At 56.5% G+C, this 57,671-nt stretch carries 52 protein-coding genes and 4 pseudogenes (2 of these 56 cut by a window edge); 39 read left to right on the top strand and 17 right to left on the bottom strand.

All coding sequences use genetic code 11. The features are described 5' to 3' along the window. From JG746_RS35210 to JG746_RS35200, 3 genes are all read right to left on the bottom strand, one after another. Positions 1–891: the 5' end (the start) of a putative bifunctional diguanylate cyclase/phosphodiesterase gene (locus JG746_RS35210; protein WP_199202116.1), read on the bottom strand. The gene continues 1,071 nt to the left of window position 1, outside the view; only the first 891 of its 1,962 coding nucleotides appear in the window; it begins with the start codon at positions 889–891; its stop codon lies beyond the left edge, outside the window. 473 nt (positions 892–1,364) lie between these two features. Next, positions 1,365–1,643 (bottom strand): hypothetical protein, encoded by a 279-nt coding sequence (locus tag JG746_RS35205; RefSeq protein WP_199202115.1) that lies wholly within the window; start codon positions 1,641–1,643, stop codon positions 1,365–1,367. 3 nt (positions 1,644–1,646) lie between these two features. Beyond that, positions 1,647–2,087: a MucR family transcriptional regulator gene (locus tag JG746_RS35200; protein WP_199202114.1), complete on the bottom strand. Its 441-nt coding sequence runs from the start codon at positions 2,085–2,087 to the stop codon at positions 1,647–1,649. Positions 2,088–3,230: 1,143 nt separating this feature from the next. Between JG746_RS35200 and JG746_RS37970 the strand changes: the two genes are divergently transcribed. Continuing rightward, the gene (locus tag JG746_RS37970) at positions 3,231–3,617 is read left to right on the top strand and encodes a hypothetical protein (RefSeq protein ID WP_199202112.1); all 387 of its coding nucleotides are present in this window, start codon (positions 3,231–3,233) and stop codon (positions 3,615–3,617) included. A gap of 124 nt (positions 3,618–3,741) precedes the next feature. On the opposite strand, the gene JG746_RS35190 is transcribed toward JG746_RS37970, so the two are convergent. Next, the gene (locus tag JG746_RS35190; RefSeq protein ID WP_199202111.1) at positions 3,742–4,902 is read right to left on the bottom strand and encodes a porin; all 1,161 of its coding nucleotides are present in this window, start codon (positions 4,900–4,902) and stop codon (positions 3,742–3,744) included. 368 nt (positions 4,903–5,270) lie between these two features. Further along, a complete protein-coding gene (locus tag JG746_RS35185) occupies positions 5,271–5,939 on the bottom strand; it encodes an antitoxin Xre/MbcA/ParS-like domain-containing protein (RefSeq protein ID WP_342216571.1) in 669 nt (222 codons plus the stop codon). A gap of 444 nt (positions 5,940–6,383) precedes the next feature. On the opposite strand from JG746_RS35185, the gene JG746_RS35180 reads away from it, so the two are divergent. Both JG746_RS35180 and JG746_RS35175 read left to right on the top strand, forming a co-directional pair. Beyond that, on the top strand, positions 6,384–6,701 hold the full coding sequence (locus JG746_RS35180; protein ID WP_199202109.1) for an NAD-dependent epimerase/dehydratase family protein: 318 nt from the start codon (positions 6,384–6,386) through the stop codon (positions 6,699–6,701). An 83-nt stretch (positions 6,702–6,784) separates the two neighbouring features. Further along, positions 6,785–7,039, top strand: a complete 255-nt coding sequence (locus JG746_RS35175) for a hypothetical protein (RefSeq protein ID WP_199202108.1) — start codon at positions 6,785–6,787, stop codon at positions 7,037–7,039. A gap of 597 nt (positions 7,040–7,636) precedes the next feature. Here JG746_RS35175 and JG746_RS37445 read toward each other — a convergent pair. Together JG746_RS37445 and JG746_RS35170 are read right to left on the bottom strand one after the other, a co-directional pair. Beyond that, complete coding sequence (locus tag JG746_RS37445) at positions 7,637–7,924, bottom strand: PilZ domain-containing protein (protein WP_244731042.1); 288 nt, start codon at positions 7,922–7,924, stop codon at positions 7,637–7,639. 558 nt (positions 7,925–8,482) lie between these two features. After that, positions 8,483–8,785 carry a hypothetical protein gene (locus JG746_RS35170; protein WP_199202107.1) on the bottom strand — a complete coding sequence of 101 codons (303 nt, stop codon included), beginning with the start codon at positions 8,783–8,785 and terminating at the stop codon, positions 8,483–8,485. A gap of 1,441 nt (positions 8,786–10,226) precedes the next feature. On the opposite strand from JG746_RS35170, the gene JG746_RS35165 reads away from it, so the two are divergent. Beyond that, the gene (locus tag JG746_RS35165) at positions 10,227–10,484 is read left to right on the top strand and encodes a hypothetical protein (RefSeq protein ID WP_199202106.1); all 258 of its coding nucleotides are present in this window, start codon (positions 10,227–10,229) and stop codon (positions 10,482–10,484) included. Positions 10,485–10,489: 5 nt separating this feature from the next. Next, positions 10,490–10,708, top strand: a complete 219-nt coding sequence (locus tag JG746_RS35160) for a hypothetical protein (RefSeq protein WP_199202105.1) — start codon at positions 10,490–10,492, stop codon at positions 10,706–10,708. Positions 10,709–10,992: 284 nt separating this feature from the next. Here the strand turns inward: JG746_RS35160 and glmS are convergent, their stop codons facing one another. Beyond that, complete coding sequence (gene glmS / locus JG746_RS35155) at positions 10,993–12,816, bottom strand: glutamine--fructose-6-phosphate transaminase (isomerizing) (RefSeq protein ID WP_199202104.1); 1,824 nt, start codon at positions 12,814–12,816, stop codon at positions 10,993–10,995. Between the two features lie 844 nt (positions 12,817–13,660). Here glmS and nusG point away from each other — a divergent pair. The 16 genes from nusG to JG746_RS35075 all read left to right on the top strand — a co-directional run bounded on the left by nusG (position 13,661) and on the right by JG746_RS35075 (position 30,199). After that, a complete protein-coding gene (gene nusG / locus JG746_RS37965; RefSeq protein WP_446721229.1) occupies positions 13,661–14,227 on the top strand; it encodes a transcription termination/antitermination protein NusG in 567 nt (188 codons plus the stop codon). Between the two features lie 355 nt (positions 14,228–14,582). Then, complete coding sequence (locus JG746_RS35145; RefSeq protein ID WP_244731001.1) at positions 14,583–15,866, top strand: sugar transferase; 1,284 nt, start codon at positions 14,583–14,585, stop codon at positions 15,864–15,866. Positions 15,867–15,914: 48 nt separating this feature from the next. Next, on the top strand, positions 15,915–17,201 hold the full coding sequence (locus tag JG746_RS35140) for a lipopolysaccharide biosynthesis protein (RefSeq protein ID WP_202359570.1): 1,287 nt from the start codon (positions 15,915–15,917) through the stop codon (positions 17,199–17,201). A 32-nt stretch (positions 17,202–17,233) separates the two neighbouring features. Then, entirely contained in the window at positions 17,234–18,394 is a 1,161-nt protein-coding gene (gene pseC, locus JG746_RS35135; protein WP_199202100.1) for a UDP-4-amino-4,6-dideoxy-N-acetyl-beta-L-altrosamine transaminase, read from the top strand. Next, a complete protein-coding gene (gene pseF, locus JG746_RS35130; protein WP_199202099.1) occupies positions 18,391–19,092 on the top strand; it encodes a pseudaminic acid cytidylyltransferase in 702 nt (233 codons plus the stop codon). Before pseC ends, pseF begins: the two co-directional genes overlap by 4 nt. A gap of 30 nt (positions 19,093–19,122) precedes the next feature. Then, positions 19,123–20,211 carry a UDP-2,4-diacetamido-2,4,6-trideoxy-beta-L-altropyranose hydrolase gene (gene pseG, locus JG746_RS35125; RefSeq protein ID WP_342216570.1) on the top strand — a complete coding sequence of 363 codons (1,089 nt, stop codon included), beginning with the start codon at positions 19,123–19,125 and terminating at the stop codon, positions 20,209–20,211. Further along, complete coding sequence (gene pseH, locus JG746_RS35120; protein WP_244730999.1) at positions 20,204–20,734, top strand: UDP-4-amino-4,6-dideoxy-N-acetyl-beta-L-altrosamine N-acetyltransferase; 531 nt, start codon at positions 20,204–20,206, stop codon at positions 20,732–20,734. Before pseG ends, pseH begins: the two co-directional genes overlap by 8 nt. Continuing rightward, positions 20,731–21,792, top strand: coding sequence for a pseudaminic acid synthase (gene pseI / locus JG746_RS35115; protein ID WP_199202097.1), 1,062 nt, complete (start codon positions 20,731–20,733; stop codon positions 21,790–21,792). Before pseH ends, pseI begins: the two co-directional genes overlap by 4 nt. Next, positions 21,789–23,252 carry a capsular polysaccharide export protein, LipB/KpsS family gene (locus JG746_RS35110; RefSeq protein ID WP_199202096.1) on the top strand — a complete coding sequence of 488 codons (1,464 nt, stop codon included), beginning with the start codon at positions 21,789–21,791 and terminating at the stop codon, positions 23,250–23,252. Before pseI ends, JG746_RS35110 begins: the two co-directional genes overlap by 4 nt. A 77-nt stretch (positions 23,253–23,329) precedes the next feature. Next, entirely contained in the window at positions 23,330–24,496 is a 1,167-nt protein-coding gene (locus JG746_RS35105) for a glycosyltransferase family 4 protein (RefSeq protein WP_199202095.1), read from the top strand. 18 nt (positions 24,497–24,514) lie between these two features. Beyond that, positions 24,515–25,543 (top strand): polysaccharide biosynthesis protein, encoded by a 1,029-nt coding sequence (locus JG746_RS35100; protein WP_199202094.1) that lies wholly within the window; start codon positions 24,515–24,517, stop codon positions 25,541–25,543. 180 nt (positions 25,544–25,723) lie between these two features. Beyond that, a complete protein-coding gene (locus JG746_RS35095) occupies positions 25,724–26,614 on the top strand; it encodes a dTDP-4-dehydrorhamnose reductase family protein (protein WP_199202093.1) in 891 nt (296 codons plus the stop codon). A gap of 111 nt (positions 26,615–26,725) precedes the next feature. After that, entirely contained in the window at positions 26,726–27,856 is a 1,131-nt protein-coding gene (gene wecB, locus JG746_RS35090) for a non-hydrolyzing UDP-N-acetylglucosamine 2-epimerase (protein ID WP_199202092.1), read from the top strand. After that, positions 27,841–29,061 carry a glycosyltransferase family 4 protein gene (locus JG746_RS35085; RefSeq protein ID WP_244730997.1) on the top strand — a complete coding sequence of 407 codons (1,221 nt, stop codon included), beginning with the start codon at positions 27,841–27,843 and terminating at the stop codon, positions 29,059–29,061. Before wecB ends, JG746_RS35085 begins: the two co-directional genes overlap by 16 nt. A 161-nt stretch (positions 29,062–29,222) precedes the next feature. Then, positions 29,223–29,618, top strand: coding sequence for a hypothetical protein (locus tag JG746_RS35080; RefSeq protein ID WP_199202090.1), 396 nt, complete (start codon positions 29,223–29,225; stop codon positions 29,616–29,618). Between the two features lie 134 nt (positions 29,619–29,752). Next, positions 29,753–30,199 carry a hypothetical protein gene (locus JG746_RS35075; RefSeq protein WP_199202089.1) on the top strand — a complete coding sequence of 149 codons (447 nt, stop codon included), beginning with the start codon at positions 29,753–29,755 and terminating at the stop codon, positions 30,197–30,199. A gap of 2 nt (positions 30,200–30,201) precedes the next feature. On the opposite strand, the gene JG746_RS35070 is transcribed toward JG746_RS35075, so the two are convergent. After that, positions 30,202–31,287 (bottom strand): right-handed parallel beta-helix repeat-containing protein, encoded by a 1,086-nt coding sequence (locus JG746_RS35070; protein ID WP_199202088.1) that lies wholly within the window; start codon positions 31,285–31,287, stop codon positions 30,202–30,204. Between the two features lie 86 nt (positions 31,288–31,373). Here JG746_RS35070 and JG746_RS35065 point away from each other — a divergent pair, with 86 nt between their 5' ends. The 7 genes from JG746_RS35065 to JG746_RS35035 all read left to right on the top strand — a co-directional run bounded on the left by JG746_RS35065 (position 31,374) and on the right by JG746_RS35035 (position 40,777). Next, positions 31,374–32,732 carry an O-antigen ligase family protein gene (locus JG746_RS35065; RefSeq protein WP_199202087.1) on the top strand — a complete coding sequence of 453 codons (1,359 nt, stop codon included), beginning with the start codon at positions 31,374–31,376 and terminating at the stop codon, positions 32,730–32,732. A gap of 819 nt (positions 32,733–33,551) precedes the next feature. Then, positions 33,552–34,061 (top strand): hypothetical protein, encoded by a 510-nt coding sequence (locus JG746_RS35060; protein ID WP_199202086.1) that lies wholly within the window; start codon positions 33,552–33,554, stop codon positions 34,059–34,061. A 250-nt stretch (positions 34,062–34,311) separates the two neighbouring features. Continuing rightward, positions 34,312–35,121 (top strand): tyrosine-protein phosphatase, encoded by an 810-nt coding sequence (locus tag JG746_RS35055; RefSeq protein WP_199202085.1) that lies wholly within the window; start codon positions 34,312–34,314, stop codon positions 35,119–35,121. Further along, the gene (locus JG746_RS35050) at positions 35,118–35,897 is read left to right on the top strand and encodes a polysaccharide biosynthesis/export family protein (protein ID WP_199202084.1); all 780 of its coding nucleotides are present in this window, start codon (positions 35,118–35,120) and stop codon (positions 35,895–35,897) included. Before JG746_RS35055 ends, JG746_RS35050 begins: the two co-directional genes overlap by 4 nt. 44 nt (positions 35,898–35,941) lie before the next feature. Then, the gene (locus JG746_RS35045; protein WP_199202083.1) at positions 35,942–38,320 is read left to right on the top strand and encodes a GumC family protein; all 2,379 of its coding nucleotides are present in this window, start codon (positions 35,942–35,944) and stop codon (positions 38,318–38,320) included. A 7-nt stretch (positions 38,321–38,327) separates the two neighbouring features. Continuing rightward, positions 38,328–39,467, top strand: coding sequence for a hypothetical protein (locus JG746_RS35040; protein WP_244730995.1), 1,140 nt, complete (start codon positions 38,328–38,330; stop codon positions 39,465–39,467). After that, the gene (locus JG746_RS35035; protein ID WP_199202081.1) at positions 39,464–40,777 is read left to right on the top strand and encodes an O-antigen ligase family protein; all 1,314 of its coding nucleotides are present in this window, start codon (positions 39,464–39,466) and stop codon (positions 40,775–40,777) included. Before JG746_RS35040 ends, JG746_RS35035 begins: the two co-directional genes overlap by 4 nt. A gap of 230 nt (positions 40,778–41,007) precedes the next feature. Here JG746_RS35035 and JG746_RS37795 read toward each other — a convergent pair whose 3' ends face one another. The 5 genes from JG746_RS37795 to JG746_RS35015 form a co-directional block, all read right to left on the bottom strand. After that, on the bottom strand, positions 41,008–41,181 hold the full coding sequence (locus JG746_RS37795; protein WP_342216568.1) for a phasin family protein: 174 nt from the start codon (positions 41,179–41,181) through the stop codon (positions 41,008–41,010). Further along, complete coding sequence (locus tag JG746_RS37790) at positions 41,168–41,458, bottom strand: hypothetical protein (protein WP_342216567.1); 291 nt, start codon at positions 41,456–41,458, stop codon at positions 41,168–41,170. The genes JG746_RS37795 and JG746_RS37790 overlap by 14 nt, the downstream gene beginning before the upstream one ends. Before the next feature lie 740 nt (positions 41,459–42,198). Then, positions 42,199–43,545: an LLM class flavin-dependent oxidoreductase gene (locus tag JG746_RS35025; protein ID WP_199202079.1), complete on the bottom strand. Its 1,347-nt coding sequence runs from the start codon at positions 43,543–43,545 to the stop codon at positions 42,199–42,201. A 48-nt stretch (positions 43,546–43,593) separates the two neighbouring features. Beyond that, positions 43,594–44,340, bottom strand: a complete 747-nt coding sequence (locus JG746_RS35020) for an ABC transporter ATP-binding protein (RefSeq protein WP_199202078.1) — start codon at positions 44,338–44,340, stop codon at positions 43,594–43,596. Then, positions 44,316–45,197: an ABC transporter permease gene (locus JG746_RS35015; protein ID WP_199202077.1), complete on the bottom strand. Its 882-nt coding sequence runs from the start codon at positions 45,195–45,197 to the stop codon at positions 44,316–44,318. Before JG746_RS35015 ends, JG746_RS35020 begins: the two co-directional genes overlap by 25 nt. A gap of 369 nt (positions 45,198–45,566) precedes the next feature. On the opposite strand from JG746_RS35015, the gene JG746_RS35010 reads away from it, so the two are divergent. The 3 genes from JG746_RS35010 to JG746_RS35000 all read left to right on the top strand — a co-directional run bounded on the left by JG746_RS35010 (position 45,567) and on the right by JG746_RS35000 (position 48,807). After that, positions 45,567–46,472, top strand: a complete 906-nt coding sequence (locus JG746_RS35010) for an antitoxin Xre/MbcA/ParS-like domain-containing protein (RefSeq protein ID WP_199202076.1) — start codon at positions 45,567–45,569, stop codon at positions 46,470–46,472. Positions 46,473–46,789: 317 nt separating this feature from the next. After that, positions 46,790–47,953: a porin gene (locus JG746_RS35005; RefSeq protein ID WP_199202075.1), complete on the top strand. Its 1,164-nt coding sequence runs from the start codon at positions 46,790–46,792 to the stop codon at positions 47,951–47,953. 611 nt (positions 47,954–48,564) lie between these two features. After that, on the top strand, positions 48,565–48,807 hold the full coding sequence (locus tag JG746_RS35000) for a hypothetical protein (protein ID WP_244730993.1): 243 nt from the start codon (positions 48,565–48,567) through the stop codon (positions 48,805–48,807). 351 nt (positions 48,808–49,158) lie between these two features. Here the strand turns inward: JG746_RS35000 and msuE are convergent. Together msuE and JG746_RS34990 are read right to left on the bottom strand one after the other, a co-directional pair. Then, a pseudogene (gene msuE, locus JG746_RS34995) lies at positions 49,159–49,717 on the bottom strand (FMN reductase). Between the two features lie 86 nt (positions 49,718–49,803). Next, positions 49,804–49,977 (bottom strand): annotated as a pseudogene (locus tag JG746_RS34990) (SfnB family sulfur acquisition oxidoreductase); the annotation flags it as partial. 1,576 nt (positions 49,978–51,553) lie between these two features. Between JG746_RS34990 and JG746_RS34985 the strand changes: the two are divergent. The 3 genes and pseudogenes from JG746_RS34985 to JG746_RS37960 form a co-directional block, all read left to right on the top strand. Then, positions 51,554–52,696: pseudogene (locus JG746_RS34985) on the top strand (IS701 family transposase); the annotation flags it as partial. An 851-nt stretch (positions 52,697–53,547) separates the two neighbouring features. After that, complete coding sequence (locus tag JG746_RS34980) at positions 53,548–54,069, top strand: MucR family transcriptional regulator (RefSeq protein ID WP_199202328.1); 522 nt, start codon at positions 53,548–53,550, stop codon at positions 54,067–54,069. 323 nt (positions 54,070–54,392) lie between these two features. After that, positions 54,393–54,506, top strand: a complete 114-nt coding sequence (locus tag JG746_RS37960) for a hypothetical protein (RefSeq protein ID WP_446721239.1) — start codon at positions 54,393–54,395, stop codon at positions 54,504–54,506. A 108-nt stretch (positions 54,507–54,614) separates the two neighbouring features. Here the strand turns inward: JG746_RS37960 and JG746_RS34975 are convergent. Beyond that, a pseudogene (locus tag JG746_RS34975) lies at positions 54,615–55,088 on the bottom strand (recombinase family protein); the annotation flags it as partial. Between the two features lie 229 nt (positions 55,089–55,317). On the opposite strand from JG746_RS34975, the gene JG746_RS34970 reads away from it, so the two are divergent. From JG746_RS34970 to JG746_RS34950, 5 genes are all read left to right on the top strand, one after another. Further along, positions 55,318–56,115 carry a hypothetical protein gene (locus JG746_RS34970; protein ID WP_199202327.1) on the top strand — a complete coding sequence of 266 codons (798 nt, stop codon included), beginning with the start codon at positions 55,318–55,320 and terminating at the stop codon, positions 56,113–56,115. Between the two features lie 26 nt (positions 56,116–56,141). Continuing rightward, positions 56,142–56,480, top strand: a complete 339-nt coding sequence (locus JG746_RS34965) for a hypothetical protein (protein WP_199202326.1) — start codon at positions 56,142–56,144, stop codon at positions 56,478–56,480. Between the two features lie 261 nt (positions 56,481–56,741). Further along, positions 56,742–56,957: a hypothetical protein gene (locus JG746_RS34960; protein WP_199202325.1), complete on the top strand. Its 216-nt coding sequence runs from the start codon at positions 56,742–56,744 to the stop codon at positions 56,955–56,957. A 76-nt stretch (positions 56,958–57,033) separates the two neighbouring features. Further along, entirely contained in the window at positions 57,034–57,594 is a 561-nt protein-coding gene (locus tag JG746_RS34955; RefSeq protein WP_199202324.1) for a hypothetical protein, read from the top strand. Between the two features lie 51 nt (positions 57,595–57,645). After that, on the top strand, positions 57,646–57,671 hold the 5' end (the start) of the coding sequence (locus JG746_RS34950; protein WP_199202323.1) for a hypothetical protein. It continues 343 nt past the right edge of the window; only the first 26 of its 369 coding nucleotides appear in the window; it begins with the start codon at positions 57,646–57,648; its stop codon lies beyond the right edge, outside the window.

Below are 57,671 nucleotides of genomic sequence, written 5' to 3'. Positions count from 1 at the left end.
ATCGCTCTCCCGCGTCGATTTGCGAAGTCGCGCTGCCACCTCGACCAACAGGGCATCCGACATTGCTCGGCCAAAGTGATCGTTGATCTCGTTGAAATTATTAAGGTCGAACAAAAGCAACGCAAAATGCTGGTCAAACTGCTTTGCGTCCACCAACGCGTTCTCCAGCCGCTCGTTGAAGCTGAAACGGTTTGGCAAACTGGTCAGAACATCCCTGCGAATGGCATGTTCGCTTTCCGCTTGCAGAATGACGCGTTGGGTAAATTGAGACGCGTGAGCAAGCACCGCACGAAACAGCGTGGTGGCGTAACTCACTATCAGGATTGCGACGGGCAGGTTGACCGTGTCTTCCACCCACACAATCGCGACCGCTGAACCGACGAAGATCGGTAGCGTATAGGCGATGGCCGCAATAGGAATCGTGTAAAAGGAAGCGGCGCCGCCCGCGATCATCCCCGCGCTCAGGCACGTAATGACGACCTGGGCTGCGCTTGTTGCCCCACCGAAGAACAGAACGGGAAGTGCGCCCCACCAAGTGCCGAACAAGAAGGCGTTGCGCACCAGGTTTTGCGTTGTCCGGCGAGACACCGACCTTGGTTTGACCGACTGAAAGGATGATCGCGCTCTTAGTCCGACGAAACCAGCGGCGACGATGATTACACTCGCCCAGACGATGGCTTTCGTTTGGTCGGCCGAGCCCCAAACCGCCATAACAAAAGTGGCCGCATTGAGTATGTTCGCACCCATGCCAAGAAGCGTGTTGCGAAGCACGATACTGACCTGCTCCGCCCTGATGCGGCCCGCAAGGGGTTCGATCGTCGAGGGCCCGCCAAAAGCGCGCAGGTCTCCAGCCAAAAGGTCGCCGAGCCTTGCGGACGAACGCTGCGTCACTCTTTCACTCCCCCGCGGTAGAGTAGTCAGCTGCGTGTTGGTCGGTCCCCTAGCACCGAACAATTCGGAAAAAGTAAATTTCAACCGCAAAATTTGGACAGCCCGGTTGGGAACCTAAAGGGCTCCCTAAATTCGAAGATAGCCAAAAACGCGATGCTCCCTTAGGACATCGCCATCATCCATGCTTTCGCAAATTGTGGCGGTTGGCAATTGCGCTTCTGTTTCGACGCCTGCTACGCCTGATTTCCTAGGCTCTATCAAATGCCTTCACTTTGATCCCCCTTTCATACGGCTGACTAGAGGAACCGTCCGGAGGTCGGCAACGTCAGCCTCTCCTGTCTTAACGCGAGCGGCTCGGCGTACCGCCTCGGCCGCATCCAGGTGTAACGTTCGTCACGGTACTCAACGCCATCCTTCGGGATGGCGTTGAGTGTCGGGCGATAACCGTTTGGCGGCCTTCTTAATGCCGCCAACTAACTAGCAAGCTGAGTGCCTGGAGATTTACCGTCATTCAGCTTCGAGAAAACTTCAGACCAAAAGCGGTAGTCGCGGTCGCGACCGTCGAAGCGGGCCGTCAAGGCGCAGTGAGCTGCAGCACTGGCCGCGTTCGGCCCATACAGGTCGAGTGCGGCCTTGACCGCTTCTTCCGGCTGGGCCACATCCCAAAACGTAAAATCGCCGCGATCCAATACATCGGCGCCGATCTGATCTTGGTCATTTCTTGGCTTGCCAAAAAGCTCCTCGACGGCCACGCCTCAGGACTTTGCCTTGCGTTTCGCAGCGGGTTTCTTGGCGGGAGCTGCCTTCCTGCCCAAGCCTAGCTCCTTTGCCAAAGCGGAACGGGTCGCCGAATAACTCGGTGCAACCATGGGATAGTCTTTCGGCAGACCCCATCTCTCCCGGTATTGATCAGGTGTCAGCCCATGACTGGTCGCAAGATGGCGCTTAAGCGACTTGTATTTCCTGCCATCTTCCAGGCTGATAATATAGTCCGGAAACACCGACCTTTTGGGGTTAACTGCTGGCTTGGGCGGGGGTTCTGCTATTGGAGATGGCGGGCTAATATTCGACAACGCCGAATTCACGCTCGCGATCAAATCCGGCAATCCGGACACTGGAATCGCGTTCTTTTGGACATAGGCGGCAACGATATCGGCAGTAAGTTCAATCATATTATTGTTTGGTTCCCCGGGCATCGACGTGCTCCTTCAATCACCACATTCTCATATCCGTCAAAGAGACGATATGCGCCCAACCTATGCCATCTAGATTTTTCCTGATCAAGCCGGATATTTGGCATTTCTGTATGACGCAAGGGCAAAAACGAACTTTCGTTTGGCGGCAAAGCGCGTGCATCGCAAGCCGACCCCTTGGCTGGTATAGAGCGAAAGGATGTTGAAATTGCCTCAATTGGCGGTAGGCTAGGGGCGTCTAAGGCGGGGTCTTGATTATGCAAAGCGAGATATGACGGAGTATAGATCGCAAATGCCTAATAAAGCTTCTGCTGTTTCCACCCATGTCCTGGGCGGACCACATAACTGCTTATGATAGAGAGCATCAGCCCATTTTTTTGTGGCTCTTGCAAGCGTGGATCGAAGAAGCCAGCGTAGAAGAAATGGCTGAAATATTGGGCATTGATCGTGGGAGGAGTCCAGTTCGCGCCCGCGACGCGGTTCGCAGCCATCTCGATCGGCTGGTGTGGCTCTTGACTACGGGACTTTTCAAAGACTGGCCGCAAAAGAGCCCATAGGAATCGGCACGAATTCTTTGCCGGTTGATGGTGAAATGTGCGCCCGGTGGCTCGGGCCGAGAGCGGTGAAGCCTCTGCTAGCGCCCAGAACTCTCCGGTATTTGGCTGACGCATTCCTCGAGCTTTTCCAGGCGGAACTTCGCCCTGCGAAGTTCATGACCGGCTTCGAAACGTCGATGGCGTCCCAAAGGTGTGGTCGTCATGAGGTCGCGCTCCAGTTCGGCAATGCGCGCGCGCACCTGTCGAGCGTCGTCCTGGCGCAACGCTCTAATTAATCCACGTCCCCGCATCAGTCTTCCTTGCAGCATCCAAAAAGCCAGGCGGGTTTATCCGCGGAGCCCCTAATTTCCGGCAAGCCGAAACGCTCGAAATTTAACTTCGGCTACTTTAGCTGGCGAAGGCAAAGAGACACCCGGGAAAAGTCCGGCGAGTAGCAGCAAAGGGCGTGAGCACGAGGCGGACACGCGAACGGAGCGCCGGCGAACAGCGCGACTGCGACGTCGCAGCGGCTGCGGGACGGCGGCTGGGGTGTGGATAACGAGCCTTGGCCTATTGCCGATTGCGCCAGCCGACGCGCACCCTCGCAGGCATGGTGGCGGCGCATGTAGAATTGGCGTTGTTTGAGCAGTCACTCGGCGATCGCGAGGGCGTGCACCAACCGTTCGGTGATCGCGTGGCTGACGCCGCGGAGAAAACCGCAGGAACGGTTCTCTTCGACGTACGTATCGACGGCGATATCTGCGTTCAGCGGATGGCTGCGATTGGATATGCCGAAACCGGCACAGCGATAATCGTGTTGGACAAGAGCGGACAACTGAGATGCGCCTCGATCAACGGAGACACCGCCCTTTTGGTGGCCGACTTGGCTGCTTGGTATGCGTCGCCGCTAAGTGAGCAAGCGAGAGTTGACCACCTCGGAACAGCCAGGGTCCTGCTAGCGAAGCTTCGTAGCTCGGGTCACTTCGCCCCCTCCTAGCCTGCTGAGCGCTGCTTCTTACGAGGGGGCACATTCCCCCCGGTACGGCAGCTCTCGGCAGAAACAAAAGGCCCGCGACGACGTCGCGGGCCTTTCCGTTCTGATCGGGCGGGGCTGGGCTGGATCAGAACGAGCGCTGGAAACGGACGATGCCGCCAACGCTGTTCTTCTTGTCTGCCTTGGTGAAGTTGCCGAACGGAGTGCCGTCGTCGAAGTGGCCGAAGTGATCCCAGTCGACTTCGGTCGTGACCGTGAATCCCGGGACGATGGTATAGGCGACGTTCGCCGCAAGAGCGACGTTCTTGTCATCATCAGCCGAAGCCTGGATGTTGAACGCCGTCTTGTCGTTGAACTTGTAGGTGCCGCCACCCCAGACAGCCCAGTTGCCGCCCCACGGCTTGTAGAAGCCGCGGCCGTGAGCGTCGATTGCGTTGTGGGCATCATCGCGAAGGTTTTTGTCGGTGCCGTAGCCGCCCATGACGAACAGGGATAGTTCCTTGGAGACGTTGACGTCCAACCGAACCTTGCCGGCGACTTCCTCGTAATTGCTGTCATAGGCGACGACGCCGGTGAGCGCACCCCAGTCGCCCTTGTACTTCAAGCCGCCGACGACATGCGGAACATAGCTGTCGATGGTGCCGGTGACGCCGGAGCCTTCTTCGAGCGAAACGACGCCCGAGAAGCCGCTGCCAGCGTCGAAGTAGTAGCTGACGACGTTGGTGTCCTTGATGCCGTACGGGATGATCGTGTCCTGAATGACATTGCCGGCATAACCGATGAACTGGTCATAGGGCGTCTCATCCTTACCGACGCGCAAGCCGCCGAGCTGGATCCAGGCGAAATGCAGGTCGACGGCCTTGTTGGCGGCAGGATTGCTGTCGACGTCACCGCCCGCGGTGACGAGGTTTTTGACACCGAAATCAAAGCGCGTCTCGGTGTAGGTCTTCAACGTGCCGAGCTCGGTTTCCTGGCCGGTCCAGGTCTTCAGCGTGAAGCGGGTGTTCTTAAACCAGGTGCTGTTCTCGCTGCCGTCTTGTACGTCGGTGGTCTTGGCGCCATCGAACGTGCCGATATCGCCGACGCCGGCGTCATAGCGGACGTAGCCGCCGATGCGCAGGCAGGTTTCGGTGCCCGGGATATAGAAGTAACCTGCGCCGTAGACGTCGCAGATCTTGACGTATTCGGCCGGTTCCGGCTCGGCGACCGTCACCGCGTCGGCGGCGCGGGCGCCCGAAACTGCGATCAGGGCCGCAGCGGAGCCGAGAAGAAGGCTCTTGATGTTCATTTTCTTGAATCTCCAGTCAAAGGTTCAAGACAGGCGTCGGCAGGTCTCTTGGGCTCTCCTGCCACCCCGTCCTCATCGTTGAAAAAGTCGCGCGCTGGCGCCGCTTCTTCGCGCTCGACATGGCCGAATTCGCTGCGGTGCACAAACGGAGATTGAGACTGGATCACTGCTCTTTGACTGTTGGGGAAGTATTGTCGCAGAAATATCACGAATATGTGCCAGGAATCGGCACAGAATGCACAAGCGGCACAAACGAGACGTGAGTCTAGCGCAAAAGTGATTCGCAACCGGACTGTCTAGAGAAGAACATTACTTATAAGATGATAATGTATTACAATTGCAGATTAATCTATTTGAAAACCAGAAAGTCAAACCGGCAAGGTGATACTGCCTGCCGATGAAAAGTCGCGTGCGGCCAGCATGACCTCATGCACCATGTCGTGCTTGAGCATTTCAATGGGAGTGCGTCCATCGAGACCGGGCGAAGGGCGGGCCAACCAGAACCAAGCCAGCCTTGGATTGGGAATCAGGGACAGCACCTCGCTGAGCCCCGGCGCCGGCCTGCCGTCGACGAACTGGGCCAGCGGAAAGACATGCTTGCGACCGCCCTTGCGCAAGGCAATGACCTCGTTGCGCCTTTGCCAGCGATGCAGGGTCGAGCGCGGGATGCGGAACTTTTCTTCCAGATAGGTCGATCCGGCAACTTCGCCCGCCCAGTCCTCGATCACCATCGATTGGAGCTCTGCGGCTCCCTCGGCAATGTGTTGGAACGTAGGCTGGCCGGGTCCGGCCGTCGGCGCCGGTTTTTCCGAAGCACAGTCCGCTCCGGCGGTGTGGCCGTGCGCGATCTTGTTTGCCATCGTGCGGAAGAATTCGGTGGCGAGCGCAGTCAAGTCGCCCTTGAAAGAGCCGATCGCAAGCCGCTGTGCCTGCGGCAGGAAGAGCAGGGCGGCGCCCAGACTCCCGGCAATCGCGCTGGCCGGAATGAGTGCCTCGGCGTCCAGCAGGACACCATGCTGTATCAATGCCTGTTGCACCGCCTCGGCTACCAGGCTTGCCAAGGCCTCTTGAGAAATCCCTTCATGCGGATTTTGAAATCTGGTCATGCATCTGCCTGCGGACCACGTGCTCTCGTCCCTCGCCGCGGCCGGTTGTACAGCGGGAAGTGGAACGCGCAACGGCAACAGGCGCAGCGACCAAGCAGGCAGCTGTCTTGCATTTTTACACCCCAACTGGCTGCCCCGAAATGTCAGTTGTGGGACGCCTGAGATTGCCTGTAGGTGCGCTCTATGACAGATTCACGACAGGCGGCGTTGTGTGATGCCTTTATAGGGTGACGTCCCTTTACTATTGCGATCTTGCTGCCTTACTGCGCGGCGCAGGGCCGGCGCGACCGCGGTCCGCTCTATTAAACGGCCCTCAACGGTGTTGCGGACCATCTGGAGCAGAACGCAAACAATGACATCAGGATGTTTTGAGCAATGACAAAGCGCGCTTTGGTGATTGGCGGCTCGGGTTTCGTCGGGGGACATTTGATTCCGGCACTCCACGACGAATATCACGTGAGCGTGCTCAATCGTGGGAGCAAAGTTACAATAGGCGCGGAGCAATTGACCGCGGACCGTACCAATGCGGACCAACTCGCACAGATCGCTCAACAAGTGCCCGGTTTTGACGCCGTTATCGATACGTCTTCTTACAACGCCGAGAGCACAAGAACCGCATGGGCTGCCTTTTCCGGCCTGACGCAGCTGGATTCACCTGAGCAGCGCGGCCGTCTACAAAGAGACACCGGGTAGATGCCGCAATATGGGCGGACTATGGGGCTGAAACTGCGCGACCTGTTCGCCGAGGATGGGCAGACTTTCTGACTGACAGGCCCTTGCTGGTGAAGCTTGCCAGCGAGCGGCTTGAGGCGGTAGCCGACGAGTTGCGAATGCACGGTTGGAAATGGGTGGAGATAAGCCTCGACTACACGTTCATTCACATGGGTGGGTTCGGGCGCATCCATGCGGTGCGGCGCGACCCGACCGAAGCCGAACAGGCCGAACTGTCGGCGCTAGGCTTGGAGGAGATGGAGGATCTCGAGCGCTTAGCGCGACGCATTGGCCAGAAAATCAGAAAATACAGTGGCTAAGGGTGCGCTACGGTCGCCACCGGCGAGGCTTTTCGGCCTGCCTTACACCGTCCACCAAGTGGCGAATGCTATCGCGAAAACGGTGACCACGATCCAGAACATACAGGTCTGGTCTCCGGCTCGGCCGGATTCCCCATCTTCGAACAATTCGTTACCTCCCATTTCTCCACGTGGAAGCACTCCATACCATAACAGGAACACGATCAAGCTGCTCGCGAGTGAGGGAAGTGCCATGGGTCGGTTTAGTCTCCGCTAGAAAAGTCTCGGGACGTCCCAGTGGAGTCGGTAACGCGTATCCACGGCCTACCGAGTACGCGACCAGGCTTGAGCGGTCGCGGTATCGCCTTCACCACTGCGTGAACATGGGTTTGTGCCTCGACTGACACGCTCCGGACGGTCCTTGAGCCGTCCATCTCTTCGACTTTGAAACGTTCCATCGACCTGCTTTCTCGCGCCGACCAATACCAAAATCCGAAACGAATGGAACTGCCATGGACCGCACCTTCGTGAGCGATTGCAAGGCTACGAGCTGGCAAAAGGATCCCGCAGTACTGCCCGCGCGAAAATGGAGTCTCAGGTAGGCTTAAAGATTTATACTTAACCGTAGTGCCAATGTGGCTTTGGTTCCGTACCCATGAACATTACCCCGAGCTTGTCTGCTCGTCGCCACTTAACAACTGACTTATAGCCTATGCCGTCAATCGGGATGTAGAGAAGGAATTCATCCGGAACGCGCGCTTCGATTGACACCTGCAGATCCGCGCCTTTGGAATGCACGTTTCGAACAGTGCACTTGACCTCGGAATTCGAAATACCTGTCAGAATCGACGCTCCTTTGAGAACGCGTCGACGCCGCTGTTTTCTCAATTCTTCGCCACTGTGCATAAAACACCCACGGAAGGAGTAACGTCGGCCTGCCAAGTGCGCTTCTTTACTTTTCTGCGGCGTGGCGGGCAAGGCAGGAACCGCTTATTCACAGAATAAGCGGCAAGTCCCATCCAGACTTTTCTACTGACGGCAGTAATAGGGACGGCCGTTGACAATTTTACGGTGCCGTAGGTGGACGGGCCACAGGTGATGGAGGGCCATCGGCCAACTGCAGGACAGCGGCGGAAACGGTGCCGGAGACTTCCAGCGGTGCTGCGGGGGTGATGGTCCCTATGCCCACGTTGCCGCCGAAATTGGCGGCGCCCAAATAGGGTCTGGCTGACGCCGAGATAGCCCCACGTGGAAGCGCCGTTGGTGAGAGACACATAGCCGCTAGTGCCGTTGGCAATGACCTGGGCGGTGCCGGAGGTGATGCGGTCGGCGCCCGGAGCTGGCGGCAACTGCATCGCAGATCAACCGGCTTACCTCCACCCTTGAGGAGGTGGCGGTAAAGGTCACCGTATTGATCGGGCTGCCGCCAAGAACGCCGGCGGGCCCAGTTGCAGGCGACGAGGCTCAAGGCCGGGATTCAGCGGCCTCTCGATCCGCTTCGGTTGCCAATCCGATGACATGATGAGCCAGGAATACATCGACGTAGTACGCAACTTCGTCGCGCGGCATCGGCAGTTTATCGATGAGGTCTGTAGCCAGCCAACTGTCGATGTAGTCACCGGCATCCCAGAGGCTTCGGGCCAGTTTCTCATTGATTGGCTCGATCCGCTCGATAACGCGCTCGAATGCGGTATTGGCGGCGTCGATCAACACAACCCGGTCGGCCCCTGTAACCGGCAGGGACGCAATAATGGCATTGGAATCCATGAGAGGATCATCCTTCTAGGAGTGGCGTTCCGTGACATCAGCCTGTCGGTCGCCATCCGACGGTGGTTCTTAGTGTGGTGGCCATCCAAGGCGCTAGGCGCCACCTTATGCTCACATGCGCATAAACAGGATACGCGGGAATTTCGCAGATGCAACCGAAGCAGAAGGGACAGCACCGAAATGCGAGCTCGCCCGCGTGGCTTACGGCCCCCCTGCCTCCCTGAGGAGCCCCGCTGTCCCGCCCAGCGGGAGACTGGCTGATTTACCTGCCAGAGTGCCGTCGACGGGCGACGAAGCAAATGTTCGCCGACATAGACTGGCTTGCGGATGCCTACTGCCGCATACGGTAGCGTGTGATGCCCGCATCGCTTTATGCTTTGCGTAACGCTTCCGAATTCTAGAAATCTATGCCTAACCCCAGGTGCTCAAACAAGAAACCAAGCCTACACAACAACGTCGCCGGCTAAAGGCCTGTTATGCGTTCCTGACGTGCAGCCTCGCAGTTCGTTCCAGTTCACAAAATCTTGTTCGTATGTGTAACTTGCGTTGGAAGTTGAGTCTTGACTTTAACAATTGGACACGCTGTTTAGCCCTCGCTTACTCCCAGGCTAGGAGTTCTTCGGTGGCTGTTCGAATAAGGTTTCCCGGTGGCACCTTGAAGGTCAAGAATTATCGTGAACTGCGCGCTCGCGAACGCCAGAGGCGGATGCCCGTAGTCAAGCTCGGTCCAATCTACATTATTTGGTGGCCCAATAGGGAAAAGGCGAACGACGATTGACCGCTTGGCTGGCGGGAGCATGTGCGCTTCCAAGAAGCTAAGCCCTGCGTCGTGATCGGTGAACGCCGCCATCTTTACCGGCACCGCACACATAACGTCCCTTTGGCGCATGGTCGCAGTAATATTGTACAGCGATTGTCCAAAAAAGAAGCTCGGCTGAAGACAATCCCGCCGAGCTTAAGATGTGCAGGCTGGACGGGCATCCAGCGTAAATCATTTCGCAGGAACGTTCTTAAAAGCTCGTAAACGTAGCAGTATATTCAAGCGAAGGTTCCGGCCGGCGAATTGTGGGTTATCGATAGCAGCCGGACTTGAGATGCGATAGGCGCCAAACAATACCCACCGCGATATCCCTTGTTTGAAAAATTACGGACTCCAGCACACCCATGGCCAAGACTGCGAAGGCACGGGTAGCTGTTTACTGTCCAGAAAAGTCACGTTCAACTGCGCATCGATTTGACTGTCAATTCATACAATCTAATGAGACTATAAATATGAACAAAAATGCATGACAAGGTCAGAGCGCGAGGTCAATGCTTGAGAGAAAAGCAACTAAACTCTATCCTGTTTGCTTGCAAGTTCACGCGAAACATGGGTATCTGAGTTGCGGGTGTGCTCCTTTAGGGGCAAGGCTCTCTAGATCGCGGCATTGGGGGTGTCGATATGTATTTTCCAAGGTTTCTTGTCGGGGCAACGTTCACCCTGCTGGTGGTCGTGGGCTGGGTTTATTATGCAACAGATTCGATATGGCGTACGATAGGTTGGGCGGTATTCGTCGCAACCATTCTCCAGGTAGGGTATTTCGCCGCGGTAGGGTTGATGATCTATCTCGGCGTGTCCAAGCGCGCGGAGAAAATTGAGTCGAGCACTGGCGATGAAAGTGGTTCGCTTCCGATCAGGCGGGACGGCATATCTCTCTGATATCTATGAAGGCGTATGACCTTCGAAACCGTCGTCGCGGCGGCGAGGCCGCATGCGACGCCGACGCAATCAGCAACCCAGTCGAGCGCATCAACGTCACGCGCTATCCAGGCCAGCCCTTGGAGAACCTCGATTCCGGCACCAACCAACGTGAGGAAGATGATCAGCGTTATCTTTCGCTCGGGCCAGCCGAGGCTTCCAAGGAACATCAGGACGGCGAATGACCGTGAAGTGGTTCAACTTGTCGTAGTGAAAGCCGATGTCCATCCCAAAATCCTTTAGACGAGGCAGCGGCAACAGCGCGAGCACAAGGACGACAACCAGCGCGACCACAAAAGCAACCTGTTCGGTGTCTCGATGAGATTTCATTCTGCTCCTGCGAAGGTCTTCACCTGACCGCCCGACCCAAATTTGGGCCGAACCCGGTGTGGGGCAGGGGTCACATTGATTGCGCACGATTGCATCAGCTAGAACGACGACTGCATCGAACGCTGGGTTGAAAGGCCTGCTATTCCACGGTCACTGATTTCGCCAGGTTACGCGGCTGATCGACGTCCAAGCCCATGAAGTCCGCGGTGAAATAGGCGAGCATCTGGATCGGCAGTGCATAGATGATCGGCGAGACGATTTCGGGCACCTCGGGCAGGATGATCGTCTCCATGGTCTTCACGCTCGCCTGCGCCGCGCCCTTGCAGTCGGTGATCAGGATGATCTTGCCGCCGCGCGCCGCCACTTCCTGCATGTTCGAGACGGTCTTTTCGAATATCCGGTCATAGGGCGCGATGACGATAACCGGCATGTTCTCGTCGATCAGTGCGATCGGCCCGTGCTTCAGCTCGCCGCTGGCATAGCCCTCGGCGTGGATGTAGGAGAGCTCCTTGAGCTTCAGCGCGCCTTCCAAGGCGAGCGGGAAGTTGGTGTCGCGGCCGAGATAGAGCACGTCCTTGTAACGGGAAAGCTCGCGCGAGATGCGCTCGATGTGCTCATCGAGCTTCAGCACCTGGCTGGCAAAGCGCGGCGCCTCGGAAAGCTCGCGCACCAATTGCTTTTCCTGCTCGCGCGAAATCGTTCCGCGCGCTACGCCCGCCCGCAATGCCAGCGAGGCCAGCACCGATAACTGGCAGGTGAAGGCCTTGGTCGAGGCGACGCCGATTTCAGGCCCGGCAAGCGTCGGCAGCACGACGTCGGATTCGCGCGCCATGGTCGATTCGCGCACATTGACGACGGCGCCGATCTTCATGCCGGCCTTGCGGCAATAACGCAGCGAGGCCAGCGTGTCGGCGGTTTCGCCGGATTGCGAGATGAAGAAGGCCGCGTCACTAGTCGAGAGCGGCATTTCACGGTAGCGGAATTCCGAAGCAACATCGATGTCGACCGGCAGCCGCGCATAGCGCTCGAACCAGTATTTGCTGATCAGGCCGGCGAGATAGGCGGTGCCGCAGGCGGAGATCGCCAGCCGGCCGATCTTGGCGAAGTCGAACGGCAGTTCCAGCGGCTTCGACACGCCGGAGACGAAATCGATATAATGCGCCAACGTGTGCGAGATCACCTCCGGCTGCTCATGGATTTCCTTTTCCATGAAATGCCGGCGATTGCCCTTGTCGACCATGAAGCTGGTCGACAGCGATTGCTGGCGCTTGCGCGCGACCTCGTTGCCGTCGATGTCGTAGATGGTCACGCTGTCGCGGCGCACCACCGCCCAGTCGCCGTCTTCCAGATAGGTGATCGAATTGGTGAAGGGCGCGAGCGCAATCGCGTCCGAGCCGAGGAACATCTCGCCGTCGCCATGGCCAACAGCCAGAGGCGGGCCGTTGCGGGCGCCAACGATGAGATCCTCGTCGCCCTTGAACATGATCGCCAGCGCGAAGGCGCCTGAGAGCCGCTTCAGCGCCTGGTGCGCCGCCTCGACCGGCTTCAGTCCCTTCGCCAGTTTGCGCGCCACCAGATGCGCGACGACCTCGGTGTCGGTTTGCGACGAGAAGCTGTAGCCGTCACGAGTGAGATCGGCGCGCAACTCGGCGAAATTCTCGATGATGCCGTTGTGAACGATGGCGACGCCGTTGGAAAAATGCGGATGCGCATTGGTTTCGTTCGGCACGCCGTGGGTGGCCCAGCGCGTGTGACCGATGCCGATCGTGCCGTCGAGCGGCTCTTCCTCAAGCCGGCGCTCGAGGTTGATCAGCTTGCCTTCGGCGCGGCGGCGGCCGAGCTCGCCCTTTTCGATGGTGGCGACGCCGGCCGAGTCATAACCGCGATATTCCAGGCGCTTCAGCGCGTCGACGATCAGCGGCGCGACCTGCTGCTGGCCGACAATTCCGATAATACCGCACATGCAGACAGCTCCTGAGCTTCGAACAATAAGATAAGATACTCATCAGTGACATGGCAGCAAGCCACCCGTGTTATGGCGAAGATAGACCCAATACGTACTCCACCAGCAACTATCACGGTAGCGGCATAGCATCTGTTTAGTAGCAAGCACTCCGACGTAACTCATCACCGACGGCTAAATAAGCGTCACGCGCGCCAGAATTACAGCTCACATAATAGAGATTCTTGACAGAAACGTGACACAGATAGGATTGTTTCCAACCACGCAAAGCACCCCCTCTAATAACCTCATCCATTTAGTGCAATCTATGCTGTATCGCGTCCCAAATTGTCCAACAATTGAAGACTTTCACCCCAAATTGTGACACGATTGAAATAATTCAATCGAGTACCGCAGAGCAGTCCGTGATTAACTGCTCCAGACAACGCAAAGGCAAAGGCCTAGGCTTACGCACTCCGGCAGCGTGCCATTTGTTCACGTCCATATTACTTAATCGATTGTACCGCCGAGACGGACCAGCCGACCCTTGCTTTTAGCGCCCAAGCATCATATCGCTCCCCACCGACGCGCAACAAGCCGCTCCGTTCGCACATCTTGCATAATTCTGCAATACCAGAGGACACAACGCACAGATTGACTCCCATATAAGTATGGCGCAGACAGTAAGGCAATCCACAAGAATGGCTCCACGGTAAATTAGAAAACTCTTATCTCATTGTCCGAAACGAAAAGTATTTTATACCTTTCCAGATCCCAAAAAATTCTTAGAAGAAACAGTTCTTGCCAGTCTGTATGACGTGCCGTAAAGCCACGACCTGTCGCATAAAAGAGAGCTTACAGTAGTATGTTGATCCGATCTGAGCAGACAAACACAAAGCAAAGTGCTTCGCAGAAACGGCCGGTCCCCGCTATTGGTGCCAGCTGGTATGTGGCCAGCGTATTCCCAGGAAAAGAGGCCATAGCCGAGCAACATCTACTCAGACAGGGATTTGTTTCATTCGTTCCGCGCGCGCAGCGAACAGTTCGTCACGCCCGGCAGCTTTCCACTCGAGCCGCGGCATATTTCCCCGGGTATATGTTTGTCGCCTTAGACGTTAACCAGCAACGCTGGCGCTCAGTCAACGGAACTATCGGCGTTCGCTCTTTGATCATGCAAGGGGATAGGCCTTCGCCGGTCCCTCTTGGCTTGGTCGAGCGGTTCATTGCTTTGAGTGGCAAGGATGGCCTGCTTGATTTCAGCGGTGGCCTCAAGCCAGGATCTTCGGTTCGAATTCTATCGGGGCCCTTTGCCGAGTTGATAGGCCGTCTTGATCGGCTAGATTCAACGGGACGGGCCCGGGTTCTGGTCGCCATCATGAATGGCGAAATTCCTATAGATCTTGCGTCCAGCGGTCTTGTCGCAATTGCGTGATCAAAGCGCGTTATAGATCGGTGCTCGTTCCCCTTGTTACATGTGAAAACTTCCGGCTTCACCCGGGAGTGCGGTAGCCGTGGGCTAGCACATTCACCATTGGATATTGTCGTGCGGGCGAGAAAAAAGCAACGTTTGCGCGCACCGCCTGACGAACGACGTTCAACGAGCGGGAAAGACCGCAAAGGCCACTAACGACCTGCACGGAAAACCTACGTTGCTCTTATCGCGATAGTCGCGACCAAAGAAAACCGCAGCGCTGGTTAGATAACCGGCGGCCGCGAGGACGTGTTTGATTTTAACCTGGCCACAACGAGAGCAGTTGCCAGAAGGTCAAATCGCCGGACGCCCACACATGAATATGAACATACGCGCCATCAATTTACCAAACCAAAGACATCTGCTGCTGCGGATGCGCTTTCAACTGGTCGGTGGCCTGATGTTTGCCGTCCTGGTTCCTGCCCTTATCCGAACGTCAGTTGGCTTCGGCGTGATCTATTCTTCTAACATGCAGATCACGATTGCCGCCGCGATCATGGCCCATATCACAGGCTACATGTTATACCGCAGGATCGCGAATTTTCCTGGGGTAGCGGCAGCTGGATACATTCTACCCACCTTTGCTTTAGCCTACGGCCTCGTGTTTTTGACCATTTTCTTTTTTCGGATCGACTACAGCCGGTTCCAGGCGGCCGCGAGCTTCCTTCAGTCGACATTTTGGTACTTCGCGCTAAGCGTCGTGACGCGACGGCTCGAGCCATATCGACTGGCTGTAATTCCTGGGGGGAACGTGCATCGGCTCGGAAACATTCCCGGCGTGGCTTGGCATTGGATTCGTTCGTCTGACGAAGTTGTAAAACATGCGAGCGGGGTGGTCGCCGACCTCCGGGCCGATCTTTCAGACGAGTGGGAGCGATATATTGCCGATCGAGCGCTTTCTGGCACGCCGGTCTATCACATCAAGCAGGTCAGCGAGTCGCTGACAGGGCGTGTCGAGATCGAGCACCTATCAGAAAACACTCTCGGCTCTCTAAATCCGAACCAAGCCTATTTGAAGATAAAACAGGTGATTGACTGGATTGCGGCATTGGCAATTCTGGTGCTTCTTTCTCCGGTTCTTTTGTTGGTCGGCGCGTTAGTCAGACTTGATTCAAGCGGAGCGGCGTTGTTTAAGCAAGAACGAATGGGCTACAGAGGGAACGTCTATAAGGTCTACAAATTTAGGACAATGAGAGCAGGTTCTCGCGTTGCCGATGATAAAGAGCAGGCAATTACAAAAGACGGTGACGCGCGTATCACTCGATTAGGGCGATTCCTGAGAAAGTCGAGAATTGACGAACTGCCCCAAGTTATCAACATCTTGCGGGGAGAGATGAGCTGGATAGGACCTCGACCCGAGGCGCTTGTGCTGTCCAGGTGGTATGAGGCGGAGCTCCCGTTTTATAGATACCGACATATCGTTCGACCGGGAATTACTGGCTGGGCGCAAGTTAATCAGGGTCATGTGGCGGCTGTTGGAGAGGTACTGGAAAAACTCCATTACGATTTCTACTACATCAAGAACTTCTCCCCGTGGTTGGATCTGCTAATCGTTTTTCGAACGATTAGAACAGTCCTCACCGGCTTTGGCGCTCGTTGAATGGCCGAGAGTGCGAGTCCAGACCGACGCCGGTCGTTGAAAATCGCATTGGCGCCCCTGCTGCTGGGAAATGAGCGTTTGGTTGCCGGGGCGGCCCGTCTGCTGAACATTGGTTTGCGTTTTGGCACCCTGTTGACCCGGTTTCTGTTTGTATTCTTCCTCGCCAGGTACGTCGAACCGACGTCTGTCGGGTACTACGGGCTTTTCACAGCAACGATCATTTACGGTCTATATTTGGTCGGTTTGGATTTTTATGTCTTCCTTTCGCGAGAGATTCTGACGGTATCTGAAGACCAGCGAGGAGCCATGTTAAAGGGGCAGCTGGCTTTATGTGGTCTTCTATACCTGATTGTACTGCCAACCTTTGTCCTGGTTCTAATGCGTATGGGTTGGTCAGTGTCCTTGCTCTGCTGGTTCGCTCCTATTCTGGCACTGGAACATTTCAACCAGGAAGTATCCCGGCTGCTCATCGTGTTGTCGGATCAGGTTGCCGCGAGCATAACGTTGTTCGTCCGCCAGGGCAGCTGGGCGATCGCGGCCGTAGCCCTGATGATCGCATATCCAGACGGTCGGAATCTCAACGTCATTATGGTGCTCTGGGTATGTGCGGGCCTCGCAGCGGGAGCACTGGGTATTTGGAGGGTAAAGCAACTTCCGATTGGCGGGTGGTCAAGGCCGATCGATTGGCGTTGGGTCCGAAAAGGGATCTCGGTTAGCGCGGCGTTCCTCGTTTCGACCCTTGCCTTGCGTGGTATCCAGACAGCCGATCGATATTGGATGGAGGGCCTGGGTGGCATTGAAACGGTCGGCGCCTATGTGTTGTTCCTCGGGGTTGCCAGCACACTGATGGTCTTTCTGGATGCCGGCGTCTTCTCGTTCAGCTACCCAGCGCTGATCAGTCATAGCCACAAGCGGGAATATGATCTTGCCCGTGCGACTGTTCGGCAGATGTTCTTTCAGACATTGGCTATTTCGGTCGCGTTTGGCTTCGTAAGCTGGACGTTGCTGCCATACTTGCTCCATTGGGTTGACAAGGCAGTCTACCAGGACGCTTTTGGCCTATACCCGTGGGTCGTGCTTGCAGCAATCACAAATGCCGTCGGCATGGTGCCTCACTATGCCCTGTACGCCCGCGGGGTCGACAAGCCCATCATCTACAGCCACATCGCTGCATTGCCGGTGTTTGTCATATCCACCTGGTGCCTAAGCAAAAGCCACGCCGAACTGGCTGTTCCGATCAGCATGACGATCTCGTTCACTCTGATCATGATCTGGAAAGCGGTCGCCTACCAGCTGCTCGACAGGAATCACTCAACGCCAAAGTCAACGGCATAATTCAAACTTTTGCTCAAATACGGGCCAAACCTATGATCCGCTACGGACAACAAGATATCACACAGGCTGACATCGATGCCGTTGTTGGCGTTTTGAAGTCCGTCAACCTTACTCAAGGGCCCAACATCCCGAAGTTTGAGCGGAGCGTGATGGCGCGCACTGGTGCCAGGCATGCGGTCGCCGTCAACAGCGCCACCTCGGCACTCCACATCGCCTGTCTGGCGTTGGATCTCGGACCCGGCGATTTTCTCTGGACCACGCCGAACACGTTTGTGGCCACGGCGAATTGTGCGCTCTATTGCGGCGCTCAAGTGAGCTTCGTGGATATCGACCCGCGTACCTATAACCTCTGTCCAAAGGCCCTGGAGCAAAAGCTTATCGAAGCTGAAAGGGTCGGCCGCCTGCCGAAGATTGTGGCCCCTGTCCACCACACCGGCCAGCCATGCGATATGGAGGCCATTCACGCCCTTGGTGAAAAGTACGGGTTTAAGATCCTCGAAGATGCCTCCCACGCCATCGGCGCTCGTTACAAGGGGGAGCCCATCGGAAGCGGTCGATACAGCGACATCACCGTGTTTAGTTTCCATCCCGTAAAAATCATCACCACCGCTGAAGGCGGGATGGCTTTAACCAACAATGATGAATTGGCAACGCGCTTGGGCCTCCTGCGAAGCCACGGCATCACGCGAGAGCCGGAGCTCATGACGCAGCTCATGGATGGCCCTTGGTATTATCAACAGGTCGCTCTCGGCTACAACTACCGAATGACGGACATGCAGGCTGCGCTAGGCGTGAGCCAAGTTGCTCGCCTGGCCCATTACGTAAAGCGGCGACACGAGATCGCCGACCGTTACAATACGCTCTTGGCCAACCTGCCATTGACGCTGCCGTGGCAACATCCAGACAGCTACTCCGCCTACCATTTGTATGTGATCCGGCTACAGCTGGAGAACATAGGCGTGTCGCATCTAGAGATCTTCGAGGCGCTGCGCGCCAAGGATATCATGGTCAACCTCCATTACATCCCGGTGCATACCCAACCCTATTACCAGAAGATGGGTTTCCGGGACGGCGACTACCCAGAGGCTGAGCGCTATTACCGGGAGGCTATCAGTATCCCCATGCACCCGGCATTGACCGACGCGGACCAGGAGTTCGTGGTTGAGGTCCTGCGCGAGGCCATGGAGGCATGAGGCTCGCCGTGATTCCGGCGCGGGGCGGTTCAAAGCGCATCCCCCGCAAAAACATCCGCACTTTTGGCGGTCTGCCGATCGTTGCGTGGTCGATCCGCGCAGCCAAACAGAGCGCCTGTTTCGACCGTATCATCGTCAGCACGGACGATGGTGAGATCGCCGAGGTGGCAAAAGAATACGGCGCAGAAGTGCCTTTCATGCGCCCGAGTGAACTGTCTGACGACCACACTGGAACTGTTCCCGTCGTGGCACACGCCATCCGATGGCAGGCGGGGGAGGGAGCTCCTGCCAGTGAGGTCTGTTGTATCTACGCCACTGCGCCATTTGTGCGGGCGAGCGACGTGCGACGGGGCCTGGAGATGCTTCGGGCGACCGAGGCCGACTTCGCCTTCTCAGTGACGAGCTACGCCTTTCCCATTCACCGGGCGTTGCGGATCACGGCAGGCCAACGCTTGGCAATGTTCCAGCCTGAGCATCTTGGGAGTCGCTCTCAAGACCTTGAGGAAGCCTGGCACGACGCCGGTCAATTTTACTGGGGTCGCTCAGAGGCATGGCTCGAGAACAAGCCTGTGTTCGGCGAAGGCAGCGTCCCAGTGCTCTTGCCACGCCATCGTGTGCAAGACATCGACACACCCGAGGATTGGATGCGTGCGGAGTATATGTTCCGGGTTCTGAACCCGGACACAGGATCGGAATGATCCAAAATTGTCCCACAGTGAATGAAACGCATGCAGATCGCCTTTCGAACTGATGCCTCGATCGAGATTGGCACGGGTCATGTCATGCGCTGTCTCACGCTGGCTGACGCGCTTCGCGAGCGCGGCGCGGAAAGCCTGTTCATTTGCCGCCTACACAATGGCCACCTTATGAACCTCATAGCAGAGCGCGGCTATACGGCCGTCGCGCTCCCCAAACCGCCTGCGGACGGCATTAAGGCGTGCGCGGTTCCACCCCATGCCTACTGGCTGGGGACGGACTGGGCTCGAGATGCCCAGGAAACGCGCCAGGCCATCGGGGCGGTGGACTGTCTGGTCGTGGATCATTACGGGCTAGACTGCCGCTGGGAGGAAGAACTTCATCCTGCCTGTCGACACCTGATGGTCATCGACGACTTGGCTGACCGCCCGCACGATTGCGATCTGTTGCTCGACCAGAGTCTCGGCCGCACGCGAGGGGACTACGATGGCCTCCTGGGCGACCACGCCATCACGTTGTTCGGACCGAACTATGCGCTTCTTCGACCCGAATTCGCGAAGCTGCGCGCAGCGAGTCTAGCTCGTCGGGTCCAACCGAAACTCGAGCATCTGCTCGTTACCATGGGCGGTGTAGACAAGGAGAACGTCACGGGCTCTGTGTTGGACGCGCTCGATGAGGGGACCTTGCCCCCGAATGTCCGGATTACGGTTGTCATGGGGCCGCACGCGCCCTGGATAGATCAGGTGCGTGTCCGTGCGGCCGCAATGCGCTACCCGACTCGAGTTCTCGTCGGTGTGAGCGACATGGCCCGCTTGATGGCCGAAAGCGACCTTGCGATCGGCGCGGCCGGAAGCACGTCCTGGGAGCGCTGCTGCATGGGCCTGCCCAGCTTTGTGTTGGTGCTGGCGGACAACCAACATCCCGTTGCCGAGGCGCTACAAGTTTCAGGGGCCGTCGTGGCCCTGCAGAAGCCTTCGCAAGTTGTAACGCACTTGGAGGAGCGCCTGGTGTCAGGGACGGTTAGTCAGTTTCTCCTTGATCTAAGCAACGCAGCCGCAAGGGTCACTGACGGAGAAGGCGTTGCCCGGACCGCCGATCGAATGGTCTGTGAACATGTCTGAGCTGTGCCGCGTTCGCGCGATGATCGTTGATGACCTGCCTATGGTTTTGGCATGGCGAAATCATTGGGACGTGCGTCGTTTCATGTTTACTCAGCACGAAATCGGCCTGGACGAGCACCGCAATTGGTTCTCCCGGCTGTGCCATGACGAAACTCGCCGGTTGCTGATAGCTATGGTTGGAGAAGTCCCTATCGGCTACGTCCAGTTCGACAATGTCGCTGACGACGGGGTGTCGAACTGGGGATTTTATGCCGATCCCAAGGCAACAAAAGGAACCGGCAAAAAGCTCGGTTTCGCGGCGCTGACTTATGCATTCGGTGAATTGAACCTGCATAAGGTCTGCGGCCAAGCGGTTGATTTCAACACGGCCTCTATCGCGCTGCACGAACGTTTGGGTTTTGCTCAGGAGGGTGTATTGCGGGAGCAACAACGGATCCAGGGGTCGTATCGTTCCATCGTTTGCTTTGGGTTGCTGAAAAGCGACTGGATTGTCCGAATGATACCTCTTGGAGAACCCAATTGAACTGTATCCAGATCGCCGGGCGTCTGATCGGCCCGGACCAGCCCCCCTATGTCATTGCCGAACTGTCCGCCAACCACAACGGCAGAATCGAAACGGCGCTACAGATCGTCGAGGAGGCCAAAAAGGCCGGAGCAGATGCCGTCAAGCTGCAGACCTACAAACCCGATACGATCACGCTCGATAGCGATGGCGAGGAATTCCGCATCAAAGGCGGTTTGTGGGATGGGCGAAGACTCTACGATCTCTATGAAGAAGCGCATATGCCGTGGGATTGGCACAAGCTCCTCTTCGACCATGCCCGCAAGGTGGGCACGACCATCTTCAGCTCGCCTTTCGACAGTACGGCGATTGATCTCCTGGAGGATCTGAATGCGCCAGCTTACAAGATCGCCTCGTTCGAAGCTGTCGATCTGCCGTTGATCAAATATGCCGCCAGCACCGGCAAACCGATGATCATCTCGACTGGCATGGCGGATGCAGACGAAATCCAGGAAGCCATCGATGCTGCACGTGACGGCGGCTGCAGGGAATTGGCCATTCTGCATTGCGTCAGCGGCTATCCGGCCCCGGCCGATGACTACAATCTGCACACCATAGGCGACATGATTGACCGGTTCGGGCTGGTCACGGGCCTTTCTGATCATACGCTGGACAATACCACTGCCATTACCAGTGTGGCGTTGGGTGCCTCGATTATTGAAAAGCACTTCACCCTCGACCGCGGCGGCGGCGGCCCAGACGATAGCTTCTCACTGGAGCCTGCCGAAATGGCAGCATTGTGCGCCGGAGCGAAAACGGCCTGGCAGGCGCTCGGCAAGGTCGACTATGGGCGCAAATCGAGTGAGCAGGGGAACGTCAAGTTCCGCCGGTCGCTGTATTTTGTACGGGACCTGAAGGCAGGTGATGTCATCACTCGAGACTGCATACGCAGCGTACGACCAGGGTTTGGGCTAGCGCCTAAAAATCTCGAAGCAGTGTTGGGCCGTAAAGTGACCCGGGACGTTCGGTCGTCCACGGCCGTACTCCCGGAACTGATCGATAGCTGGCCGCCAAGATGAACATTCTGCTCCTGTCCAATAGTGCGCCGAACTATTTTCATTTTTTCAACGCGCTGGCGGCGCGTTTCAGCAACGACGGCGCCACCGTGGCGGTTGCGGTTGACAGCGCGTTTTCTCGCGAGGAGAACGGCTTGGATACCGCAGGCTTCGCTGCGATCTACGATTTCTCGACCTTCTTCGCCAGCCATCATGTCGATTTCGGTATTCTAGCCCGCTATGCCGAATATGATTTGAACTCCGCCCTGCTCTCTGACTTTGAGCGTGCGCAGGTCTATGGGGTCTGGGGAGATGATGCCGATCTTGAGTATTTCGATCGACTGAAAAGCGCGCTGCTATCATTTTTCGAGGAGATATTCGACAAGCATGGCACGGATCTCGTCTTGTATGAAAATGTCTCGAACACATTTTCGCATTTCGCACTCTTCGTGGCCCAGGAACGGCAAGCCGTTTATTTTGGTTTAGGCGCCTCGCGCCTACCCGGTCGGTTTTCGGTTACGGCAGATCCGCTGGCGGACAACTCTGTCGAGACGGCTTTTGCAGAAATTCGAAATGGTCAAAAGACCGTGGCGCCGGATGTTCACCGGTGGGTAGCGAGCTACATCGCCAACATCGAAACGATTGTTCCCGACTATATGAAAATCAATGGGTTGGAACGTATCGCCTTGTTTAAGCGGTACTTTAGACGAGACCGCATCAGTAAGATCAGGGCGCTGCTACGCCACGCGTCTGATAGCCGTACGAATTCGTTCCAGATCGGCAATCCCCTGCGCACACATGTAAGCCTCTTTCTGCGCAATGTGCGTCGCCGTCTTAAAGCCGGCAGGGTTCGCGACATGTATCAGCAAGCCGTGGCTGGTGAGCTATTTCTTCTATATCCGATGCACTTCCACCCCGAAGCTTCGACGTCGATCCTGGCTGGGGCCTACCTCGACGAATATGAAGTCATTCGCAACATTGCCTTCAGTCTGCCCGAGGGCGTCCGCCTATATGTCAAGGATCATATGAGCGCCTGGGCATACCCCTCGCTCGAATTTTACCAACGTATACGGTCTCTGCCCAATGTAAGGTTGCTGGGGCCGGACGAACCGACAAAGCAGCTCATCAAATCGTCTGTCGGGGTCATCACTCTCACAAGCACGGTCGGTTACGAGGCGCTTCTGCTTAAAAGGCGGGTGTTTCTGTATGGCCGTGTATTTTATGGATTTCACAAGGGCGTCATCCAGGTAGAAAACCCCGCCAATCTACGCCGCATCATCTCAGATGGCCTGACCTCTGCGACAAGCTGGGACGACCAGTACAATCACGATTTTGTCTGCGCCTATTGGCTATCGACCTTGCCGGGAACACTTAATCTTATGCTCGATCGTGAGCCAGCCGCTCAAGCTGCCGAGCATATCTACGGCGAATTAAGAAGGTCGGGGCAATTGCACGGGTTCCCGCCGATAAAGAGCGCAGCTTAAAGCTTAAAAGGCACGCCTAGATACAACTCTCGCCTCAAAGCGCGAGCGCTGGCAGGCGTATTGTTGCTTGTGTGGACATGAACAAGATCAAAGTTCTTTGTGTTGTCGAGTTTTATTTGCCAGGTTTCAAGGGTGGCGGACCAATTCGTACGCTTGCCAATATGTGCGAAGCTCTGGGCAGCAGCGTTGAGTTTTTGATTTTCACCAGGGATCGTGATCTGGGTTCCGACGAGCCGTATCCGGGAGTCCGTGTCAATAAGTGGCAGCGCTCGGCAAGTGGTTTGATATATTATGCCGACCCGAGCAAATTTAACGCCAGGCACATGGCCAAGGCGGCGGAGCCATATAGCTTCGATGTTCTATATCTGAACAGCTTCTTCGGATACAGATCGTCCATTTCGATGTATCTCAGCCAACGTTTTGTCCGGAGAAAGGGCGCGAACGTCTGCATTGCGCCACGAGGCGAATTTTCTGCCGGTGCGCTCTCGATCAAGCGTCTTAAAAAGGGGATCTATCTGAGCTGCGCCAGGCTGGTGGGACTGTATCGAGGTGTGCATTGGCACGCCTCCACCCCATTGGAAGCTGAGGATATTCAGCGTCAGTTTCCGTGTTCAACAGGGAAAATCCATCTCGCCGCCGACCCGGTGTCCGCGGCAAGCAAATATTCCAGGGTTTGGGAACATCCGCGAAAAACGGCGGGCCAACTGGCCATCGCCTTCATATCGCGAATCTCACCAATGAAGAATCTGGCTGGCCTCCTCGAAATTCTTTCCCGAGTGGACCGCAAGATCAAACTCAGCGTTTTTGGACCTATGGAGGACGCTGCCTACTGGCAGAACTGCCGGGCCATTATCAAACGGCTGCCTTCCCATATCACTGTCGAATATCGTGGAATGCTGGAGCCCCATGAAGTCTCCCCAACGTTCGCCGTATATGATCTGTTCGCGTTTCCCACCTTGGGGGAAAATTTCGGGCATGTTGTCTTTGAGGCTCTGCGCGCCGGTACCCCCGTCCTGGTCAGTGATCGGACACCTTGGCGGGCCGTCCCATCCGGCGCAATCACAGTAGTCCCCCTCGCTTCTATCGAGATATGGCGACAGCAAATAGCGGTCGCGGCGGACAGAGATTCCCAAGAACAACGATCGCTGCGAATGGCCGCGATTGAATTCGCCAAACGCTACGCCGCATCCGACCGGGCGCGAGCGGACACTCTGGAAATGTTCCGTTCTGTTGCAGCCAGTTGAAGTTAAAAAGGATCCTCGATGTTTACCGGCAAGACTCTCCTCATAACCGGCGGCACTGGTTCATTCGGAAATGCCGTTTTGCGGCGCTTTCTCGATTCCGATTTGGCTGAAATCCGCATCTTCAGCCGGGATGAGAAGAAGCAGGATGACATGCGCAAGAAATACAACAACTCCAAGGTCAAGTTCTATATTGGAGACGTGCGCGACTATCAGTCCGTCCTCAACGCCGTACGAGGGGTGAATTTCATTTATCACGCCGCGGCGCTCAAACAGGTGCCGTCCTGCGAATTCTACCCGCTTGAGGCCGTCAAGACCAACGTGCTGGGTACGGAGAACACTCTGGAAGCCGCCATAAACTGTGGTGTCGAGCGTGTGATCTGTCTGAGCACGGATAAGGCAGTGTATCCAATCAACGCCATGGGCATCAGCAAGGCGATGATGGAGAAGGTTATCGTCGCAAAGTCGCGCTCGAGCAACAGCACCGCCATATGCGCTACTCGCTACGGCAATGTCATGGCTTCGCGGGGCTCGGTGATTCCGTTGTTCACCAACCAGATTCGCGCCGGCCAGCCCATCACAATCACCGACGCGGCTATGACCCGTTTCATGATGACATTGGACGACGCGGTCGACCTGGTGCTCTACGCTTTCCAGCATGGCAACCCCGGTGAGATCTTCGTGCAGAAGGCCCCGGCCGCAACGATCGAGACTTTGGCTAGGGCCCTGACCGGCCTGCTGGGAGCCCCTGATCATCCGATCAGGATAATCGGTACGCGACACGGCGAGAAATTATTCGAGGCCTTGCTCAGCCGGGAGGAAAGAGTGGCTGCGGAGGACCTGGGCAACTACTATCGCGTTCCGCCGGATTTGCGTGATTTGAACTACGGAAAATTCTTCGAGCAGGGCGAGATCGAGATTTCGGAAGCGACAGACTACAATTCGCACAACACCACAAGGTTGGATGTCAAGGAGATGCAGGCATTATTGATGAAGCTTCGGTTTGTGCAAGCTATTGTCCGTGGCGAGCATGTCGAGCCCGAAGAGTGAGCCAGATGGACATGACATTGGTACCGTTTGCAACGGCTTCGGAAGGTTGGCCGTTTGGTCGCGGGCCAAGGGCGCCCGCGCCCAATACACAGATCTCCTGGCGATGGTTTTAGGTTCGCACCAGAAAAGGCGCTGCGTAACGTGAAGACGAACAGTATCCTTGTTCTGGGGGCTGGAGGGATGCTCGGAAACGCGGTCTTCCGGTTCTTCTCCGCCGATCATCGATATGAAACCGTTGGAACCCTTCGATCGTCCGCCAAAAAACACCATTTTCTGCCTCGCGAGCACGGCAGCCTCATATCCAACCTCGATGTTCGGAACGATGGAGATTTGACGGCCGTGTTCGCCGAGGCCCGGCCGGATGTCGTCGTAAACTGTGTGGGCATCATCAAGCAGCTTGACGCTTCGCGAAACCATCTCACCTCGCTGTCAATCAACGCGTCTCTCCCTCATCGCTTGGCGCAGCTTTCGCGCGTAGCTGGGGCTCGTTTGATACATGTGAGCACGGATTGTGTTTTCTCGGGTAGCAAGGGAAATTACCTCGAATCCGACTTTGCCGACGCGAACGATCTCTACGGGAGAACGAAGTTTCTGGGTGAGGTCGATTACCCGAATGCAGTGACGCTCCGCACCTCAATCATCGGTCACGAGCTAGAGAGCTCAAAAAGTCTGGTCGACTGGTTTTTGAGCCAGCAAGGCGAAGTCAGGGGCTACAAGAATGCCGTCTTCTCCGGCTTGCCTGCCGTCGAACTGGCGCGTGTGATCAAGGAATTTGTGATCCCTAATAACGACCTAAGAGGCCTTTTTCACGTTTCGGCTGATCCGATCAACAAATTTGATCTTCTTTCGCTTGTATCCAAGGCCTACGACAAGGAAATAGATATTATTGCCGATACGTCCGTCACCGTCGATCGCTCACTAAATTCCGGCTTATTTAGAAAAACGACGGGCTTTAAGCCAGATCCCTGGCCGGAGCTCGTGGCAGCAATGCACGAGAGCTACCTCAAGTATAACCAAGAGGTCGTTGGAAGTGAGGATCCAAGTGCGCCGAAACATCAGGATTGCTCGTAGGGGCCGCCAATTACAGTGCTTTATGGGAATTGCTAGGTAACTAGCTCAACGCATCCTCGGCATGGGTCCAAACTGCGCTCAGCCCTGAGAATTCAAGTGTGGAGTGGATTGGTGAATAGGCTGAAGGTTATGACGATCGTCGGGACGCGCCCCGAAATCATCCGATTGTCGCGTGTTATCGACCGGTTGGATCAATCGTGTGACCAATGCCTCGTCCATACGGGGCAAAACCATGACTATGAGTTGAATGAGATCTTTTTCGAGCAGCTTAAGATTCGCCGCCCCGATGTGTTTCTTGAAGCATCAGGGAACACGGCTGCCAAAACCATTGGTCGCGTGATCGCGGCGACCGATCAAGTGCTCCGCGAGCGTGAGCCAGAAGCGGTTTTGCTGCTTGGAGACACAAATAGCTGTCTCGCGGCAATTGCCGCCAAGCGATTGCGGATTCCTGTTTTTCACATGGAGGCCGGCAACCGTTGTTTCGATTCACGGGTTCCGGAAGAGATAAACCGCCGGATCGTTGATCATGTTGCCGACATCCATCTGACCTACAGTGACATCGCGCGAAGCTACCTGCTGCGAGAGGGGATCGCACCCGATCAGATTATCAAGACGGGCAGTCCGATGCTTGAAGTCCTGACCTACTATAAGGATGAGATCAACAAATCGGACGTCTTGGGCCAGCTCTCTCTTGAACGTGGAAAATACTTCGTGATGAGCGCTCATCGCGAAGAAAACGTCGACCCACCGGACAAAATGACCCGGATTGCTCAGATCGCCAATCACATAGCGCAGGAACACGACATTCCGGTAATCGTTTCGACGCACCCGCGCACGCGTTCGCGGCTGAACTCGTTGAACCTCGAAATGAACTCCAGAATCCATTTTATGAAGCCCTTCGGCTTCCTGGACTATGTGCATCTGCAGATGAATGCGAAAGCAGTTCTATCGGACAGCGGCACGATCACGGAAGAGTCCTCTATCTTGAATTTTCCTGCTCTCAACTTGCGCGAGGCTCATGAGCGTCCAGAGGGGATGGAGGAAGGTGCGGTAATGATGGTGGGTTTGGACATCGACCGGGTATGTCAGGGCCTTGCGATCTTGGAAAGCCAGTCGCGTGCGGCTGAGCGAGGGCTCCGTCTGGTTGCCGATTATGATATACCCAATGTCAGCGAAAAGGTGGTTCGCATAATCCACAGCTATACCGACTATGTGAACCGCGTTGTGTGGAAGAAGTACTGAGCGACTTCCAGATGCGGATCGCTTTGATTGCGGATACCTTTCCACCGCTGCGCACATCGGGCGCGGTGCAACTGAGGGATCTTTCCCGGGAGTTTGCGCGACAAGGGCATCGGCTGACTGTCATGCTCCCAGCGGCCGACTTGGCCCGCCCTTGGGCTATTGAAGAGCTTGACGGGGTAACGGTGCTGCGCCTGCGAGCTCCGCCTACCAAGGAAATTGGCTATGTGAGGCGTACCTGGAATGAGTTCATCATGCCCTTTGCCATGTTGCGCAATCTGCGCAAAAGCCCGGTGGCAGGGCAGCGTTGGGATGGGATTGTTTGGTATGCTCCCTCGATCTTCCACGGACCCATGGCCAGCGCGCTAAAGCGCGAAAGCGGCTGCAAGGGGTATCTTATCATTCGTGATATCTTTCCCGAATGGGCCGTTGATATGGGTCTGATGGGCCGCGGTCTGCCGTACCGTTTCTTTGATGCCGTCGCGCGCTACCAATACTCGATTGCTGATGTGATCGGAGTGCAGACGCCGGGCAACCTAGCTTACTTCGGTCGGTGGCTGCGGAAGTCTGGGCGCGTGCTTGAGGTGTTGCAGAACTGGCTGGACAAGCCTTCAAACGTGCGTTGTTCGATCCGTGTCAGTGACACGCCGTTGGCCGGGCGCAAGCTGTTCGTCTACGCAGGCAATATGGGTGTGGCTCAAAGCGTCGGCATTGTATTGGACTTGGCGCAGAGAATGGCCTCCCGGGTCGATGTGGGATTCCTGTTCGTCGGTCGCGGCAGTGAGGTCCGAAGACTTAGAGAAAAGGCGCAGGCTCTCGGCCTCACTAATGTGGTCTTTTTCGACGAGATCCACCCCGACGAAATCCCGGACCTTTACGCACAGTGCCGGATTGGGATCGTCTCGTTGGATCTTCGCCACAGGTCTCACAACATACCAGGCAAGTTCCTGACTTATATGCAAAGTGGCCTCCCTGCACTGGTGCGTTTGAACCCTGGCAACGACTTGGCCGAGCTGATCCGAAACGAGCGAGTTGGCGAAGAGTGCCAGAGCGATCAGCTGGATGAACTGGTCGCGAAAGCGGAAAGGTTGCTGGTACAGGTTGAAACGGATGCCGACCTGCCCGGACGTTGCAAGCGATTGTTCGACCGCCAGTTTTCCGCCGAACGGGCGGTGTCCCAAATAGCAGAAGCGCTTTCCAGGCCATAATCAATAACGCCGCGACCGTCGTCAGAAGGAGAGGGCAAAGGGCCTTCCCCATTCGGCCAGGGCCGCGATGAGTACGATTTCGGTTGGGTTTTCCGGCGGCGCGTGATCAGCAGCTCCGCGCTAGCCGACGACATGTTGTGAGATAATCCAGGATGGCGGCTATGGTTGCCGGAGAACCAGACGACGTGCGTTTGAAGAATGTCAACGGCCAATGGATTGTTCAGGTCGTCGAGAACGGCAAGGTCACTCGGCGTTTATTCAACGCTCAAGACCTTGCCGAGAGCTACGCCGAGCTCCAGCGAATGAGACTCGGCCTGCCCGGAAAGCCACCAATTTGCGAGGACAACATTGTGAATGAGCGCCCTAAAAGGCTTCGTGAAGTACCAGACTTCATGATCGACGATGTTCTCGAGCTCGCCGAGTACTCTGATCGGGGTATTGTCACCACGGTAGTTGATACGCACGGCCTTCGCCTCCGTCTCCACCTCACCGCCGAGACCTCAGAATTGCTTTGCGAGCGCATTGCCGACGCGCTGGAGCGCCGCTACGGCAAATAGGGGCCGTCCTGCCAAACCGCCCTCGTGTATCGACAAATCCGTGGTCACGCCATGCGGCGGCTCTATGGCCGGCGCGGCCAGGATACCGAGAAAGCCCGTCGACACTATCAGGATTGCGGAGGCTAGGAACGTCGATGAATAAATGGATCGCTATTCCTGCTGTGGGCCTGGTGTTTGCCGTGGGCTTCATGGCTGTCATCGTGTCGCAGAGGGATAAACCGCGGCCGAAACCGCGTGTCACGCTTTCACCATTCACCGGACACCTCAACATTCCCTCGATCGACGATCTGCGGGTCGGGGGCCGCAAAATTGTCCTGTGCGGCGCGGCGTCGACAAAACCTCTGGCTTTGCGCGACATGGTAACAGAAGCGGCGCGGCGTGATTTTCAGGGAATGATTTTGAACTGCAAACCGGGAGGCTCAGGCACTCCCTGTGACGGGAAGACCGGTGCGAGCCTCGGGGACGCAGTGGTCGTCCAGTGCCTCATGCCGGACGGTGCTGACTTGGCTGCTGTTCTTACTCAAAAGGGCTTACTCTGTGGCCAGCCTGGGCAGGTTGGGTCGACTTATCGAGCTTGTTGACTTTATGGTTCTATACCGCCGGTCGCGACCTTCCCATCCTTGATCACGACCAGCTTGCTTAGATCGCCAGATATACCCCCTTCGGTCTCACCAATTATGCAAGCTGAAATCCCAAGACCAAGATCAATCTGATTTCCGCGTCCGCTTGTGATCCGAGATCCCATGATGTGCAGATGGCCGAATGGGCCAAAGCTTGTCACCATCTCAACTACCGTAGATATTTTTCTGCCAGGAAGAATTTCGCTGCCGATGATATTTAAGGACGATGATCGGTTGCCCCCTGCAAAAACTATATTCGCCCTTCCGTGATTTTCTTCCACATGACATCCGACCATGGTTACTTTGCCCGCATTGGAGAACTCCATGGTGACAACGCCATCGTCGGCATTTCCATCGAAGTTGTTGCCCTCGATCTCGCATTGGTTGAAAGTGATTACGCTATTCGGGAAGTTTTCCGCAAACCCTGCTTTAGTGTTTTCGAAAATGAAGCATGAGTTGAAATGGATGTCATTGGCACCGAACGTTTTGGTGCTGGTGAAGTGATAGCCGTAGGTATTGCCGTAGAGCTCCACTTCAAGGAAACGCAAAATCAAGGCGCCGACACCAGATATGCCTTTCTCATAACCCCTGACCTTGCAATTGCGAACTCGTACAGTTGCTCCATTGACAATGGAAATACCGCTGGAGCCAGCAATATCACGGCCCGGCCCCGAGAAGGATAAACCGTCCATTTCGCTTCGTTGCTTGACCTGTGGTGCGGGCGTCGGGTTCGAAGGATCGAATTCGAACGCCGGGCCTGCATGGGTCGAGACGATCTCTGCATTGTCCCCCAATATCTTGATGCTGCGAAACTGAAAGTTCCCATAAACCCGGATGGGCGCACTGATTTTATAGGTGCCTTCGGGGATTCTGACGACGCCTCCGCCAACCAGCTTCACCTCGTCAACCGTGCGCTGGATGGACGCGGTATCATCTTTTACGCCATCGCCAGCTGCGTTGAATGAGAGAACATCGTGCCGAGGTGTCTTCGCTACGGCCGGAGCCGCTGCAATAAGAGGAGCGGCACCTAGAAATTGCCGTCGATCCATTTGCCTCTCCCTCTCAGTCGGCACTAGGCAACTACCAAATCCCTCCATAATTGTCTCCCGCAGAAGACGGGACCCAAGATTTTGTGATGAAGCTTATGAAAGATGTTCGACAGTTTGATTCTATGGCCGCACTGCGCGCACTCTTCATCATCGCTCTCCCTGCCATCGGAATTGCAGGCTACATCGGCGCTTACGTTTTGATGGCAGCCTGGGCACTGGGTGGCCCAATGAGAGCGGTAGAAGCGCTTTGCCTCTCCGTGGTCGTAGGTTTGGCAAATCCAGCCCTCTTTCCTGCACCGGATTCCGTGGCGCTGCTCCGTTGGCTTGTGCTTTTTGCAGCATTTGGAACCGCGTTGTTCTCAAAGCGGCCGCAACCCTGGCTTTGGCCCCCTGTTCTGAAGGCTGGTGCCGCCTTTGTCGCGGTGGTCGCAATGGAAACCCTAATCTCGAGCTACGCCAAGGATGTGTCGCTATCCAAGTTGATAATATTCTTAATCGGCGTCACGGCGGTGGTATTGAATGTGCAGCTCGCCAAAGACGAGGACCAAGACCGGCTAATCCGATGGATGCTTACCTTTAACTCAGTCTTCGTGCTTGCTAGTTTTCCTTTGCTATTCACCGCTGTCGGATTCTTTGCAAACAATCATGGCTTCCAGGGCTTATTAAACCAGCCGCAAGCGTACGGCGTTTTCCTGGGGCCATTCACCGCATGGATGATCGTTCGGGTCTACACGGGCCGGTCGCGCGGTCTGTTTTGGTGGATTGTCACAACCCTTTGCCTCGTTTCTCTGGTTGCCACGGAAGCACGCACCGGCATGTTAGCGGTTCTGATTGCGCTGCCGTTCGCGGCCATAGTTGGGCGCATATCGAGTGAAGGTCATGCATTCAGAGCCATCATAGCTGCCTTCTTTTTGTTCGGTGGCGGCGTTTTCGTAATTGGCTATGCCTACGATGCTGTCATGCCGGCGGTCCAGAGCCTCGCCTTCAAGCTCAACAATGCCGATACCTTTTCTGGCGCGCTTATGGAATCGCGCGGTCTCGTGATCGATAAATCGCTGCCGAATTTTTATGCCAATCCCATTTTTGGCATCGGATTTGGCCTTCCGTCTTCGCCGTGGGACTTGGACGTAACGCGGTTCATGGGCATCCCCATTGGAAATCCAGTCGAGAAGGGCGTGATCGTCCTTTCTGTGTTGGAAGAGCTCGGCATTGTCGGTTTTATCGGGTTCGCTTTCCTCGTGGTCGCCGTCGTTTATCGACCTCTTATTTGGAGGTCTGAGCAGGCTGTCGCGATCACGTTTGCTGCCCTTGCTACCAATGCAGGAGAAGCGACCTTGTTCTCTCCGGGTGGCGTTGGAATGATGGTCTGGATATGGCTTGCATGCGGAAGCTGTGCTCCGCTCCGAGTGGTATTGCAGCCACCTCGAAAGACTGCGTTTCAGTAGCGGATTTCGGCGACGGAACGTTCGTTCCGTCACGGCAATGATCCATCCAGATTCCGCCATGGGCCCTCTGCGCCGAAACGATGAACGTGAGAGGACAGTCTGTCTCGGCGTAGCGGCGCTCGAAGAAGCGGGCAAAGGAACCGGTGTGTTGATGGCTTTCTCGAACAGATATGCGTTGTTGCAAATCCCCGCGACCAATCTCATCGAGGCGTTCGGGCATTGTCTTTGTAGTCGGGGTCGCGAAGGTGAATTCTAAGAGTTCTCCTTCGCGCCATGAATATTTCCGGCCTTGAAAGGTTTCTGACCTCAATATCTTTGCAATAGAATAAGTTTTCATGCAAGATATCACGCGTAAAGATAGTAGTGTTCGCGTAATATACGAATCAAAGCTTGCAGATAAGGTTCAAAAATCGAACGTTGCTAACAAGTTACTGCAACGAGGCGAATAATGACTTAAACGTCAAGACGTACGAAAGACACCTGATTACGTACGCATACAATATTGTAACACTCATAGGTAGTCACTACATTGGAAAACCGGTTGACCATCTAAGATATCTCATAAGACTTAAAGCTGTGATCATAGATAAAGCAACTGACATTTTCAATTCGCCTAACTCCCGCTTCTTCGCTACGTGCTTACACCAAATATGCTAATTCGTAGTCGCTAATATACTGTGTTCAAACAGGCACGTCTTGAATCAAAAGCTTATCTCGCACGTGCGAAATAGGTTGGAATCAGAACCAAAAGCTGTTAGGCGCTTACCGCAAGCATTGACTTGGGCGCGTCTGAACGACGCAAACAAAGGATCGAAGCAGATGAACATTATTTTGAAAAGTGCGTTGGCCGGGGTGGTCACTTTGGTCGGGTTTGGCTCAGTTCCAGTTTTCGCTCAGGATGCATCGTGCACTTGTGCGACGGCTTATCAGGGGCCGGCAAGTCCAATCGGATCGATCCAAAGTGTAAGTGGCAATGTGATGGTTTCGCAGACGGCCGGCTATGGGCCTGCCAAAGCGGGAAGCGCATTGGATTTCGGCAGTCGCCTGGTGGTTGGCGCCAAGGCCTCGGCGTCCGTTCAGGTTGGAGATTGCAGGCTAAGCGTGCCAGCGAATTCAAGTCTCGACATTTCGCGCGTCGAAAACAACATCTGTCTCAAGGTAGTGAATCCCGAACACGCTGCTTCCGCGGTAAGCCCCGAGCAGACGGGTGCCATTGACCCCTCCCGCAAGCCTGCATTTGGCTTGCCTGCGCAGTTTTTCGCAGGCGCTCTTCTCACTGCCGGAGTTCTTGCGGCAACGCAGGATGATAACAACGGCGTGAGCCGCTAGGCGTGTTCGTTCGGGTTCCAGGTGGCTAGGCCAGGCTAAGATGAGCGTTCGCTATCGGTTTGTTGCTGTCTCGGCTTTTGCGTCGATGGCAGCGCTCATCCTCAGCCTTCACGACGATGACAATTCTGTCGGCACGTAGCTGAATCTGGCGGCCGGCCCTCCGCGGTTGTCAATCGCAATGAGCGGGTGACACGTTTGTCTACCCTCTCGGCGAAGTCGCTGTTTTGCCCTTACGTGGCCAGAAACACTTATGATCGACCTGCATTCTCATATCTTGCCTGGTCTCGACGACGGCTCGCCTGATCTTGCTGAATCGCTGGAAATGGCGAGGTTGGCGGTGGCCGACGGGACGACCCATATGGCATGTACGCCCCATGTCGTACCTGGTATGTATGAGAACGGGACGGAGAATATCGTCGAGGCGGTCCGTTCGTTGGAGCAAGCGCTACGGCGCACCGAGATCCCGCTTGCCCTTTACGTTGGTGCCGACATCCATATAGCTCCCGATCTTCCAGATCAGCTAACGGTCGGCAACGTGCCGACCTTGAACAGTTCACGCTATTTTCTGTTCGAGCCGCCTCACCATGTGTTGCCGCCGCGGTTGGAAGAACTTGCTTTGCGCCTCCTAGAGGCCGGGTTCGTCCCGATTCTCACCCATCCGGAGCGTTTAACCTGGATCAAGGCAAACTATGACGTGGTCGAAAGGCTGAATAGGCTCGGCTGCCTCATACAGCTTACTGCAGACTCGATTATTGGCGCTTTCGGGCGTACCGCGCTCTACTACTCGGAAAAGCTGATAGACGAAGGCCGGGTCGATATTATCGCATCCGATACTCATGGTGCTAATCGCCGCCGGCCTGGCCTTTCCCAAGCGTTTGACGCTGTCGCGAAGCGGTGCGGGGAAGACGAGGCCTACAATATGGTAGTGAGGCGGCCGAGCGACATTTTGGCGAACCGGCCGCTAGAGCCTGTTGGAAAAACGTTTGCAAACAAGCCAAGCCCCGACAAGGTCGGCCGCTTCGGCGGGCTCGGCCGTTTGCTAAAGGCCGTGTCCTCATGAAGCGCAATTTGATGAACTGCGCCGCGATTACGATAGTCGTGATGCTCGGTTCCCTCGGCGTTTCGGCCTGCACGAGCACCTCGCCGACGGCGCCGGCCTCGATCGATGCGCTGCAGCTCACATCATCATCATCGTCGGTTCCCTTATCAGGCGGTGGCGCTCTGCAGATTGTGAAGGATCTTCCCGCTCCTCAAAACAGCCAGAACGGCAGTGAGCAGCCCTTGTCGCCGAATGACGTGCTCGAGGTCGATGTGTTCCAAGTCGACAATCTCAATAGGACGGTTCAGGTCGACGCCGGCGGGCAAATTTCGCTTCCCCTCATCGGAACCGTCACTGCAGCAGGAAAAACCGTCCGTCAGTTGGAGAAGGAAATCGAAGCCGCTTATAGCGCGAACTATCTCCAATCGCCGGACGTGACAATCTTCGTCAAGGAATCGATCGGACAACGCATAACCGTTGATGGCGAAGTCAACAAGGCGGGGATCTATCCCGTATCGAGCAACGCTTCATTGATCGACGCGGTCGCACTTGCAGGTGGGTTCAATACTATTGGCGATGCGGGAAAAGTCTTTGTTTACCGCAATATCGGTCAAAACACGCTGGTCGCGAACTACAACGTCGAGAGCATACGCGCTGGCAAAAGCCGCAATCCACGCATCTACGGTGGCGACAAGGTGGTCGTGTTTCCATCAAAATCGAAAATCGCTTTGAACAATCTGAAGGACGCCCTCGGAGTTGCGTCAACCGCAGTGAGAATTGGCGTGCTTGCGCCGTAGTGCGGGTCGCATGTCAACGCCTATGAACCAGGATCGCCCGGACTATGCTCGATCGTAGCAGGCAACACCAAATAGCAGCTCCCGGACATGGCCAAGCCTTGTCTTCGGATCTCTACTATGATGGTAGCCAAAATCATGGCCCGTATGGCCGCGATTTTACCGAACAGGATCAACGGTTTAATCCGCTCAAGCTGCTCTTCTACGTTGTCCAGTATCGATGGCTGATCGCCATGATGATGGCGGCCGGGCTTGTTGCCGGCGTCGTCGTGACCATGATGCAGACGCCCAAATACCAGGCAACGACGCAGCTGGAAGTCTTAGTCCCATCGGCGAAGGTCTTCCAAGACATCGAAGTGGTTTCCGAAAGCAGCGATATACGAGCCTTTCAGACCGCTCGTGAAAAGTTGAAGAGCCGGGCATTGGCGCAACGCGTTGTCTTCCAACTGGGCCTCAGCGAAAAGCTGGACTTCCTGTTTCCGACGCCGGATTTTTCGATCAGCAATATTTTCTATCGTGCCTTCAGAATCACGAAAGCACCCTCAATTGAAGAAAAAACTCCGGAACAACGTGAAGCCATTGCGATCAAACGCGTTTTAGACAACCTCACGGTTAATCTAGTAACCAACACAAGTTTGCTGTCCATCACCTTTTCGGACCAGAAGCCGAAATACGCTAGCGATGTGGCCAACCAGGTTGCACAGAGTTTTATCGATCAGCGGGTGGATCAAACCAGCGAAACGTCTGACTTGGCGCGGCAATTCATCCAGGAGCAGGTTTCGCAGGTCAAGCAGAAGCTCCAGAAATCCGAGGAAGAGCTCGTCGCTTACGCAAGGGATGCTGGCATTACGATCACCGGCGACGACAAGTCGCTTATCGGGTCGAATATTGAGGCCCTCAACGCAGCGCTCCAAACGGCGACCCAGGAACGGTCGGATGCCGGATCGGTTGTCGATCAGATCGACAAGGGACGTGGTGGCAGCCTTGGCCCGGTGCTAGAAAGCAAGGGCCTGCAGGTACTTAGTGATAAGCTGGCTGATCTCAACAGCCAGTATCAGCAGAAGCTGGGCATATTAAAGCCCGGCTTTCCGGAAATGCAGCAATTGCAGTCCCAGATCAAGGAACTGCAGCGCGTGTACAACAATGGGGTGCTGGCGATCACCGATTCGCTTCGACTTAAATACCAGCAAGCCCAAGACAAGGAAGCCGATCTTAAAGAGAAGCTTGCTGATATGGAGCGGCAGCAGGTCGCCTTCAATGACAAGAATATTAAATATACGATCCTGAAGCGTGAGGTCGACTCAAACCGGTCACAGTATGACAGTTTAATTGCCAAGCTAAACGAAGTTGGCGTGAGTTCCGAACTCAAGACCCAAAGTGCCGCTATCGTGGACGTCGCGACGCAGCCGGCGGCGCCTTATTCTCCACGCCTGAGCATCAATCTCGCAATTGCATTGGCTCTCTTCATGGCCATCAGTGGCTCGATTATTTATGTTATCGAGCTGCTGAACAACACGTTTACCAATCCCGAGCAGGTCGAAAAGGAACTCGGACTGGCGATGCTCGGGATCTTGCCCCATGTCGACGATCGCGAGCTCATTGCCAGCATTGCAGACCAGAAGTCAGGCCTATCCGAGGCCTATCGGTCGCTTCGAACATCTTTGCAGTTCTCCGGCGCGGAAGGTGCGCCGCGCTCGCTTCTGGTCACCAGTTCAGAGCCGGCAGAGGGTAAGTCTACGACGGCCTTCAAGCTTGGCCAGGATTTCGCAGCGCTCGGGGCAAGGGTGCTGCTTGTCGACGGCGATCTTCGAAAACCGAACCTTCATCGATTGTTTGGTCTCGACAATACGATCGGATTGAGCAACCTGCTGACCAACACCGTCCGTAAAGAAGACCTCGTTGGCATCTTCCGGTCAACCAAATACGCAAATGTGACGGTTCTGACATCCGGTACCATTCCGCCCAATCCTGCGGATCTTCTATCGTCACCAAGAATGGCGATGATCGTGACCAATCTCAGCAAACGCTACGACTTGGTGATTATCGACGCTCCGCCGATCGTTGGCCTATCTGACGCCCCCATCCTCAGCCGGCTGGCTGAGGGAACGTTGATGGTTATTTCGACGAAGCAGGTCACGCGCAAGTCGGCGAAGACAGCCTTGAAGCGTCTGCGTGCTGCCGGTGCCAACGTGGTTGGGGCCGCAATGTCGAAGTTTGCGGTGAACAAGTTCGACTACAACTACGCCTATAAGTACATGAATTACCAATATTATAACTATGGCGCCAGTACCCCGAAACTTGAAGGTAAAGTTGATGACGGCGCAGACCAGCCCGCTCGCGCAAAATCTTCGACGTTCAAGCATTTGGTTCGTCGCATCCGCTCTAGTGTTAGCGGCTTCGTCGATCGGGCTAAGTCGACTCCTTGAGAGAGACATGCCGGGCGTGTCAGTGGCGCTGGATCCGTTAAATGTCGACGCTTTGATAGCGGAAATTTCCGGAGACCTGAACGATACAGCCACCTCTCCGGATCTGGACGCGCTGGCCGCCAGGGCAAATGACGCACTTCGCTTTAATGTTGGAGATGCACGCATCTATAGCCTAATCGGCGAGATAGAATACCGACAAGGCAAGATAGATGACGCGTATGCGCTCTTTGACCAGGCGCGAAGGCTGTCGAAAACGGAGATCCACGCGCTCCAGAGATCGATTGGCCATTCAATCGAGATCGGTGATCTGACCAAGGCTGTAGGCGAGCTCGATACCCTGTTGCGCCGCTGGCCGGATCAGTTTCCGGCCATCGCCGAAGGCCTCCCGGCAATCCTTTCGAACCCTGATGGATATCACACCGTGCTGGCAGCAATGGCGGCGGGAGCACCGTGGCGGGGGACCTTGTTTTCTGCTCTTGGAAAAACACCGCAAGGGCTCGATTTCGCAAATCAGTTGCTTCTTGATCTGGCCGGATCCGAAGCGCCGCCGAAATCGGGCGAACTGTCCTCCGTGATCACCGGGTATATCGCTCAGAAGGAGTATGAACAGGCTTATCGGCTGTTTCTCTTCAGTCTGTCCGACGACGAACGAAAGCTAGGTGGATATGTTTTTAACGGCACCTTTGAACCCGGCTACGGTGGGAAGCCCTTTGATTGGCAGGTTCGCGATCAGTCAGGCCTCGAAGTGACGTTCGCGACATCCCAGGATGCAGTCGAAGGCGAGGGGGGGGCAACGGTTCGGTTTTTGAACACGCCGGTGAAGAACACTGCTCTCCAGCAATATGTCGAGCTGCCGCCCGGTTCCTATAGGATTTCGTTGGTCGCATCGGGACGCAACCTGAAGCTGCCCAAAGACCTCTTCTGGACCATCAGGTGTGTGGATCGGACGCGCGAAATAGCGCGGCTTAACATTCCCGAGGGCACCTTCAATCGTCAGAGTCTCAGCCAGGAATTTTCGGTGGGGTTGGACGAATGCCCCATGCAGCTGCTGCGGTTGGAAACTGCCGCAATAGCTGAGAGCTGGCGGTTTCGCTATATGGGTAGCTTGGTCATGCACAAATTAAACATTGAGAGAAATTCGCCTTGAGTGCGCGGCCGTCGGAATGGGATAAATATCTCCTCGGCTCGGTCTTGTTCACCGCCCTGCTCATAGGCGGTGGTACGGCGAGCGGCCTGTATACCGATACGCTGATCGAGATAGCAGCAATTGTCTCGGCGGCGGTTGCCTTTTCTCGGACGTCAACCCAAACAATCCCTGGATCGGTGCTCTGGCTGCTTATCATGGCGGTGGCGCTGGTTTTGCTTCAAATCGTTCCGCTGCCTGCCAGCCTTTTTGTCGGCCTGCGGCCGGGAGTGCTGCTCGGCGCTCCCTGGCTGGTTCATGGAACTCGGTTCATCAGCGTCGGGGTAGGGCGAACGATCGAGTGTCTGCTGTACGTGGCAGCATCGGCAGCCTTTCTCCTGGGTGTCATGCGTTTGCGCTCCGATCAAGTCTACGGCCTTCTCCCCTTCTTTTTCATGGGTGTAATCTGCAACGGATTGGCTGGAGCGATTCAATATTCGCTATCAGATAACATCGCGATCGAGGGTTTGTTGCCATTCACGATCAATGCGGGACTTTTCGCCAATCGAAACCATTTTTCGGCTTTGCTTTTCGTCTCCATTCCCTTCGTCATCTATTACGGCCTGTTCCGCAGTCATCTCTTGTCCGGCGCGATCGGCCTGGTCGCGCTTCTGCTGCTCCTTTTGGCGACGGGGTCCCGTGCCGGCGTTCTTATCGGACTGGCCATTACCGTGGTGTCCATCATATTTCTCTCGGTTCGCTCGAGAATAAGTGGTGTTAGCGTATTTGCGCTTTTTGTTGGGCTTTCGGTTTACGCGATGGGAGCATGGGCGACGCTCGATGCAAAGGATCTCGATCCGACCTTCGGGCGCGCGGAGTTTGCCCGCACGACCATGGATGGAATAAAAGAGAATTGGGTTACCGGAGTCGGATTTGGGAATTTTCAGAAGGCCTATCAGATATATGAAAAAGAAGGGATGATATTCAGGGCGTATGTAAACCATGCCCATAACGAGTATCTTGAAATTACCTTCGAGGGCGGAGTGATCGCTGCCATTTTGATGGCGTTGTACCTATTCCTTCTTCTGGTGGCGTTTACCAGAATTCGCCGCGACTCCTTTCAGAAGGCAGCGTTTCTTTCTGTAGTGTTTTTGCTCGTGCATTCTCTTGTCGACTACCCGTTGCGAACCGCGGCGCTCGCGATGGCCTTCGCCTATATGAACGCGATCATCTTTCATCGCGGGTTTGCGGAGCGCAGCAGCCAAAAGCCGGAGCTGGTAGAAGTCGACCATAATGGCGACAAGCTGTTTGTTCCCGTTGGTGCGTCTGGGTAGGGCGTGAGCCTGCGGCCGAAATTGTGGGTAGAGGCTGCCGGCGCGCTTCGTATCAGTGATGCCGAGACGCCGCATCCGCGCACAAAGAACACGGTCGCCGCTTACAAGACACCGACGCTGAGGTCCCGGTCAGGGCCCACGCAGGGAAAAGACCGGCGCGAGGTGCCGGTCTTGGCTGATGAAGACGGTCGACGACGTATCGCCGTTTCCTCCCTGATTGCTTCAAGCAATCAGGCGGCTTGGCGTACCTTCAAAGCCTTTTCAAAGACATCCTTGATCGGCTTGGACACGTCCTCGGTAGCTCTCAACATCAACGCCTGGAGGGCCTTGGCCTGCTCGGCGGAAGTCTCCATTTGCTTGTGCAGGAATGCGGCCTGCAGTTCGAAGAACTCAGACGGCGACAACCAGCGCTTCGAGGTGCGTGAAGCCGGTTTCGGCGTTGGCTTGCAGTGCGGCAATCGTCTTCGCGAGGACTTTGCTGGTGGTCCTGGCCATTTCAAAGGTCGACTCAACAGCCGTTTGAGCCATTTCAGCGTCCGAGCTCAATTTGGAGAATATTTCCTTCGACTGCTCAACGCTTTGATCGGCGACAGCGCGAACTTGCTCGACAGGCTTTGACGGTTCGAAGGTAGGGGATTCGACGTTTTCGATCGTTTCGGTCTTACCGGTGATCTTGGACATTTTTCCATCCTTTTTGCGGGGGGCGGCCGCGAAGCAAAGCCGCCTCCTTCACGTACGAAATGGTCGCAACGGATTTGTGAAGCTGATGTGAAATTGCACGCGGAGTACGCGTCGAACAGCGGCATTAGGATGTACCGCCGAGTTTGGGATTTCCTTGGCGCCGCCTGACTTCCGCGCAGCTGACGTTCTGTCCTATGAGTGCTGTCCCGTAATGTCGACTGCGGGGACCGGCTGCTCGGGCACATCCTGCTGCGCTGCAAGATCCTGCTTCAGTCTCCGATGCAACGTCCCCCAGATCGATGCCTTCTCGTTATCGGTCTTCAGCTTTCGGGAGGTCTTCTTCTCAACAATGAACGGCTTAGGCTGCTGACGCATAGATCCTCCAGGCGACGAATCGCAAAAGAACGATATCGCCTGCGTTCCTGAGTGCAACAGGGGTCGAACGGCGACGTCGTATGCACTCGCTGCAGACTCGCATCTGCTGCAAGCTTCGCGACCGCGAAAAGCTCGCCAGGTGGCTCGACCCGGGACCGGTCCGACATTTTTGAGTGGTTAACAGGCCAGATGCCCGGCGTGGATCACTCAATCCATCTCTTGAGCGCTCCCATTGCCGACGGCCTCTTTCAGCCGGCCGAGCCCCCGCGCGCCGGATTTTGATGAGGTCCCTTTGGAGATTGGTCTCTGTTAAGAGCGTAAGGTCTGCGCCGTCTTAGCGCGTTGCTGGTCACTGGACCACATAATCAGGCGCTCGCCTTTTGCGGTTGGCTGAACGTATTGTCAGGGCGCGGCAGACCGAAATGGTCCCTCAGCGTTGGCCCATCATAATCGTGCCGGAAAAGTCCGCGCCGCCGCAAGATCGGCACCACCTCATCGGCGAACACGTCGAAACCGCCCTGCAGATAGGGCGGCATGACATTGAAGCCGTCCGCGGCACCATTGTCGAACCATTCCTGAATGTTGTCGGCGATCTGTTCGGGCGTCCCGGCCTGGACCCAGTGCCCGCGCGCGCCGGCGAGGCGGTGCAGCAACTGGCGGATGGTAGGATTCTCGCGCTCGATGATGTCGAGTACGACGTGGAAGCGGCTGCTCGCCCCGCGCTCGCCCTCGACGCTGATGAGCTCGCGCGGAAATGGCCCGTCCAGATTGTAGTCGGAAAGGTCGGCGTCGACGATGCGGCGTAGCTGGTCAAGCGAATATTCCGGCTGCGTCAGCTCGTTGAACTCGTCTTGCAGAGCGCGGGCTTCCGCCTCGGTTGAACCGATAAACGGGCTGATGCCGGGCAGGACCTTGACGTGGTCAGGGTTGCGGCCAACCGACTTCACGCGCGCCTTGATGTCAGCATAAAATTCCTGCGCGTTGCCGAGTGTCTGATGGGCTGTGAAGATCGCCTCGGCATAGCGGCTTGCGAACGACCGTCCGTCTTCCGAAGAACCGGCCTGGACGTAGACCGGGCGCCCCTGCGGCGAGCGCGGAAGCGTGAGCGGGCCCTTCACCCGATGATATTTGCCGATGTGGTTGATTGCGTGGATCTTGTCGGTGTCGGCAAAAATGCCGGACGCCCGGTCCGAGACCAGCGCGTCGTCCTCCCAGCTGTCCCAGAGCTTCGTCACCACATCGACGAACTCACCGGCGCGTTCGTAGCGGTCGGCGTGGGTTGGATGTCGGTCAAAGCCGAAATTCAACGCTGCCGACGCATCGCCGGTGGTGACGATGTTCCAACCGGCGCGCCCGCCGCTCAGATGATCGACAGAAGCAAACAGCCTGGCCAGGTTGTAGGGTTCGTTGTAGGTGGTCGAGGCGGTCGCGATGAAGCCGATGCTTTTCGTCACGGCCGCGAGCGCCGAAATCCATGTCAGCGGCTCCAGCCTGAAGCGACTTGCGTAGCGGATGTTGTCGGCGAGCGCGGGTCCATCGGCAAAGAACAGCGCGTCGAACTTGCTCGCCTCGGCCTTTTTCGCCAGTTCCTGATAATAGGCGATATCCAGCGCTCTCTCAGGGGCGGAATCCTTGTAGCGCCAGCCGGCTTCATGATGACCGCCAGGATAGATGAAAAGGTTGAGGTTCAACTGTCGTGATGCAGTGGGCATATGTGGGGCCTCCTGGGGGGTAACGCTGAGCGACAAGTCTTCGGTCGCTTAGACGGGCAGCACGGGCCTCGTCTCGACGCCGAGATGACGCAGAAGTTCGGAGCGGATCTCGCCGAACCGGCGATGGCCATGATCGCGTGGCCTGGGGATATCGATTGCGATGTCGGCGGCGATCGCGCCATTGTCGAGCACCAAAACCCGGTCCGCCAGCGTCACGGCTTCGTCCACATCATGAGTGACCAGCAGGACGGCGGGCTGGTGACGGGCGCAGAGCTGGCGCAGCAGATCGTGCATGCGCAGGCGGGTCAGCGCGTCGAGTGCGCCGAACGGCTCGTCCGCCAGCAGCAGGTCAGGATCACGAACCAGCGAGCGCGCCAATGCCACGCGCTGCTGCTCGCCACCAGAGAGCTCGACCGGCCATGCGGTCTCGCGCCCGCTCAAGCCAACCTCTTCGAGAGCCGTCCGCCCGCGTGCGGCGGCATCAGGCAGATCGAGGCCAAGAACCACATTCTCCAGCACGCGTTTCCACGGCAGCAGTCGGGCATCCTGGAACACCACCGATTTCTTGTCGGGCGTATCGAGGCGGCCAGAGCCAGAGACTTTGTCATCGAGATCGGCGAGCGCGCGCAACAATGTACTCTTGCCCGAGCCGTTGCGGCCGAGAAGGGCAACGAACTCGCCCTTTTCGATGTCGAGACTGAGGCCGTCGAGGATGGTTCGCGGCCCGAAACTCCTTACGAGGTTCTCGACCCGCACCACGGGCGCACCGCTCAATCCGCCAAGGTGCGACGCCATGACAGCGACCTTTCCTGGAAGAACCGAACGATGCCGTCGCAGCCGAGACCGAGCAAGGCGTAGACGACGAGGCCGACGATGATAATGTCGGTCTGGCCGTAGTTGCGCGCCAGATCGATCATATAGCCGATGCCGCTGGTGGCATTGACCTGCTCGACCACCACCAGAGACAGCCAGGCGTAGGTTACCGCCAAACGCAGGCCGAGGAAGAAGCCGGGAAGGGCGCCCGGCAGGATGACCTGCCGGATGAATTCGCCGTAGCCCATCCGCAAGGTGTGGGCCAGTTCGACATAACGGTTGTCGATGCTGCGCAAGCTGTTATGGGTCTGGATATAGATCGGGATCAGCACAGCCAACGCGATGGCCGTCACCTTCATGCCCTCGCCAATGCCGAACCACAGCATCAGCAGCGGGATCAGGGCGAGCGTCGGTATCGCCCGCTTGATCTGAACCGGGCCGTCGATGATCGCCTCGCCAAGTCGGGACAACCCTGAAACCAGGGCAAGCACGGTCCCGATCAGGACTCCGAACACCAGGCCCTGTGCCGCCCGCCAGGCAGACGTCATCAGATGATCCTGAAGCTTGCCTTCGGCGATGAGATCGATGGCCGTGCCGACAACCGACCAAGGCGCCGGCAGCGTTCTTGGATCGATCAGGCCAGCGACACTGCCAAGGGACCAGATCACGAGAAGAAGTGCGGGCCCAATCAGCGCGCCAAACGGGATCGCTCGCCCAAGCGCCAGGCGGCGCCTCGTCCTGGTCTTGCAGGGCTTTACGGCGGGCGGGATCAACGCCCTCTCATCAGATGCATAGCCAATGTTGGCGGCAACGGCAGCGGTATTGGAGAATGCGTTCATCTGCTTCGTCCAGTCTTGGGGACCATATAATCGCGATTCTCAATGGCCGTCATAGGCCTGCCGAGGCGTTTCCCATGCCTGTGGGTGAATCTCGGTTTCCGATTAGATGTGCGGTACCGCGCCACCCGCTGGTCCTATCAGGATCCCGTACGTGACATCGGGAGAGCCGTTTGAGCAGGTGCGCTGGTATGCTGGTTGATTTATTACTATTAAATCGATTGAAGGAGTATACCGCCAGTAAATGCGTGCTCGAATGTGGCATTTGTACAAACGTGTAATTCGTTCCATTCGTGCAAGCGGCACTTATAGTTGCATAAAAGCAACGTCTAATTATATAACGCTGGCAAGCTAAACTTTGAACTTGCACAAATGAGCGTCCCGGATAGCGTCACGCTACGAAAGATGCACTACGATGTGCGTCTGTTTCGATCATGGGGGAAAAGACGGTCGTCCATCGACGTTTTCCCCTTTTTTATTGAGAGGCACAAGTTGAAGCCGCAACACGGCTGCTATGTCGCGACCATACGCAGCCGCAACACATCGCCGTCCTCCAAACTTCATGTCTTCAACGCTCTTTTCGGCGGGCTTGCTGAGGGAATGCTATTGGGAAAGCCAGATATGTCCGGGTCGAGTGATCCTGAGGATGAAAAGCGCCAGGCCGAGCTGGCAAGCTTTGTCATGAGGGAAGTGCAGCGCATTCTTGCCCAATGCGATGAGGCTAGGAAGGGTGACAAGGCTGCTGTTGCGCCTTCGGGTTCTCCTTCCACCGATTTGACCGCCGTGGCCGCCGAATTTCTTGGTAGGCTCGAGGCCGAAGCGGCGCGACGGCTAAACGCCCACGCCGGTGAGATCGCTTCGCGACCCCGGGCAGCCGATCATTCGCTCGGGCATCCGGTTCTGAAAGATTTGCCGAAAGAAGGCGCGCGCATTGCAGAGTGGGCCGGGCCAGTAGCGGGGTCGACGCATCTCGAGAGACGTTTTGGAATACCGCGGTCCACGTTGTATTGGTGGCAGCAGCATAATGATGTGGTTGCCTTTCGGAGAGGCTCCCGCAAGCATGTATTTCCCCTGGCTCAGTTCATCGACGGTAGGCCTATGTCCGGAATTAGGCAGGTCCTTTCCTCGATCTCCGATCCCAGATTGGCTTGGCTGTGGCTGATCAGCCCCTCGCCTCTTCTCAAGGGTCGCGTTCCTATCGAATTGCTCAGAGAAGGTATGAACACAGAAGTCGTTGCATCGGCCGCCCAGGCTATTTCTCTGATTGGATCTATCTGACGATGGGCCGGACGCCGATGGCGGATTGCGCACATTCTGTACGTGCGCACAAGCAGATGTACCAATTGTGCGATTTGTCCAAATGTCTAGTTGTCCAATTTGTGCAAGTAATACTGAAGATTTAGTGATAAAAATGCAACTGATACTTCGCTATATGGCCGGCAAACAGAATTTGAACTTGCACTAATTCGCCCGGTGAATAGCGTTCGAGCCGGGAAGGATGCATCGCGATGCGCATCTTTTTCGATCGTGGGGACAGGGAGCGGTTCGTCTGTCGACGTCCTCGCCCTTTTCAAATCTTTGAATGGAGATCAACTATGAACATCAAGAGCCTTCTTCTCGGCTCCGCTGCGGCCCTGATCGCAGTTTCCGGTGCGCGCGCCGCCGACGCCGTCGTCGTCGCCGAGCCGGAACCGGCTGAATACGTCAAGATCTGCGACGTATACGGCTCGGGCTACTTCTACATCCCCGGCACCGAAACCTGCCTGCGCATCGGTGGCTATGTCCGTTACGACATCGGTTTCGGCGACGTCGGCTCATATGACGGTGCGACCAACGAGGATCATCAGGACGGTAGCCGCAACCACACCTGGTACAAGAACGCTCGCTTCTCGCTGAGGACCTGGACCGGCCAGGAAACCGAACTCGGCACATTGAAGACCTACACCGAGACCCGCTTCGATTTCGGCAATGATCAAGGCGACTTTGGTACCGCCCCCAATCCCGCGCACGGCCAGGCCGTCTCTCTGAAGCACGCCTGGATTCAGCTCGGCGGTCTCCGTATTGGCAAGACCGATACGGCTTTCGAAAGCTTCATTGACTATGCCGGTAACGTTCTCAACGACACGCTGGTGCCCTACGGCGACCTCAACACCAATGCCATCCAGTACTACTTCGACGCCGGCAACGGCTTCTCGGCCGTGGTCTCGCTCGAAGAAGGCTCGGGCGTTAAGGGCACCATCGACAGCTACGTGCCGCACGTCGTCGGCGGCGTGAAGTACACGCAGGGCTGGGGCGCCATCACCGGCGTCATAGCCTACGACAGCAACTACGAGGAAGTCGCCGGCAAGGTCCGTTTGGACGTCAATGTTAGTGACACGCTCTCGCTGTTCGCGATGGCCGGCTATGGCACGGACGACAACCTATCGGATCCGACCTGGGCGATCCCGGGCCGCGGTCGCGGCATCTACAAGCAGTGGGGCGGCAACTGGGCGGTGTGGGGCGGCGGCACCTACAAGTTCAATGAGAAGGCCTCGTTCAATGCCCAGGTTTCCTACGACGAGTGGAAGAACCTCGGTATTGCGGCGAATATCGCTTACGATATCGTTCCCGGTTTCACGATCACGACCGAGGTCGATTACCTGCATGCAGGCCGCTTCGACGAATTCGGTGCCGGTTCCCCTGCTCCGGCCTTGAACTGGACCGGTGCTGACAAGAAGAACAGCGTTGGCGGTTTTGTTCGGTTCCAGCGCTCATTCTGAGGATTGAACGGCTCGTACCCCGCGTTCGAAGCGGGTAACTGCGAGCCTTCAATTTGGTTGTCGGCGGATTGCTTGATCACGGACCTCCAATCCGAGCTTTCGTCGATGAGAAGGGCGCCCAGTTCCCGGGCGCCCTTTTTCAGACTTATCGATCGGCCTTCGCCGCAAGCGAGATGGATCGCTATACACCGAAAATGTGAGGCAGACGCTCTCTTCATGCCAGCTACGCTGCGCCGATACGGCGCATGGCGCCTGCTCTAACTCAACAGCCAAGGCATGCGTTGATTGGCCCAACGTCGTACGTCCATGTCCGATCGGACGGCAGCGACCTTCTAGCCCAACCGGGCTCAGCGGTAGGCGCCGTCTGCTTGCCAAGGTTTTCCATAGCTGGTGAGCTGACGAGTTGGACGCCAAGCACACTTGCCGCCGGGCCCGTTAGGAAGGAAGCGGCGCGCTCCGGCTAGCAAGGGGCGAAGTGACGTGAGCTATGGTCCCAAGCGGCGACCCCCTTTTTTTCTTAAGAGCCTCTTTGTTCTCGCAAAAAATAGACGAAGTTAAATTCCGAGCGTTTCGGCTTGCCGGAAATTAGGGTCTCCTGTGGATAAATCCGCATGGCTTCGGGTGGTGGTGGCAGGAAGACGATGCGCGGGCGTGGATGGATCAAAGCGTTGCGTGAGGACGACGCTCGTCAGGTGCGTGCGCGCATTGCGGAACTGGAGCGCGACCTCATTGCGATCACATCTCAAGGACGCCATCGACGTTTCGAAGCCGGACTTGAGCTTCGCAATGCGAAGTTCCGCCTCGAATGCCTCGAGGAATGCATTGAGGGAGTGTCGGAGAAAGGTGCACGTTAGCGGGGGGCTTCGGTGCTCTTAAGGGTTGCCGCTGTGCGGCTGGTCGGAGAGCCAATGAAGCCTGCAACCGTGTCCTGTTTTGCTCGTCATCTACACTCTGGCCAATGTCGTCTATTGCCGAGTGACACAACTCAAAGTTGCATAATAGGAATTATGGAACCGACAATTTGTATATAAAAACAATGACTTAGCAGCAGATCAGCGCGCCGACTTGACCTCCTGCATGTTGCGAGCAGTTTTTGCACCAGCCACGCAATGTGTGCCACTCGCACAGATCGCCAAGAGAAACGTCCAACCCTGCATGAACGCTGCCCCTCGGCGATGGTCGCGGCGTTGGCAGCGCGGCTGTACTCACTCTGCAGCCAATCGAAGACCTGAGCGGGCATCGAGCAGAATTCCAACTTCACCAACAGCCTGCGCCGCCCGCTTGAGGATCGCCTCGGACCGCAGCACGCCGTCGGTGAAGTCCTTGTCGGTCGCGTAGACGGCCGTCGGCAGCGCAAAGGCCTCGAACAAGCCGCAGCGGCCGCAGTTGATGCTCGACGATCAGCGCGTGGCGCTCGCCGCCGCCGGTTGCCGTCAGAAGCACGGGCTTGCCCTTCAGCGCCGTCGGATCAATCAGGTCGAAGAAGTGCTTGAACAGGCCGGTGTAGCTCCCCTTGTAGGTCGGCGAGCCGACGACAAGCACATCCGCTGCAATAACCTCTGCAAGGATCGCCTGCGCTTTTGCGTCGAGGTCGCGCGCCCATCTGGCGGTACCCAGCGACGGGCCGACATCGTCGATGTCGTAGGTCCGCGAGGAGAGGCCATGGCGGGTGGCGATGTCCTGAACGATGAGGGCGATGAAAGCGTGTGTCTTCGACGGGCGGGTGATGTTGCCGGAAAAGCCGACGATGGCTGGATTTGACATTGGGGCAGACTCCGGGGTGGCTCCAGGATTGAGAGACAGGCGGCCCTGCCGGGCCGCTGCTATAGGCCGAGGCCAGCGGGGTGCAATCAGCTCCAAGCGTGCAGCGGCGGCTTCTCGCCGTTGAGGAAATACTTGCCGAGGATCGAGTACTTCCAGCGCACCGGATCGTGCAGCGTATGGGTGCGGGCATTGCGCCAGTGTCGGTCGAGATTGTGCTCGGCAAGCGTCGAGCGCGTTCCGGCCAGCTCGAACAGCTTCGCTACGAGAGACGAACTTACCTCTGCTCTACGCGGATTGATGCGGACGGGCCATCTTTAGGGTTGTCGGACCGACAAGCTCGCTTATTGTCTGTTCGGCCTCCTTACGGGACAGCCCCAACAGCACCCTACCCGCTGTCTCCGCCGGCCGATCGGAAACCAGATCATAGACCATCCAGTGGTCACACGGATCCCGCAGGACCATGAACCTCATGGCCGACGTTCGGCGCTCGTGATTGAACCTGTCCCAAGGAGCGCAAAGAAGCACGTCCATCTCATCTTGTACCTGCCGACGCGAAATGTCGGAAACAAAGACTCGCAGATATGATACCGCTCATCCGGTGCGGTCTGGACGCGGTCACTCGGGATAAACCACTCTCCCGTCGGCGGATCATTCCGAGAGTAGGGTTCAGGTTGCTTGACGTAGTAGCCATCCTTGGTAGGCCTGACGTCGCTGGAATCGATTGGATGGCAATCTCGATTGCCGCAGCACCTGAAATGAAGAACAGAGTCAGTCTTGCCTGTGTACCAATCATGAGCGTTGGCATTGCCAGCCAAGACAACCCACACTAACGCTATACCCTCTCGCAACCGCGTCATTGTATGGGCCATCGCAAAGCTAATATCATATTAGTAACAGCTAAACATCGCAGCTGGAGTCCAACTCCCCGGCGCAGAGGGCCCAACCGGGAAGAAAATCTGCGAGCGATAACGTTATCGACTATTGACCGACTTCAGGGTGTCAGGCGTGTCCATCCGTGGGCTGGCTGGTCGTCCATGTGGCGCGAATGTTTTTGACGCCCGCCGCTGCCGTCGAGAGGCTGTGCTTCGGACAGCTCATCACCGCAGCCCGATTTCCTGTTCTCATTGCATCGTAGTGGGCATGCTCACCCGTTGATCAACAAACGCCGTCGCAAGCGTGGGCCTCTCGAAAAGGCCTCCCTTGCGTTGACCATAAATCTTCGCAAGCCTCGCACCATCGAACCCCCGGTCATGCCAGATGTCTTCTCTTTATTTCGCTAGTACTCTTCTGCAACCGCTTGGTGCACTCGAACAGAGATAGACTGCACTGAGATGCAGGCTAGTTCATGCCATGTGCTAACTTCAGCGCCCAAGGGACTCCCCCACGAGGCGCGAATTACATACTGACAAAGTTGATAAAACAAGACTTCATACAATCATGTATGAAGTCCTGTTTAAACGTCAGCGTTGCAAATTAGGTTGCCACCTTTTGCTTCGTCTATTCGTTGATAATAAGCTTCTTCTCTACGGCTGCTCAAAGCTTATTACGCACAGCTAATGTTTTAGCGCAGGCCGTAAAGCCAATCTCACGTTTATCCTTCGTTGCGATGCTTGCATTCTCGATTGCATCGTGGTTATGGCAATCACCAGTTGTTAAGTCAAGCTTGTCCTTAACAAGAGAATGTGAGAGTTGTGCGCGGCCCAAATTGTCGCCACGGCACTACTGTTATAGATAAAAAACAACGGAGCACCAGACCAGTATTACAATTGCGTTTCACAGGTGAACTAGTTGTTTTTTTCGATTCTGTGCCGGGCGGCCAGAGGGGGGTTATTGACAATGGTTGAATCGATTGAAATGACACTAGAGATATGGGCCTCGGCGCTGCGCGAGGTGAAGTCCCGGATCAGGAGACTTTTCCCTCAGGAACGTGTGGCGATTTCGGCCGGACTGTTCCTTGAAGGCCTGCTCCGGGATGCGCATCGCAAAACCGGGTGGATGCGCGCCGAGGCTGCCGGTGACCCCGGGCCGTGGCGCCAACAGGCCATTCTCGGAAGGGGCAGATGGGACGCGGACGCCCTGCGCGACATTGTGCGCGGATATGCCCTCGAAACGTTGGCTGACGCCGAAGCGGTCCTAGTGATCGATGAGACGGGTTTCGTCAAGCAAGGCAAGACGTCCTGTGGGGTTGCGCGGCAGGTCAATGTCTCGACGGGCAAGATGGCCAACTGCCAGATCGGCGTGTTCGCCGCCTATGCATCCAAGCACGGGAATGCTTTCGTCGATCGCGTGCTGTATCTGCCGAGGGCCTGGACGGAAGACCCTGCCCGCCTGGCGCGGGCCCACGTGCCTGCGGGCAGGACTTTCGCGACAAAGTCCCGCCTGGCACTTGATATGATCGCGCGCATCGTCGCAGCCGACGTACCCTTCAGTTGGGTAGCGGTCGACTTGGTCTACAGTGGCGTCGACATCGAGATGGCCCTACGACGCTGGTCCAAGGGATACGTGCTCGCCGTTAGCGCAAACCATCATTTCGCTTTCCGAAATCGCTTTCTTCCGGAAGGAGGAACGGCCGAAGATATCGCACGGAACCTCGATCGCTCCGTTTGGCGGAGCTTCCCCCCGGGAGAGGCGCTACAAGACTCTGAATCATGGGCTTACTGCCCGTTCACTGACACGGACGTCGCAGGCCTCTGGACCGCAGGGCTCTTGATCCGACGTAGTGCGAACCAGGCTCTCAGCTACTTTTCAACGTGGTCTCCAGTGGGAACCGAGATCGAAACCCTTATCTCCGTGCACCAATGCTGCAGGCTTATCGAGGAAGGCCTACGCACAGCGAAGAACGAACTGGGTCTCGACCATAACGAAACCCGTTCTTGGCACGGGTGGCATCGCCACGTCTCGCTCGTCATGCTTGCATTCGCGATGGTGTCGACCGTTCGTCACAAGGCGAGCCTCGAGCCCTCGGAAGGGGTCGGAAGGCTCATGGAAACGAGCCGCCGCTTCGAACGCTTACCAAAGCCTTCCAGGAAACCGAAGCCGGGATCGCTCGGCGCCGCGGCCGCCGTCCCATGGCAGGATCAACCCGCGAACGTAGCCGCAAGCCCTTGCCGGTCAAAACGCAATAGTAGCGTGAGGTTTCCATCATGAAATTATCCGTGAAAACGAGATCCACCCGTCTTCCAAAACAGGGCCGACAAGACAGCCGGATTCGCTTGGATTGGGAGAAAATGAGGTGGTCATGCGACAAAATGCCGTCATCGATGACGATATGTCGATCAAGACATCCGACCTGAGCAAAGGCGTAGCCGGAAGCGCTCCGAGGATCGGGTTTCCGGTTAGAGCGAGTTTCAGTTTGTCGTTGAGGAGAACGCCCTTTGAAAGCCGGGATCCCAGTGAAACAGTCCAGAAAGTTGCAGAACTTGCACCATGCCCAGGCGATGTTGAGACAAATTCGTCAGACAGCGCTGACAGACGGTGAGAGCCTCCTGACCTATTTGGTCGAGATGGCTTACCTGGAAGTCAGCGATCGAATTCGGGCAACTTGGCATCTAACCCGGGCGGATTCCGGAGGCGGGCGCACTGGCGAAAAGAATGGCCCGCCGATCTAGGCCCTGCCCTAACTTGGACAGCACGTAATCATCGTTGAAAGGTTAGGTTCGATCCTAAATCATTCGTACTCGAAGTAAAAAAGATACCAGCCCTTCGACGGCCGCAATTAGACCCAATGGGAATGTGCAGTTAACGCCTTCAGAGATGATGCCTTCAATTTGCACCGCGCATCGCCAACACTTCTCGAACTCGAAGGCTTACAGAAAGCAAGGAGCATGATTATGACTGACAACAACACCGAACGCACAAGCGCAGAAGACAACAATAGTGAACAGGCAGGAGTGATTGAGGAGAATACTGAGCTCATAAACGTGGATGAGGAGCTTGCCGAGGAGCCAGGCGTGGATTTGCTGGCCCTTACGGCAGATATTGTCGCGGCTTACGTCCGGATGAATGCGACCCCTGTTGCCGGACTTCCGGATTTGATCGCTAGTGTCAATTCCGCGTTGAGGGGGATTGTTGTGCTACCGCCTGATGCAGAGGGCCCCAGGCTCGTTCCGGCAGTCAACCCCAAGCGGTCCGTGTTTCCCGACTATATCATCTGCTTAGAGGACGGAAAAAAATACAAGTCGCTTAAGCGGCATCTCAAAGTCCATTTCGGCCTGACACCCGAAGATTATAGAGCTAAATGGGGACTTACCCCTGACTATCCGATGGTGGCGCCCAACTATGCTGCCCAGCGTTCTCGCCTTGCAAAGTCTGCTGGTCTCGGCCGCAGGCCAGCTGTCAAGACACCGGGGTGAAGATCCAACCTCCCTGCTTGCTCGCGACTGCTGGACTTTTTGCCTTGGCAGACGCATCCTTCCCTAGGGGAGAGATGGTGATGGGGAATGCGGTTCAGCCATGGCGCAACCGGCGAACACCATAGTGGCGCACGCTTCTCAAAGCCCGTCTTGCAATCGTTCTTGCGCTGCTTGGGATTTCGTCTGCCGCCTATGTCCCGGCTGACAACCGGCCGCGGCTTCCGACCGTTCACTCCGGCGCGTCATCGAGTGAGGCCTCGGCGCGCAAGGCCGGTTGCAGCATCAAGGGAAATATCAAGGAGCGCGGCGAGCATATTTATCACGTGCCGGGCCAGGAATATTACCTGGCCACGCGGATAGACCCTGGGCGTGGGGAGCGATGGTTCTGCTCCGAATGGGAAGCATGGTGGGCCGGTTGGCGAAAGGCCAAGGTATGAAGAAGCGTGGGACATCCTTTTACGGATGCAGCCGCGAAATCGTGCTGTTGCTGACATCGTGCTGTTGCTGACATTGTAGCTATGGGCAACCTCGCCCCTCGCCTTCCCGGCGGCCAGCCGCGCCAATGCCTCTCGCCGCTGCTCCTGCGAGAGCTTTGGCTTGCGGCCGAACTTGACGCCCATGGCCTTGGCGCGGGCGCGGCCATTCGACGTGTTTTCCAGGATCCTGCGCCGTTGCCATTTGGCGGCCCAGCCGACAAGGAAAAGTACGAGGTCCGACATCTCCGACGTGGTGTCGATAAAGGGCTCGTCCAGCAGGCGCAGCCCGGCGCCGGCCGATGTCACGGTCCTGAGGATGTTCAGCATATCAAAGGGGTCCCGCGCCATGCGGTCGCTGACGACGGCATAGACGACGTCGCCCGGCTTCAGGGATCTTAACAGCCGCTGCAATCGGGGGCGGTCCGCATCCTTGCCGCTACGCTTTTCAAAGAAAATCTTCTCGCAGCCAGCCGTCTGCAGGCGTTCAATCTGGGCGGCCAAGTCCTGCGCTTCGGTCGACACCCGCGCATAGCCGTATTTCATTCACTTGTGTCTCCTGCGTTGCTTCAGAAATCACGACTTTTGCAAGAGTCGTCGGGAGTAATATTTGCCTTTTTTTGGGCTTACCTGACAGCTATTTTGCTAAAAATATGTGCAGAAAACCCAATGCGCGCGCCATCCGCAGGCGCGCGCAAAAGTCGTGATTTCTGCATAAACCTGCCGTCTCTCCAGCTTCCTCACTACAGATGCACCGTTGAGACGTAGCGCAGCCTTGTCCTTCGTCGTGGCCCAGCCGATTCCCGAGCGCCACCCGGTCAGTGGCCTTGAGGTAGTCGTAAAGCGATCCCGGATTTTGTCGCTGGCGTTCGCATTGGCGCTAGCTGCCGCGCCCGCCTTCTCTCAAGAGAAACTTTCCCTTGATGTGACGGTGCCGGCCGTCAGCCTACCGTCACAATTGTTCAGGCCCAATGGCCAGGCTGCTGACTTCCTTGGGATAGGTCTCGGCCAAACGGTCGATGACGTCCGCAAGATCTTGACCGGCCAGAATTTCTCCAACGAAAGCCCGTCAAATCGCTTCCTACTGGAGGAGGAGTACAACAGCGTCGAGATTGTCGCGTCCGGTCCGAACCGATACTTCACCAACATCGTTTGGTCCGGGCCATCGGACGCCTCCGCCGACCAAAGCATGAGGGTCGAATTTTCCTCTCCGCTGACAGGTCAGCGCTCAACGGATGTCCGGCGCTTCGTCACGTACAAGGGTGGCATGGGCCCGCTGGTGGAGACGCTTCGCGCGGCGATCATCCAGAAATACGGACCACCCAGCCGCGACAGCAAAACCAAGATGGAGTGGTACTGGAGCAACGGCCAGGCGGTCGAGAAATATGCTCAGGACCATCAAATGCTGGTCGGCATGGCTACTGACGGCGACCACGTGAAGGCCGTCACCTATGTCCTTATCGACGAGGCCGGGACACACGCCGACGACGATCGACGGGCTCAATTCGAGAAATCGGTCGAGAGCGCGGCCAAAAAGATCCGCGACGCCCACGCCGCCGCACCCAAGCTTTAGACATTCCACAACAAACGAGGACGATCTTGAACATGATTTCGTGCGCCCTGACTCTTCGCCTCGCGGCTGTCGCCGCCAGCCTATTGGTGTCGGCATTGCCCAGCGCTGCCAAAGACATCGTTGGTTTTGTTGATCAAGTGACGAAGCAAGCAAATCCCAGCCTGATCCTCATTCTGCTCAACAAAGAGACCTGGACCTCCAACACCATCGACACCATCACAGGCCAGTTGAACGCCAAAAAGTTCAAGTTTGACCTTCAGGCTACAATCAAGGAGACCGGCCACGCGACATCGCTTGGCCCTTCAACTGGCCGAGCTACGGCGCGGTGTTCTGCATGGGCCAGGCGATGGACTGCGACTGGATAAAGTCACAGGCCGAAGCAAAGGGCTTCGAGGGCGATTTCTACAACGCCATGTTGGAGAAGCGATAAGCGTCCGTTGAAGCCCTTGCGCAGTTCCCCCCAAAATAGGTGCTCCCTTGCGACGTAGCATAGCCTTGCCTCTCCTCGCGGTCGGGATTCTGTCCGCTTGCAATCCATTCGCAGCTAACCTGAAAAACGAAATCGTTGGACGGTGGGAGAGCCCTACCTTGACCCAAGCCAGCGCCGGTTTTTCGCGGAATTCAAAATGGGCGGGGACGTGTTCTTCCTCAACAGCAACACCTCTACCTCCAGGGCCGATTGGTCGTTTCTCCAGAGCGGCGAGCTCCAGATCACCTATCCCGCTGGCTTTTCGAGACGGTGCAAGGCGACGATCGCCGGCACCTCGCTGACCATCGAGCCGCCGACATGCTTTTACGGTTGGGATGACGTCGGGCCGAGTATCGCGCTCGTCAAGCAATGACGCGCCCTGTCCCCTGACTGCGTCGATCGCTTTACCGCGCAGACGACTGTCCAGCTCTTCTCCCGAGGTTACCGCCATGCAAAACACAATCAAGATTCCGACCATAGCGTGGGGCATCGCCGCGCTGATCTTCTTTCCGTTCTTTGTTCCGAATTCCTACAATATCAGCCTGTTCGGCATTCGTTTTCTCCCCGCTGCCTTCTTCGCCTATGTCGCCTATCGGACTTACAGGAGCGGGCTCGCGGCAGGCGCCGGCCCCGAAGAACGCGCCCTGGTCCGCCACCAAGCTTTCGCAGCCGTGGCCTTATCTCTGATCAGTGTGATCCTCGGTATCGGGTTTGGCCTGATCCGACCGCCAAACTTCAACTCTGTCATGCCATCGGTCGCCAGCATCGAGGGCAAGTACAGGGATCCGAACGGCAGCACGGTCGAGTTTCTTGGCGACGGCACTGCTGTCATCTTTATTCGAGGAACTCAAGCGATCTGGAAATGGAGCACCTATTCGGGCAATCGCCTGAAACTCGAGCCCGACCCCGGTATGATCGGCATTTCGTCCGCGATGTGTGACTACCAGCTCACCGGCTCCAGCTTGCGGGTCACCGGGTGCGAGTATGCGATGCAATTGACCCGGCTCTGAAGCATTTCCGAGCTCCTTTGTCGATCTGACCCAAACCATCGGAGAATCCCCATGACCATGCACAATGTTAGACTGGC

The organism is Mesorhizobium sp. 113-3-3, from assembly GCF_016756495.1.
In the GTDB taxonomy this organism is placed as follows: domain Bacteria; phylum Pseudomonadota; class Alphaproteobacteria; order Rhizobiales; family Rhizobiaceae; genus Mesorhizobium.
The sequence above is the reverse complement of the archived record's forward strand: the minus strand, read 5'-3'. Positions and strand labels throughout refer to the sequence as shown.

Coding starts and splice junctions, on each gene's coding strand:
- JG746_RS35165 (WP_199202106.1), top strand. CDS start 10,227: ATGTATTTTCCAAGGTTTCTTGTCGGGGCAACGTTCACCCTGCTGGTG.
- JG746_RS35160 (WP_199202105.1), top strand. CDS start 10,490: ATGAAGGCGTATGACCTTCGAAACCGTCGTCGCGGCGGCGAGGCCGCA.
- JG746_RS35095 (WP_199202093.1), top strand. CDS start 25,724: ATGCTCGGAAACGCGGTCTTCCGGTTCTTCTCCGCCGATCATCGATAT.
- JG746_RS35050 (WP_199202084.1), top strand. CDS start 35,118: ATGAAGCGCAATTTGATGAACTGCGCCGCGATTACGATAGTCGTGATG.
- JG746_RS35075 (WP_199202089.1), top strand. CDS start 29,753: ATGAATAAATGGATCGCTATTCCTGCTGTGGGCCTGGTGTTTGCCGTG.
- JG746_RS35105 (WP_199202095.1), top strand. CDS start 23,330: ATGAACAAGATCAAAGTTCTTTGTGTTGTCGAGTTTTATTTGCCAGGT.
- JG746_RS37970 (WP_199202112.1), top strand. CDS start 3,231: ATGGTGGCGGCGCATGTAGAATTGGCGTTGTTTGAGCAGTCACTCGGC.
- JG746_RS37445 (WP_244731042.1), bottom strand. CDS start 7,924: ATGCACAGTGGCGAAGAATTGAGAAAACAGCGGCGTCGACGCGTTCTC.
- glmS (WP_199202104.1), bottom strand. CDS start 12,816: ATGTGCGGTATTATCGGAATTGTCGGCCAGCAGCAGGTCGCGCCGCTG.
- JG746_RS35180 (WP_199202109.1), top strand. CDS start 6,384: ATGACAAAGCGCGCTTTGGTGATTGGCGGCTCGGGTTTCGTCGGGGGA.
- JG746_RS35170 (WP_199202107.1), bottom strand. CDS start 8,785: ATGGATTCCAATGCCATTATTGCGTCCCTGCCGGTTACAGGGGCCGAC.
- JG746_RS35190 (WP_199202111.1), bottom strand. CDS start 4,902: ATGAACATCAAGAGCCTTCTTCTCGGCTCCGCTGCGGCCCTGATCGCA.
- JG746_RS35045 (WP_199202083.1), top strand. CDS start 35,942: ATGCTCGATCGTAGCAGGCAACACCAAATAGCAGCTCCCGGACATGGC.
- JG746_RS35110 (WP_199202096.1), top strand. CDS start 21,789: ATGAACATTCTGCTCCTGTCCAATAGTGCGCCGAACTATTTTCATTTT.
- JG746_RS35060 (WP_199202086.1), top strand. CDS start 33,552: ATGAACATTATTTTGAAAAGTGCGTTGGCCGGGGTGGTCACTTTGGTC.
- JG746_RS35040 (WP_244730995.1), top strand. CDS start 38,328: ATGCCGGGCGTGTCAGTGGCGCTGGATCCGTTAAATGTCGACGCTTTG.
- pseG (WP_342216570.1), top strand. CDS start 19,123: ATGCAGATCGCCTTTCGAACTGATGCCTCGATCGAGATTGGCACGGGT.
- JG746_RS37790 (WP_342216567.1), bottom strand. CDS start 41,458: ATGTCCAAGATCACCGGTAAGACCGAAACGATCGAAAACGTCGAATCC.
- JG746_RS35100 (WP_199202094.1), top strand. CDS start 24,515: ATGTTTACCGGCAAGACTCTCCTCATAACCGGCGGCACTGGTTCATTC.
- JG746_RS35055 (WP_199202085.1), top strand. CDS start 34,312: ATGATCGACCTGCATTCTCATATCTTGCCTGGTCTCGACGACGGCTCG.
- pseC (WP_199202100.1), top strand. CDS start 17,234: ATGATCCGCTACGGACAACAAGATATCACACAGGCTGACATCGATGCC.
- JG746_RS35145 (WP_244731001.1), top strand. CDS start 14,583: ATGAATATGAACATACGCGCCATCAATTTACCAAACCAAAGACATCTG.
- pseH (WP_244730999.1), top strand. CDS start 20,204: ATGTCTGAGCTGTGCCGCGTTCGCGCGATGATCGTTGATGACCTGCCT.
- JG746_RS35065 (WP_199202087.1), top strand. CDS start 31,374: ATGAAGCTTATGAAAGATGTTCGACAGTTTGATTCTATGGCCGCACTG.
- JG746_RS35080 (WP_199202090.1), top strand. CDS start 29,223: ATGGTTGCCGGAGAACCAGACGACGTGCGTTTGAAGAATGTCAACGGC.
- JG746_RS35000 (WP_244730993.1), top strand. CDS start 48,565: ATGGCTTCGGGTGGTGGTGGCAGGAAGACGATGCGCGGGCGTGGATGG.
- JG746_RS34960 (WP_199202325.1), top strand. CDS start 56,742: ATGGGCGGGGACGTGTTCTTCCTCAACAGCAACACCTCTACCTCCAGG.
- JG746_RS35015 (WP_199202077.1), bottom strand. CDS start 45,197: ATGAACGCATTCTCCAATACCGCTGCCGTTGCCGCCAACATTGGCTAT.
- JG746_RS34955 (WP_199202324.1), top strand. CDS start 57,034: ATGCAAAACACAATCAAGATTCCGACCATAGCGTGGGGCATCGCCGCG.
- JG746_RS35025 (WP_199202079.1), bottom strand. CDS start 43,545: ATGCCCACTGCATCACGACAGTTGAACCTCAACCTTTTCATCTATCCT.
- JG746_RS35070 (WP_199202088.1), bottom strand. CDS start 31,287: ATGGATCGACGGCAATTTCTAGGTGCCGCTCCTCTTATTGCAGCGGCT.
- JG746_RS34980 (WP_199202328.1), top strand. CDS start 53,548: ATGACTGACAACAACACCGAACGCACAAGCGCAGAAGACAACAATAGT.
- JG746_RS35010 (WP_199202076.1), top strand. CDS start 45,567: ATGAGCGTCCCGGATAGCGTCACGCTACGAAAGATGCACTACGATGTG.
- JG746_RS35005 (WP_199202075.1), top strand. CDS start 46,790: ATGAACATCAAGAGCCTTCTTCTCGGCTCCGCTGCGGCCCTGATCGCA.
- JG746_RS35200 (WP_199202114.1), bottom strand. CDS start 2,087: ATGCCCGGGGAACCAAACAATAATATGATTGAACTTACTGCCGATATC.
- nusG (WP_446721229.1), top strand. CDS start 13,661: ATGTTGATCCGATCTGAGCAGACAAACACAAAGCAAAGTGCTTCGCAG.
- pseF (WP_199202099.1), top strand. CDS start 18,391: ATGAGGCTCGCCGTGATTCCGGCGCGGGGCGGTTCAAAGCGCATCCCC.
- JG746_RS35020 (WP_199202078.1), bottom strand. CDS start 44,340: ATGGCGTCGCACCTTGGCGGATTGAGCGGTGCGCCCGTGGTGCGGGTC.